44 protein-coding genes (1 of these 44 running past the window's edge) are annotated in these 55,704 nt (G+C 69.0%); 14 read left to right on the top strand and 30 right to left on the bottom strand.

The genetic code is table 11. The features are described 5' to 3' along the window. Together ACWEV3_RS23625 and ACWEV3_RS23630 are read right to left on the bottom strand one after the other, a co-directional pair. Positions 1-70, bottom strand: partial view of an SGNH/GDSL hydrolase family protein gene (locus ACWEV3_RS23625; RefSeq protein WP_452615999.1) — the 5' portion only. It extends 593 nt beyond the left edge of the window; only the first 70 of its 663 coding nucleotides appear in the window; the start codon lies at positions 68-70; the stop codon falls past the left edge of the window. Positions 71-128: 58 nt separating this feature from the next. Next, positions 129-1,643, bottom strand: coding sequence for an FAD-dependent monooxygenase (locus ACWEV3_RS23630; RefSeq protein WP_452616000.1), 1,515 nt, complete (start codon positions 1,641-1,643; stop codon positions 129-131). 136 nt (positions 1,644-1,779) lie between these two features. On the opposite strand from ACWEV3_RS23630, the gene ACWEV3_RS23635 reads away from it, so the two are divergent. From ACWEV3_RS23635 to ACWEV3_RS23645, 3 genes are all read left to right on the top strand, one after another. After that, entirely contained in the window at positions 1,780-5,013 is a 3,234-nt protein-coding gene (locus ACWEV3_RS23635) for a BTAD domain-containing putative transcriptional regulator (RefSeq protein WP_452616001.1), read from the top strand. Between the two features lie 88 nt (positions 5,014-5,101). After that, entirely contained in the window at positions 5,102-5,755 is a 654-nt protein-coding gene (locus ACWEV3_RS23640; RefSeq protein WP_452616002.1) for a GNAT family N-acetyltransferase, read from the top strand. Next, entirely contained in the window at positions 5,697-6,323 is a 627-nt protein-coding gene (locus ACWEV3_RS23645) for a sterol carrier protein domain-containing protein (RefSeq protein ID WP_452616003.1), read from the top strand. Before ACWEV3_RS23640 ends, ACWEV3_RS23645 begins: the two co-directional genes overlap by 59 nt. On the opposite strand, the gene ACWEV3_RS23650 is transcribed toward ACWEV3_RS23645, so the two are convergent. Further along, the gene (locus ACWEV3_RS23650) at positions 6,283-7,638 is read right to left on the bottom strand and encodes a glycosyltransferase (RefSeq protein WP_452616004.1); all 1,356 of its coding nucleotides are present in this window, start codon (positions 7,636-7,638) and stop codon (positions 6,283-6,285) included. The two genes, ACWEV3_RS23645 and ACWEV3_RS23650, sit on opposite strands and share 41 nt — an antisense overlap. Positions 7,639-7,904: 266 nt before the next feature. Between ACWEV3_RS23650 and ACWEV3_RS23655 the strand changes: the two genes are divergently transcribed. After that, positions 7,905-9,128, top strand: a complete 1,224-nt coding sequence (locus ACWEV3_RS23655; protein ID WP_452616005.1) for a hypothetical protein — start codon at positions 7,905-7,907, stop codon at positions 9,126-9,128. A 158-nt stretch (positions 9,129-9,286) separates the two neighbouring features. Here the strand turns inward: ACWEV3_RS23655 and ACWEV3_RS23660 are convergent, their stop codons facing one another. Then, positions 9,287-9,871, bottom strand: coding sequence for a DUF4232 domain-containing protein (locus ACWEV3_RS23660; RefSeq protein ID WP_452616006.1), 585 nt, complete (start codon positions 9,869-9,871; stop codon positions 9,287-9,289). Positions 9,872-10,281: 410 nt separating this feature from the next. Here ACWEV3_RS23660 and ACWEV3_RS23665 point away from each other — a divergent pair, with 410 nt between their 5' ends. Further along, on the top strand, positions 10,282-12,195 hold the full coding sequence (locus ACWEV3_RS23665) for an FAD-dependent monooxygenase (protein ID WP_452616007.1): 1,914 nt from the start codon (positions 10,282-10,284) through the stop codon (positions 12,193-12,195). A 356-nt stretch (positions 12,196-12,551) separates the two neighbouring features. Here ACWEV3_RS23665 and ACWEV3_RS23670 read toward each other — a convergent pair whose 3' ends face one another. From ACWEV3_RS23670 to ACWEV3_RS23680, 3 genes are all read right to left on the bottom strand, one after another. Then, positions 12,552-13,541 carry a glycerophosphodiester phosphodiesterase family protein gene (locus ACWEV3_RS23670; protein ID WP_452616008.1) on the bottom strand — a complete coding sequence of 330 codons (990 nt, stop codon included), beginning with the start codon at positions 13,539-13,541 and terminating at the stop codon, positions 12,552-12,554. A 234-nt stretch (positions 13,542-13,775) separates the two neighbouring features. Further along, complete coding sequence (locus tag ACWEV3_RS23675; protein WP_452616009.1) at positions 13,776-14,420, bottom strand: GyrI-like domain-containing protein; 645 nt, start codon at positions 14,418-14,420, stop codon at positions 13,776-13,778. 147 nt (positions 14,421-14,567) lie between these two features. Beyond that, entirely contained in the window at positions 14,568-15,428 is an 861-nt protein-coding gene (locus tag ACWEV3_RS23680; protein ID WP_452616010.1) for an arginase family protein, read from the bottom strand. A gap of 560 nt (positions 15,429-15,988) precedes the next feature. Between ACWEV3_RS23680 and ACWEV3_RS23685 the strand changes: the two genes are divergently transcribed. Beyond that, entirely contained in the window at positions 15,989-16,627 is a 639-nt protein-coding gene (locus tag ACWEV3_RS23685) for a LysE family translocator (protein WP_452616011.1), read from the top strand. A gap of 166 nt (positions 16,628-16,793) precedes the next feature. Here the strand turns inward: ACWEV3_RS23685 and ACWEV3_RS23690 are convergent, their stop codons facing one another. Then, on the bottom strand, positions 16,794-17,336 hold the full coding sequence (locus ACWEV3_RS23690) for a helix-turn-helix domain-containing protein (RefSeq protein ID WP_452616012.1): 543 nt from the start codon (positions 17,334-17,336) through the stop codon (positions 16,794-16,796). A 78-nt stretch (positions 17,337-17,414) separates the two neighbouring features. Here ACWEV3_RS23690 and ACWEV3_RS23695 point away from each other — a divergent pair, with 78 nt between their 5' ends. Next, positions 17,415-18,359, top strand: a complete 945-nt coding sequence (locus ACWEV3_RS23695; RefSeq protein ID WP_452616013.1) for an alpha/beta fold hydrolase — start codon at positions 17,415-17,417, stop codon at positions 18,357-18,359. Positions 18,360-18,722: 363 nt separating this feature from the next. After that, entirely contained in the window at positions 18,723-20,741 is a 2,019-nt protein-coding gene (locus ACWEV3_RS23700; protein ID WP_452616014.1) for a transglycosylase domain-containing protein, read from the top strand. A 70-nt stretch (positions 20,742-20,811) separates the two neighbouring features. Here ACWEV3_RS23700 and ACWEV3_RS23705 read toward each other — a convergent pair whose 3' ends face one another. The 5 genes from ACWEV3_RS23705 to ACWEV3_RS23725 form a co-directional block, all read right to left on the bottom strand. After that, the gene (locus ACWEV3_RS23705) at positions 20,812-23,229 is read right to left on the bottom strand and encodes a hypothetical protein (protein WP_452616015.1); all 2,418 of its coding nucleotides are present in this window, start codon (positions 23,227-23,229) and stop codon (positions 20,812-20,814) included. A gap of 72 nt (positions 23,230-23,301) precedes the next feature. Further along, a complete protein-coding gene (locus ACWEV3_RS23710; protein ID WP_452616016.1) occupies positions 23,302-23,904 on the bottom strand; it encodes a class F sortase in 603 nt (200 codons plus the stop codon). Between the two features lie 17 nt (positions 23,905-23,921). Next, positions 23,922-24,515, bottom strand: a complete 594-nt coding sequence (locus ACWEV3_RS23715) for a DUF4142 domain-containing protein (protein WP_452616017.1) — start codon at positions 24,513-24,515, stop codon at positions 23,922-23,924. Further along, positions 24,496-27,099, bottom strand: coding sequence for a heavy metal translocating P-type ATPase (locus ACWEV3_RS23720; protein ID WP_452616043.1), 2,604 nt, complete (start codon positions 27,097-27,099; stop codon positions 24,496-24,498). The genes ACWEV3_RS23715 and ACWEV3_RS23720 overlap by 20 nt, the downstream gene beginning before the upstream one ends. A gap of 254 nt (positions 27,100-27,353) precedes the next feature. Beyond that, positions 27,354-27,761: a VOC family protein gene (locus tag ACWEV3_RS23725; protein ID WP_452616018.1), complete on the bottom strand. Its 408-nt coding sequence runs from the start codon at positions 27,759-27,761 to the stop codon at positions 27,354-27,356. A 77-nt stretch (positions 27,762-27,838) separates the two neighbouring features. Between ACWEV3_RS23725 and ACWEV3_RS23730 the strand changes: the two genes are divergently transcribed. After that, the gene (locus ACWEV3_RS23730) at positions 27,839-28,294 is read left to right on the top strand and encodes a MarR family winged helix-turn-helix transcriptional regulator (protein WP_452616019.1); all 456 of its coding nucleotides are present in this window, start codon (positions 27,839-27,841) and stop codon (positions 28,292-28,294) included. A gap of 76 nt (positions 28,295-28,370) precedes the next feature. Here the strand turns inward: ACWEV3_RS23730 and ACWEV3_RS23735 are convergent, their stop codons facing one another. From ACWEV3_RS23735 to ACWEV3_RS23765, 7 genes are all read right to left on the bottom strand, one after another. Continuing rightward, positions 28,371-29,582 (bottom strand): amidohydrolase, encoded by a 1,212-nt coding sequence (locus ACWEV3_RS23735; RefSeq protein WP_452616020.1) that lies wholly within the window; start codon positions 29,580-29,582, stop codon positions 28,371-28,373. Positions 29,583-29,635: 53 nt separating this feature from the next. Further along, positions 29,636-30,637, bottom strand: a complete 1,002-nt coding sequence (locus ACWEV3_RS23740) for an ABC transporter ATP-binding protein (RefSeq protein ID WP_452616021.1) — start codon at positions 30,635-30,637, stop codon at positions 29,636-29,638. Continuing rightward, complete coding sequence (locus ACWEV3_RS23745) at positions 30,634-31,647, bottom strand: ABC transporter ATP-binding protein (RefSeq protein ID WP_452616022.1); 1,014 nt, start codon at positions 31,645-31,647, stop codon at positions 30,634-30,636. The genes ACWEV3_RS23740 and ACWEV3_RS23745 overlap by 4 nt, the downstream gene beginning before the upstream one ends. Further along, positions 31,647-32,648 (bottom strand): ABC transporter permease, encoded by a 1,002-nt coding sequence (locus ACWEV3_RS23750; protein ID WP_452616023.1) that lies wholly within the window; start codon positions 32,646-32,648, stop codon positions 31,647-31,649. The genes ACWEV3_RS23745 and ACWEV3_RS23750 overlap by 1 nt, the downstream gene beginning before the upstream one ends. 59 nt (positions 32,649-32,707) lie before the next feature. Beyond that, positions 32,708-34,426 (bottom strand): ABC transporter substrate-binding protein, encoded by a 1,719-nt coding sequence (locus ACWEV3_RS23755; protein WP_452616024.1) that lies wholly within the window; start codon positions 34,424-34,426, stop codon positions 32,708-32,710. Between the two features lie 35 nt (positions 34,427-34,461). Next, on the bottom strand, positions 34,462-35,478 hold the full coding sequence (locus ACWEV3_RS23760; RefSeq protein ID WP_452616025.1) for an ABC transporter permease: 1,017 nt from the start codon (positions 35,476-35,478) through the stop codon (positions 34,462-34,464). 563 nt (positions 35,479-36,041) lie between these two features. Continuing rightward, complete coding sequence (locus ACWEV3_RS23765) at positions 36,042-37,319, bottom strand: M20 family metallo-hydrolase (protein ID WP_452616026.1); 1,278 nt, start codon at positions 37,317-37,319, stop codon at positions 36,042-36,044. Positions 37,320-37,453: 134 nt separating this feature from the next. On the opposite strand from ACWEV3_RS23765, the gene ACWEV3_RS23770 reads away from it, so the two are divergent. Beyond that, positions 37,454-38,503 (top strand): LacI family DNA-binding transcriptional regulator, encoded by a 1,050-nt coding sequence (locus ACWEV3_RS23770; RefSeq protein ID WP_452616027.1) that lies wholly within the window; start codon positions 37,454-37,456, stop codon positions 38,501-38,503. 298 nt (positions 38,504-38,801) lie between these two features. Here ACWEV3_RS23770 and ACWEV3_RS23775 read toward each other — a convergent pair whose 3' ends face one another. From ACWEV3_RS23775 to ACWEV3_RS23820, 10 genes are all read right to left on the bottom strand, one after another. After that, positions 38,802-39,704, bottom strand: a complete 903-nt coding sequence (locus ACWEV3_RS23775; RefSeq protein ID WP_452616028.1) for a S1 family peptidase — start codon at positions 39,702-39,704, stop codon at positions 38,802-38,804. A gap of 592 nt (positions 39,705-40,296) precedes the next feature. Further along, positions 40,297-40,779 (bottom strand): cytidine deaminase family protein, encoded by a 483-nt coding sequence (locus ACWEV3_RS23780; RefSeq protein WP_452616029.1) that lies wholly within the window; start codon positions 40,777-40,779, stop codon positions 40,297-40,299. Positions 40,780-40,978: 199 nt separating this feature from the next. After that, positions 40,979-42,241 (bottom strand): nucleotide sugar dehydrogenase, encoded by a 1,263-nt coding sequence (locus ACWEV3_RS23785; protein WP_452616030.1) that lies wholly within the window; start codon positions 42,239-42,241, stop codon positions 40,979-40,981. A gap of 104 nt (positions 42,242-42,345) precedes the next feature. Continuing rightward, a complete protein-coding gene (locus ACWEV3_RS23790; RefSeq protein ID WP_452616031.1) occupies positions 42,346-44,385 on the bottom strand; it encodes a GNAT family N-acetyltransferase in 2,040 nt (679 codons plus the stop codon). Next, positions 44,382-45,122, bottom strand: coding sequence for a sugar transferase (locus ACWEV3_RS23795; protein ID WP_452616032.1), 741 nt, complete (start codon positions 45,120-45,122; stop codon positions 44,382-44,384). Before ACWEV3_RS23795 ends, ACWEV3_RS23790 begins: the two co-directional genes overlap by 4 nt. Beyond that, the gene (locus ACWEV3_RS23800; protein ID WP_452616044.1) at positions 45,070-46,518 is read right to left on the bottom strand and encodes a hypothetical protein; all 1,449 of its coding nucleotides are present in this window, start codon (positions 46,516-46,518) and stop codon (positions 45,070-45,072) included. Before ACWEV3_RS23800 ends, ACWEV3_RS23795 begins: the two co-directional genes overlap by 53 nt. Continuing rightward, positions 46,515-48,125 carry a lipid II flippase MurJ gene (locus ACWEV3_RS23805; RefSeq protein ID WP_452616033.1) on the bottom strand — a complete coding sequence of 537 codons (1,611 nt, stop codon included), beginning with the start codon at positions 48,123-48,125 and terminating at the stop codon, positions 46,515-46,517. Before ACWEV3_RS23805 ends, ACWEV3_RS23800 begins: the two co-directional genes overlap by 4 nt. After that, positions 48,122-49,033, bottom strand: a complete 912-nt coding sequence (locus ACWEV3_RS23810; protein WP_452616034.1) for a hypothetical protein — start codon at positions 49,031-49,033, stop codon at positions 48,122-48,124. The genes ACWEV3_RS23805 and ACWEV3_RS23810 overlap by 4 nt, the downstream gene beginning before the upstream one ends. Beyond that, entirely contained in the window at positions 49,030-50,139 is a 1,110-nt protein-coding gene (locus ACWEV3_RS23815; protein WP_452616035.1) for a DegT/DnrJ/EryC1/StrS family aminotransferase, read from the bottom strand. Before ACWEV3_RS23815 ends, ACWEV3_RS23810 begins: the two co-directional genes overlap by 4 nt. Beyond that, positions 50,136-51,221, bottom strand: coding sequence for a Gfo/Idh/MocA family protein (locus ACWEV3_RS23820; RefSeq protein ID WP_452616037.1), 1,086 nt, complete (start codon positions 51,219-51,221; stop codon positions 50,136-50,138). The genes ACWEV3_RS23815 and ACWEV3_RS23820 overlap by 4 nt, the downstream gene beginning before the upstream one ends. 485 nt (positions 51,222-51,706) lie before the next feature. Between ACWEV3_RS23820 and ACWEV3_RS23825 the strand changes: the two genes are divergently transcribed. The 4 genes from ACWEV3_RS23825 to ACWEV3_RS23840 all read left to right on the top strand — a co-directional run bounded on the left by ACWEV3_RS23825 (position 51,707) and on the right by ACWEV3_RS23840 (position 55,560). Continuing rightward, a complete protein-coding gene (locus ACWEV3_RS23825; RefSeq protein ID WP_452616038.1) occupies positions 51,707-52,720 on the top strand; it encodes a chitinase in 1,014 nt (337 codons plus the stop codon). A gap of 78 nt (positions 52,721-52,798) precedes the next feature. Beyond that, positions 52,799-54,163 (top strand): phenylacetate--CoA ligase family protein, encoded by a 1,365-nt coding sequence (locus tag ACWEV3_RS23830; RefSeq protein ID WP_452616039.1) that lies wholly within the window; start codon positions 52,799-52,801, stop codon positions 54,161-54,163. Between the two features lie 172 nt (positions 54,164-54,335). Next, complete coding sequence (locus ACWEV3_RS23835) at positions 54,336-54,791, top strand: VOC family protein (RefSeq protein WP_452616040.1); 456 nt, start codon at positions 54,336-54,338, stop codon at positions 54,789-54,791. 616 nt (positions 54,792-55,407) lie between these two features. After that, entirely contained in the window at positions 55,408-55,560 is a 153-nt protein-coding gene (locus ACWEV3_RS23840; protein ID WP_452616041.1) for a hypothetical protein, read from the top strand. Positions 55,561-55,704 lie beyond the last annotated feature (144 nt).

The following is a 55,704-nucleotide window of genomic DNA, read 5'->3' on the forward strand; positions in this document are numbered from 1 at the left end:
GCCGTTGGCAGTCGGTGATCGAATCGCCGGTGAACACCACGGTGCTCCCCGGTCGGAGGGTGATCGTCATGCGTACTCCTCGAAATCGGTTCGGGGGAAGGAAGATTCAGCTGGCAATGGAGTGCTGCTCAGCTTTCCGGAGTGCCGAACCACTGGTTCGCGGCCCGCTCGAACGCTTTCCGGTCGAAGTCGCGATCGCCTGCCCAGGCGACGATGCCGTCCGGCCGGACGAGCACGGCACCCAGTCCGAGGTCGTTCTTCGCCGCCCCGGCCGCGTAGCGCAGCCGGCTCCCCCGGCTCGTCGCCGAATCACGGAGGCGGCGGTCGGTGCTGAAGTCCAGCACGACGCCTCGCCCGTCCTGCATCAGGTCGCCGAGGCGAGTGCCGTCTCCGAGGCGGAAGCCCGGGGCGTGGCGACCGACCAGCGGCTGCTCGCTGCCGAGGTCGTAGCGGATCGCCGAGCCCGACACCTTCTCGAACACGTAGGTCGTTCCCGCCGCGGTCCCGATCAGGTCGCGGATCAGTCCCTGGACCGCCTGGCCATGCGGGTCCGGCCGCATGGCCACCGCCTGGGCTCGCGTCCAGTCGAGCACCCAGGCCGCGATCGGATGGCGCTCGCGGGTGTAGGTGTCCAGCAGCCCGTCCGGCGCGTGCCCTTGGACAGTCGCCGCGAGCTTCCACCCCAGGTTCAGGGCGTCACCGAGGCCGGTGTTGAGTCCCTGCCCGCCCAGGGGCGAGTGGATGTGCGCGGCGTCGCCCGCGAGCAGGACGCGTCCCTGCCGGTAGGTCGTCGTCTGCATTGCCCGATCGGTGAAGCTGGAGACGAGATGCACCTCGTCCAACGTCACGTCGGTGCCGGACACGCGGCGCAGAACCGCCTGGAGGTGGTCGCGAGTCGGCTGCTGCGAGCGATCGAACGCGCCGCCGTCGAAGTCCATCATGCCGATGTGCCCTTCGGCGGGCATCTGCACGTACATCCCCGTCGGCGTCAGGTTGAACCCAGGGCGCAGCTTCTCGGGATCGGCGACGGTGACGAGCATGGTGTAGCCGGTGAACTGCGGCTCGGTGCCGACGAACTCGAAGCCCGCGAGCCCGCGCACCACGCTGCGTCCGCCATCGCAGCCGACGACCCAGCGCGCCGCGTACTCGTGGTCACCGGCGTGCACGACCACGCTCTCCTCGTCCCGCGCGATGGCGTCCACGGTGACGCCGCGCCTGATCTCCACGCCCAGCTTGGCGGCCCGCTCGGACAACACCGACTCGACCGCTTCGAGGCTGGTCATCAGAAAGTCCGGCGCCGGGCTGGGAAGCCGGAACGGCAGGGCAGCGACGTCGACCTTGGCCGGATCGAGCACCATGCCGGCGAAGTGACCCGCGCCGCTGGGGGGCGCCGGCTCGTCCGCGTCGGGGCCGGGATCGTCGTGGACGCCCGACGCCGCCAGCAGCGGGTGCAGCATCTCGCGGCGGTAGAACGCCTCGATCGAAGTGGCGGACAGGCCCCGCAGCCCGAGCGGGTCCGCCCGCCACGGTGAGCCGGGTTCCGGCTCCCGCTCGAGCACCAGGACGGAGCAGCCCGCGAGGCCGAGCTCGCAGGCGAGCAGAAGACCGACCGGGCCTGCGCCCACGATCACCACGTCATGCATTAGGAATCCCCTTCTGAAGCCTGTTCTCCGCGACAGGCCAAGACTTCAGCGAGCCGCTCACACGGGACGCACGCGGCGCTGACACGGGCGCTGCCCTGATGTGAAGACCCACCAATGCGTGCGCGAAGATCGGGGAATGGACGGGGGTGCGCGGCTTCGCGTCACGCTGCTCGGCGCCTTTGAGGTGTTTCGCGGTGACGCCGCCCTGCCCGTTGCGGGCGCGCGGTTGCAGGGTCTGGTCGTCCGGCTGGCGCTGGCCGGCGGCCGGGCGGTCGAGCAGGGCGCCCTGGTCGACGCGATCTGGGCCGAGAACCCGCCGGCTGGTGCCGCGCACGCCCTGCAGGCCCTCGTCTCACGGCTGCGCCGAGCCCTCGGCTCGCCCGGCGACGTCGCGCAGCTCGCGGGCGGCTACCGGCTGGCCGTGAACGCTGCCGAAGTGGACGCGCTGCGGTTCGAGCAACTCGCCGCGGACGGCCGCGACCGCCTGCGCGCCAACGACCCGAACGCCGCTGCGGCCGTGCTCGGCGAGGCCGTGGCGCTGTGGCGCGACCCTCCCGGCGCCGAACCAGCGGTCGTCGCCGCGGTAGCGCCCGCCGTCGCGACCCGGCTGGCCCACGCCTCGATCGAGGCCGTCGCCAACCTCGCCGACGCCGAGCTGACGCTGGGTCGTGCCGACGCGGCCGCCGCCCGCCTGACCGCCCTGCTCGCCGAGCACCCCGTCCACGAGCGCTCCGCCGCGCTGCTCATGGACGCGCTCGCCGCGCAGGGTCGCCAGGCCGAGGCCCTCGCCCTATATGAGCGGGTCCGCGAAACCCTGGCCGCCGACCTCGGCGCCGACCCGGGCGCCGCCCTGCGCGAGCGCCACCTGCGCCTGCTGCGCGCCGAGCAGCCCGCCCCCGCCGCGCGGACCGGGCCGGGCAACCTGCCCGCGCCGCTGACCAGCTTCATCGGCCGCGACGACGACCTCGCCCGGATCGACGCGCTGCTCGTCGCCGGGCGCCTGATCACCGTGCTCGGTCCCGGCGGCGCCGGTAAGACCCGGCTCGCCGTCGAAGCCTCCCGCCGCCACCGGCACGAGTACCGCGACGGCGCCTGGATGATCGACCTCGCCTCGGTCACCGAACCGGCCAAGGTCGGGGCGGCGCTGCTGGCCGCGATCGGGCTGCGCGGCTCGGCGCTGTTCGAGGCTTCGGCCAAGCTGCGCGGCGACATCGTCAGCGAGCTGGACGTGCTGGCCGACCAGCTGGACGGCCGGGAGAGCCTGCTCGTGGTGGACAACTGCGAGCACCTGATCGACGCCGTGGCGCACCTGATCTCGGCGCTGCTGACCCGCTGCGCCGGGCTGCGCGTGCTGGCCACCAGTCGAGAGCCCCTCGCGGTCGACGGCGAGGCGCTGGTACCGCTCGGCCCGCTCACCCTGCCCGAGCCGGACGCGGACGCCGAGCAGGCCCGCCGCACGGCGTCGGTGCGCCTGTTCACCGAGCGGGCGGCGGCCGTGCGGCCCGGGTTCGGCGTCGACGAGCACAACCTCGGTGCGGTGCTGCGCATCGTCCGCGACCTCGACGGCATGCCGCTAGCGCTCGAATTGGCCGCGGCCCGCCTGCGCACCCTCTCGCTCGCCGACCTGGCCGCCGGGCTCTCCGACCGGTTCCGCCTGCTCACCACCGGCAGCCGGACCGCCTCCCCCCGGCATCGCACGCTGCGCGCGGTCATCGCGTGGAGCTGGGACCTGCTCGACGCGGACGCGCGGACGGTCGCGGAGCGGATCTCGGTCCTGCCCGGCGGAGTCACGCCGGCCTCGGCCACCGCGGTCTGCGCCGGCACCGCGGTGCCGGCCGGTGAGATCCCGGAGCTGCTCGCGGGCCTGGTCGACCGTTCGTTGCTGCAGCTCGCGCCGGACACCGGCCGGTACCGGATGCTGGAGACGATCCGCGAGTACGGCCTGGAGAACCTGGCCGAGCAGGGCACCCTGACCGGCGTGCGGAACCTGGCCGCCGACCACTTCGCCGAGCTGGTCGCCCGCCACGACCCGCTGCTGCGCGGCCCCGAGCAGCTCGACGCACTCCACGTGCTGCGCACCGAGTACGACAACGTGCTCGCCGCCCTGCGCCACCTCTGCGACACCGGTGACGCCGGCGGCGCGATCGGGCTCGCGGTGAACCTGACCTGGTACTGGCAGATGCTCGGCCGGCACCCCGAAGCGGCCTACTGGCTCGGCGAGGCGGTCGCGGTGCCGGCCGAGCGGCCGAGCGTGGAGCACGACATCGCGGAGGGAGTGCTGCTGCTCAACACCATCGCCACCCAGGGCCCGCTGGTCCACGACTCGATCGAGGAGCGGCAGGCGCTCACCGACCGGCTGCTGAGCTATCCGGAGTTGCCGGGCATCGGCGGCGCGCTGACCGCGGTCGGGCTGGCCTGCCTGGACGAGATCGAGGCGTCGCCGACGATCACCCGGCGACTGGTCGACGGGCCGGACGGGTGGCTGGCCGGGCTGGCGCGCATGTTCCGGGCCCAGTTCGCCGAGAATGAGGGCCGACTCGACCCGGTTCGCGGCGACGTGACCGCCGCCCTGGAGTGCTTCGCCCGGGCGGGCGACCGCTGGGGCCTGACCAGGGCGCTGCCGCTGCGCGCGTTGCTGCGGCAGTACGACGGCGACCTCGACGGCGCGCTGGCCGACCTGACCGAGGCCAAGCGGCTGGCCCGCGAGTTCGGGTCGCTCAGCCTCAGCGACGAGATCTTCATCGACCTGCGCCTGATCGATCTCCACGTGCGGCTCGACGAGACCGCGCGGGCGACCGAGATGATCGCCGCGACCCGGGAGCGCGCGCTGCGCTCGGCGACGCCCGAGATGGCGATGCTGCTCGACGCGCGGGAGGCCGGCCTGCAGGTGCGGCTCGGTGACCTGGACCGGGCGCGCGAACTGATCGAGTCGGCCGAGGCCGGGCTGTCCGGGCAACCGTCGTTCGACGACGGCGGGCAGGCGCTGGTCGGCGCGGTGCGGGGCGCGCTCTGCCTCGAACTCGGCGACGGGCCGGGCGCCGACGAGGCGCTGGGCCGGGCGTATGCGGCGGCGGTCGCCAGCAAGGACATGCCGATCGTGGCGACGGTGGCGGTGACCGTGGCCGGCCTCGCCGCGCTGTTCGGGCAAAACCGTGACGTGGCCGCCATTCTCGGCGCGGCGGCCCGCCTACGGGGCGCCCACGACCACACCGAGCCGCAGGTCCGCGCGCTGACCGGCCGCGCCCGGGCCGTCATCGGCGACGAGCGCTTCGCCGATGAGTACGAGACCGGCTGGCAACTGGACGCACCGGCGGCCCTGACCCGGACCGACCCGGCGCGGCTGCGCCGGACGCACCGGGCCCGGCCGTAATTCGCTTGATCCAGCCACGGGTCGGCGCTGCACTGTGGCGGGACACCACGAGTCGTGGTGCCGGTATCCCGGGGAGGCAGCGGCAGCAATGGAGATCCGTTCCACGACCGACCAGGACCTCGACGTCTTCGTCGACACGCTCCATGCCGCGTTCGGGCGCTTCCCGGAAACCCCGACCGATGGCGGCGGGGTCTGGTGGTCGGCGCTCGAAATGGACCGCAACCTGCTCGCCACGGCGGCGGACGGGCGGCCCGTCGGCACCGCCGGTGCGTACTCCTTCGAGCTCACCTTGCCCGGCGAGATCCTCGCCCCGGCCGCCGGGGTGACCGCCGTCGGCGTCCTGCCCTCGCACCGACGCCAGGGCGTGCTCAGCGCGATGATGCGGCATCAGCTCACCGAGCTGCGGGCCCGAGGGGAGTTCCTCTCCGTGCTGCTGGCCTCCGAGGCCGTGATCTACCGCAGGTTCGGCTACGGACCGGCGACCTACACGCAGCGGCTGGTGGTGCCGCGCCACCAGGCAGCCCTCGCCGTCCCCCGGGGGGCGCGGAGCGGCCGGCGCCCCAGCGACCGGATCGGTCGAGCTGCTGCGGCGTGCCGAGTGCGTCGAAATCCTGGCAGAGGTCTACGGCCGGTACCGCCGCGCACAGCCCGGCGCGCTGTCCCGGCCGCACCACTGGTGGGCCTTGGGCGCGGGGCAGCCCCCGGTCTCTCCGGCGCCGCGCTACGTCGCCGTCCACCGTGACGCCGACGGCGTCCCGGACGGGTACGCCAGCTATTCGCTCGGCGAGCCCGGCACTTTGACCGTCGACGAGACCGTCGCCACCGACGACGCCGTCTTCACGGCCCTGGCCCAGTTCGTGCTCGGACACGACCTGGTCTTCGAGGTCGTGTTCAAGAAGTTCCCGCCCGGGCACCCGCTGCGCTGGCAACTCGCGGACTTCCGCGCGGGCCAGGTGAGTGACGACACCGACTGGCTCTGGGTGCGGCTGCTGGACGTCCCGCGTGCGCTGACCGCGCGCGGCTGGTTCATGGACGGTGAGCTCGTCCTCGACGTCGACGATCCGTGCCTCGGCGAGCACGGCCGCTACCTGCTGACCGTCCGGGATGGCAAGGCCGACTGCGTCCCGACGGACCGGGAGCCCGACCTGTCCCTGGACGTGAGCGACCTGGGCTCGGTCTACCTCGGCGGCACCGCCCCGAGCACGCTCGTGCGTGCCGGACACATCCGGGCCCACCGCCCGGGCGCGGCGATGCTCGCTGACGCCCTCTTCAGCGCCGAGCGTTCCCCGCACTGCCTGCACTGGTTCTGACCACTCGCTCGCGGGCGGCGACGCAGGCGATCCCGTTGAACTGAGCGCGGTCGCCGACGATCTCCTCCAGCTTCGGGAGGGCCATCATTCGACGCCGCACCGCGGATATCGCGGCGCGGTACCGCGTTTCGGCGAGAACCTCGAAAATCGCGTCCCGGACCTGCGAAGGGGTTGCGGTGGACCGGTCGAGCAGCAATCCCATGCCGCGCGCGGCCATTTCCCTTCCGTTGAGCGGCTGGTCGGCGAACCACGGAAGCATCACCATCGGGGTTTCGGCCTCGATCGCTTCTCGTGATCCACCGAAACCGCAATGCGTGACGAACACGTTGGCGCGCCGGAGCACGAGTGTTTGCGGCGCGTATTCCACCACGCGGACATGGCTGGGCTGTGGGAGGTATTGGGAAACGTTGCCGCGTCCGACCGCGACGATCACGGCGCCGTCGAAACCCGCCAGGGCTTCGAGAACGGTGCGGTTCGCCCGGTGGAAACCGGCCGCCATGCCGGGCGCGCAGTTTCCGGAACTCCCGAGCATCACGTAGACCAAGGGCGTGTCGTCCGGCAGCTCACGCACCCAGCGCGGGAGCGCTTCGCGGGCCTGCCTGGGATTCTCGTGCCGGTAGGGCTGAACCGCCGGAATGGGCAGGTCTGCGAGGAAGAGTTCCCGGGGCGCGGGGGTGAGCACCACGTGGTCCAGGCTGCTCGGCGTCCGGGGTTCGGGGCCGAGGCCGAGCACCGAGCGGTGTTCGGTCAGCCTCGGGCGGATGTGATCGGCGTGGTGATCCCAGACGTTGCGCAGCAGGCCGTTGTCGGCGGAGAGGTTCCGGATTCCCAGCGACAGCGCCAGAAGCGGTCCCGCCCACTCCGCGCAGTCGTTGACGACTACGTCGGGGGCCCAGTGCCTCGCGTGTTCCAGCAGGTCCTCGAACATCGGCAGCACGCACTGTCCGGCCAGGACCTCGCCGTAGAGCACCCGGCAGAAGGCTTCGTTGCCAACCCTGGCCAAGGCCGACGTCAGCCGCCGCTCGATGTCCGGGTCCGCGGTCCAGTCAAGCCCGGCCGGCAGGTGGGGGATGCCGTACGACCTGGTCACGAGGCGCTCCATCGACGCCGCTGTCGCCAGCCGCACGTCGTGCCCGCGCCCGAGCAGTGCTCGTGCCAACGGTTCGTGCGGCCGGATGTGGGCCGGTAGGGCCAGTGACGTGAACAGGATTCTCAGCGGTCTCGCCGTGACCGCCCGCGATCCGGAGCCGGCCGTTCCCGGCAGCGGATCGGCCTCTTCAGCGACGGATGACGGATTCCCGTCTGCCGAGTTCATGCGTTATCAGCGCAGAACACGCACTGTCCTTCCGCGTGGGTTTCGTCACCAGGACCTGGCCGCGATCGACGCGATGCATCTGCGAGCATTCCTACCGGCGCTGGAGGATTGGTGGGTGCCCGCGAACCGCAGTGCTGCCTGAATACTCAGGAGTCTTGCCTCTTCTGACGCGCGATATGTCCATCTGTTGCCGGTTCGGCGCTTGGGCGCTGCACTTCGTCGCATCGATTGACAATCGTGTTGCGGTCGGTGAAGCATCCGGGCACATGAGCGCATTGCCCCGACGTCGCTTGCTCCAGTTGTCCACGGCGGCCGGACTCGCCGTGTTCGGCGCAGCTGCCTGCAGCACCCCCCGGGAGGGACAGGGCAACGTCGATGCGCAGCCGCTCATTCCGCGGGTGACCGCGCCGCCACCGAACGGCGTTCTCGGCGTGAACTTCAACGGTGACCCGCGCATCGTGACCTTCGGCGAGCTCAAGACCGCCGAGGCGACGTGGCTGCGCGGCTTTTTCGCCATGCCCGACGCGGACAAGGGCAAGCCGGCCGATGCCCCCGCGATCAGCACCCTGCTGCAGGCCGGCGCGCACGGCTGCGGAACCGTGCTGTCGCTGAAGTTCCCCTACTTCCCGGAACGCGGAAAGCCGTTGCCGCGCCCCGGCACCGATGCGATGAACGCCGAACTCCGCCGGCTGGACGAGATGCTGCCGGAGGTGCTGAACGAGGTCGACATCCTGGTGATCGGCAACGAGCCGTTCATCGAATGTCCGCACGACGACTGGAACAACGGGGCCATCAACGCCTTCTACGAGGCCGTCGCCGACCACGTCATCAAGTACCGTGCTGCGCATTTCCCGGACAAGTGCAAGACGAGGCTCTACATGGGCTCGCTCAACCACCTCGACGATCCCGAGTGGACAGGTGAGGGCACCGAGCGCTGGATGGCCTACGTCCGCAACACCCCGGAAATCGAGGGCACGGACATCCACCCGCACGTTGCGGACCTGAACGACGCCGATGCCTACCTCGACTACATCCTGCCCCGGCTGGGCCCGGACAAGAAGTTCCTCGCCACCGAGTTCTCCCTCGTCCAGCTCTGGCAGGAGCATCTCACCGACCGGGTGTCCCGCGAGTACGCCGACGAGTACGACATCCCGCCGGACACCCGGGTGTGGCAGGTCATCAAGAACGCGCTCGACAAGCCGTTCCCGCCGCAACGGTGGTACGACTTCCTGCGCACCAGCCCGTGGTTCGAGAACAACAAGAACTTCCTGCACGACCAGACGCAGAAGTTCCGGGCCACCGGCAAGCTCGCCGTGGCCACCTACGGGGTCGGCCAGGACGCCGCCATGTCGAACGGCTTCGGGCCGGACAAGAAGCCGTGGCTGCTGAACAGCCTGTTCGCCTCGCGCACGGTGCAGCCCCTCCCCGACGGCACCCCCGCTCCCAACTACGCCTGGCTCGACGAGTTCAAAGCCCTGCAGCATCAGTGACTCCTGCGCTGCGGAAATCATTGCTGCCGCACGACTTTCCGCCCACCGGCGATGTGGGTTGAAACGCTCAGCCGGGACACCCCGGCCGAGCGTTCTGCCACGCGATTCGTCACCACCAACTCGCTACGGCGTTGCGAACGCCCCCAGATCCATCGACGTCAGCCCAGCTCTTCCGGGGTGGACACCAGCGAGCTGACCCGCAGGTGCTTCGCGGCGAATCGCATCTCGTCGGTGCCGACGACGTTGACCGGCTGCGGCTCGGACATGTCCGGCAGCGAGGACTGGAACCCGGTGAGGACATCGGCGTTCGGGTCGCCGCTGTCGGCCAGGATCATGCCGATGCCGGCGTACGCGATCTCGCCGGGCTGGAGGGTGAATTCCTCGGGCGCGTCGGGAAGCCGCACGTCCTCGACGGGCAGCTCCTCGATCGGCGAGCCGCTCATGTCCAGGCCCTGGAGGTTGGGCACGCCGCCGTTGATCGTGCAGGTCTTGTCCGACCGGTTCCCGTACGACACGATGAAACTGCCGGGCTCGCCCTCCACAGGTGCGGCAGAGATGATGAAATCGGCTTCCGAGCAGTTCGACGTGCCGATGTCCCCGCCGCCCCCGCCCGAGGCCGGACCGGCATTGACCGCGCCGCGCTCGGGCGGCTGGAGCGCGGCGGCGGCTCCGCAGCCGGTGATCAGCAGTGCCCCACCCAGAATGCCGGTGATAGCCGTCGTCATGCGGTAGCGCTTGAGCATCGTGCTCCCCTTTTCCTCAGGTGTATCAACGGTTTCTCACCGCTTTGTCATCCCGGAAGACGCCCGATGCCCACCGGGGTTGCGCCCACCGCTCGGATTCGAGCAACGTTGCCCGAAAGGGCACCGAACCCCTGATCGACTTGACTCAGAGCGGCCGCGAGGGACCTTCCCCGAGCCCGCGTGGCTATCCGCTTGAAAGCTCGAACGCCTCATCCGGCCGCCTTCGTGAACGGCGCACACATGCCCGTTCGTGGAGCCCACGGCCGTTGACTGTTCCTCATAGCAGAACGGACTTTCCGCCAGGGCGTCACTGCCGCACGATGGAACGTGCTACCCGGTGGTCCGCGGCAAGGCTCAGCAGCCCACGCCCTGACGGCCCGGGTGGTCCGATGCCCAGAGGAGCAAGACCAGTGCAGTTCTATCTCGACGGCTACAAGCCCGGGGACCCGTTCGTCGCGGACCCCCACCCGTCCCTGGCCGACCGCCCGAACGGCCTGCCGGACACGGCCGATGTTCTGATCATCGGCTGCGGTCCGGCCGGACTGGTCCTGGCGGCCCAGCTCGCCGAGTTCCCCGAGATCCACACCGTGATCGTCGACCGGCGGGACGAGCCGCTCGAAGTCGGCCAAGCCGACGGCGTGGCGTGCCGCACGGTGGAGATGTTCGAGGCGTTCGGCCTGGCCGATCAGCTCATCCACGAGGGCTACCAGGTCAACGAAGTGACCTTCTGGCGACCGGACCCCCAGGACGGCAGCTCCATCGTCCGAACTGGACGCATCGACGACGTCGAGGACGGCATCTCCGAGATGCCGCACATGATCGTCAACCAGGCACGGATGCTGGCCTACCTGCGCGACCACATGCGCCGCTCCGCCTCCCGCGCCGAACCCGTCTACGGGCTGCACGCCACCGACGTGCGGGTCGACACCGACGCCGACACCGAACACCCGGTCACGGTCACACTGCAGCACGTCAAGGACTTCCAGCCGACCGGAGAGAGCTCGACCATCCGCGCCCGGTACGTCGTCGGTTGCGACGGCTCGCGCAGCGGCACCCGGGAAGCCATCGGCCGCCGCCTCGAGGGCGACACCGCCAACCAGTCGTGGGGCGTGCTGGACGTCCTCGCCGTCACCGACTTCCCCGACATCCGGCTCAAGTCCGCCATCCACTCCGAACAGGGCAGCATCCTGGTCATCCCGCGCGAAGGCGGTTACCTGGTCCGGCTCTACATCGAGCTCGACAACGACCGTGACGCCGAGATGCTCCGCGAGCGCACCGTGACCCCGGAGAAACTCGCCGCGGTCGCCGGCCGGATCCTGCACCCCTACACCCTCGAGGTGAAGCACGTCGGGTGGTGGGCGGTCTACGAGATCGGCCAGCGCCTCTGCGATCGCTTCGACGACGTCCCCGACGCCGAGACCGACACCCGCCAGCCCCGCGTCTTCATCGCCGGCGACGCGTGCCACACCCACAGCGCGAAGGCCGGGCAGGGCATGAACGTCTCGATGGCCGACGCCTGGAACCTCGGGTGGAAGCTCGGCACCGTGCTCCGCGGGACCTCGCGACCCGAGGTGCTGCGCACCTACTCGGCGGAACGGCAGAAGGTCGCCCAGCAGCTCATCGACTTCGACCGCGAGTTCGCTGCGCTGTTCAGCGCCCGCCCGGACGGGGACGCCGACCCGGCGCGATTCCAGCACTACTTCCGCGAGCAGGGCCGGTTCACCGCCGGGGTCGCGGTCCGCTACGAGCCCTCGGTCCTCACCGCGGCACCGACCCACCAGCACCTGGCGGAGGGCTTCCCGATCGGGATGCGGTTCCACTCCGCGCCGGTCGTCCGGCTGGCCGACGCCAAGCCGATGCACCTCGGCCACGCGGCCCGGGCCGACGGCGCCTGGCGCCTCTACGCGTTCGCCGACCGGGCCCATCCCGGCGGCCCCGATTCCCGGCTGCGGGCACTCGCCGGGTTCCTGGCCTCGGGAGGCTCACCGATCGCCCGGTTCACCCCGCCCGGCGCCGACCCCGACTCGGTGATCGACGTCCGGGCCGTGCTCCAGCAGGGACATCGCGACGTCACCGTCGACGACCTGCCGCCGGTCCTCCTCCCCCGCAAGGGATCGTTCGAGCTCATCGACTACGAGAAGGTCTTCTGCCCCGATCCGGCCACCGACATCTTCGACCTGCGCGGCCTGGACCGGGACCACGGAGCCCTCGTGGTCGTCCGGCCGGACCAGTACGTCGCGAACGTCCTCCCCCTCGACGCCCACGACGAGCTCGTCGACTTCCTCGGCGGCGTGCTGGTCGAGGTCGGGACGCCGGCCTGCTGACGCAGACGTCGAGCCAACAGAGCGGTCACCCTCAGCCGGCGATGGGCCCCTGGGTGATTTCCTTGATGACATCGGCAGGGCTGGGACGGGCGTCGTTCTCCGCAGCGGCGGCCCGGGCCCGGTCGCGGAACCCGCGAGCGGACGATTCACGTTCAAGGCGTACGGGTTGAGCGGGCCATCGACATCCAGCAGCAACCATCCGGTACCCGATGTCATGGGAAGTTCCTCCTCTCCTGTTCCGGGGCCGTGGCTCAGCGAGCCGGGCGGTTGAGGGCCGGGGATCGTCCAGCTCGTCCTCGGCGTGCTGTCACCCCATGACTCGTTCCCGCTGGTCTGGTCGAACCCCGTTTCCCGCCTCAGCGGTCGATCAGCGGCGCCACCTCGGCGACCCGGTTGGTCCAGACGTAGCCCGTGAAACCACCGGGGATCCGCGCCAGCGACTCCCGCGTGTCGAATCCCTCGGAGAACCCACCCGATCCGGCTACCAGGACGACGCGGGTGCCCGCGGACTCCATGCGGCTCACGAACTTCGACGGCCACGCCCACAGCCACGGCGCGTAGGACTCCGGGATGTGCAGTTCGGTGTTCGCGCAGGCGTCCGGAACGATCCCGGTCCACCCGATCGCCTCGTACCGCAGCAGGCAGTCGGTCATGCTGCCCTTCGACGCGGCGCGGATCTGCGGCAGCCGATCCCGGACGGCCCGCACCGGCGCATCACCACCGTAGACGGCGATGTCGGCCAGCCGAACCGCGTCCAGCTCGGACAGCCGCTGGGCCAACGCAGCGCCCTCGGCCGCATCCTCGCTCTTGACGTGGATCAGCAGCGGCTCCTGGGGGAACGCCGACAGCACCTCGTCCAGCGACGGCATGAGCCCGACACCGCGCCCCCGGAACGGGAAGGTCCGGCCGCCGTCCGCCGTGTAGCCGTAGCCGATGTCGAGCGCTTTCAGCTCGGCCATCGTGAAGTCCCGGGTGGTGCCGGTTCCGTCGGTGCGGCAGTCCACCTCCCAGTCGTGGAAGACCGCGAACTGCCCGTCGCTGGTGATGTGCACGTCGAGTTCGACCAGGTCGGCCCCGGAGTCGAACGCCGCGCGCAGGCCGGCGATCGTGTTCTCGAGGAACCCGTGCACCGGGGGATCGATCCGCTCGGCGGTGCACGTGTCGTTCTCCACGCCGGCGGTGCTGAACGTCTGCGCGACACCGCGATGCGCCAGCAGCTTCGGAGATTCCCCGCCGACCTCGGCGAACAGCTGGGTGTTGTTGGCGAAGGCGAAAGCGGCGAGGAGCGCGACGACCGCGCCGAGGATGTACCGCTTCTTCCGCCACCGCGGACGTGCTTCGGGCATGCCGCATTCTGCCGCGAGTCCGGAAACCGGCTCAAACCGGTCTTCGCACCCACGACCGGTCAACGGACCAACGCCTCACCTGAGCGCGGCGAAGTCCGCGTCGGTCGACGCCGCCCCGTTGCGCTCTGGGTCCAGCACCGCAGGGCCTGTCCACAGTGGATCCGACTGTGCGCCGACTCGCCGTCGCGCCCGGCTCCATCGACACCACATGAGCGGAGGATGGTCCGGCCTGGTTCAGCGGTGCCGAACGTCCGCAGCGTTCGCGGAGCGTACCGGTTGCCTGAGGATGGTGCGCTGCTTCTCGGGCGCGACCTTGCGGAAGTCGCTCAAATAGATCTCGTGATGCCTGCCGGCCATGCACAACCCGTGGCTGGGGATGAACTCGTGATGCAGTTGCGCGAGCAGGTCCGCCTCGTCGTCGAAGGAGCCGATGTGCAGCGTCTGCACGCACTGCCCCTCGGACAGGGCCTCCAGCCGGACGTCATCGAGACGCGCTGGCCGGTTCTTCTTCCCGGCCTGCTCGACCACGGTGGCGAACATGGCCTGGTCGATCCAGCCGGGGACCATGAGCATCATCGTCCAGTCCCACTGCGACTTGTCACGAGCGGCCGTGAAGGAGTCCATGTTCTCGGCCCACCACAGGCCTTCCAGCGGCGGAACCACGTAGTCGCGGCCGAGGCCCTGCTTGCTGGCGAACTTCAGCTTGTAGGCAACCGGGTAGAGCGCTTCGACCGCCTCGGCGACAGCGGGCGAGGTGTTGGGGTCGCCGTGACCGTCGACCATGAGGTACCGCATGTCGGGCACGTCCACGACCCGGAACCGGCCGCGTTGTGCTTGGTAGGAGTCGAGGGTCTTCTTGAAGTCGATCTTGTCGGCCATCAGGAACCTGGGCTCGCCTGGCGAGCCACTACCTTCCTGCCTCCAGGAGGCTCAGCGAGTACGAGAACACCTCACGCACCGGTTGCTGGCCGATGGCCGGCCGGGTCTTTTCGAAGTGTTCTCGTCGGCGACCGACATGACCGTGCGTCATGCTCCAGCTCGTCCTGCGTTCAAGGAACGCGCAACGGCTTGAAGAACCGGTTCCAACGCATCGATGAGGGGCGCTGCGGGCGCGGCATCTGCAGGCGATTCGAACTCGCCGATTTCGACGCCGATGACTTCGCTTTCGGCCAGTACCTCGGCTGCCTGCCGCAGTTGCGCGAGGCTCAGCCCACCCGGCACGAGGTAGTCGGTCGGCACGGTGCCGGGTTCGAGCACGTCGCAGTCGAGGTGTACGTATACCGGCCGACCGTCGATCGCACGTCGCAGTTCCTCCGGCAGGCCGGGCCCGACTTCGACGAGTTCGATGTCGCCGCGATCGATCAGGTGCTGCTCCGGCGGGTCGATGTCACGTGCTCCGACGAGGATGGCGTTCTGCTGCGGCAGGCCGCTCCCGAGACCGGAGTCCCACAGGCCGAGCGGACCGCTGAGCGCCAGACCGCCCAGGTAACCGGTCGCAGAGGTCTGCGGGGTGTTGATGTCCGCGTGAGCGTCGAACCACACGACCACGGCATCGGGTCGGTGAGCAGCGATCCTCGGCAAGGTGGCCAGGGCGACCGCGCAGCGGCTCAGCGCGGTCACCGGTACGCCGCCGTCACCGAGTATTTGCTCGTACCGCTGGGACATCTCCTGCAGAGCCGGGAGCGCGGCTGCGAGCTCCTCTTCCCATCCCACCGACAGTGCCGGCAGCGGCCGGCCGATGACGACCGGCTCGGCGCCGAAACGAGCAGCGAGGCTTGCCGCCACCAGTCGTGAGCCAACCATCGCTCGGTCGTTGTGGTCGCCGGCGCGCCCAGCGAAGTGCGTGAGCGCAGGCGCGGTGCCAAGGGCACGATCGGTCACGGTCATCCGACTCCTTCAGAGCGATCAGCAGATCTGCTGGCCTGACAGTATGGGCCGCCGATGTGGTGGCGCAATCGATATGAGGCTGGCGCAGGCTTGGACGAGGCACCAGCCCGTCGGAGGAGCGCGGAAACGTTGCGGTGGAAGGCTCTTCACGAAGAAGCGCTCAGCCCAGCAGTTCCTCGCGCTGGCTGGCGAAGAACTCGGCCTGGGTCGTCGCGGGGCGACCGGCGATCCGCTCGACCGCGTGTGTGGTGATGTCCAGCCTGTTCCCGCCATTGGGCGTGGCTCGCGACCCCTTGGCGTTACAGGCGCGGAGGCACCACACGCACCTTCGCGGTCGCTCCTGGCAGGGGTCGCTGGCCGGTAAGTACGAGCAACCCGTTCTGATCGCCGTAGCACCGGCTGTCCGGTGTCCGGGGCGACGAGCCGTCCGGCCAGCGGCCCAGCCCCGCTGGTTGCCAACTGCTGCCACATCCGCAGGTGCTCGTTGACCAGTCGGGCCCTGTCGGGATGTTCCAGTAGCTTGTCCTCGGAACTGATCTGGACAGGAGGCTGCGCCGACGATGGACGTGCTGCAGGTGTTGCCCGCTTTCCTGCTCGCAGTGCTGCTGATCTCCGCCTCGCCCGGACCGGCCATGGCGTTGATCTTCCGCCGCGCCGCGCTGCACGGCTTCGGATCCGCTGTCGCGACCGTGCTGGGGCTGGAAGCCGGGCTCTACCTGTGGGCGTTGGCAGCCGGCGCGGGATTGGCCGCCCTGGTCGCTGCCTCGGAGGTCGCGTATCTGGTGCTGCGGGTGGCCGGCGCAGCACTGCTGATCTACCTCGGGGTGCGCTCGTGGATCGCCGCGATTCGGGCGAAGGCCGCCGGCGAACCGGTCGAGGCCGCCGCCTCGCCCCGGCAGTCGGCTCGGCGGTCCTTCGGCGAGGGTGTGCTGGTGATGCTGGCCAACCCGAAGGCGGCGATCTTCATGTTCGCCTTCTACCCGCAGTTCATCCCGACCGACCGGCAGCTGTTGGCCACGACGGCGGTGCTCGCGCTGATCCAGGTCGTCGTGGAGACCGCTTTCTACCTCGCCCTCGCGGCCGGGGTGGCGCGCGCCGGTGCGTGGTTCCGGCGAGCCAAGATCCGTCGTCGGCTCGAAGCTGTCAGCGGCACGGTCCTGGTCGCACTGGGCCTGCGGGTCGCGGTCGAGAGCCGCTAGAGCTCCAGCCGCAAACCGTGATCCGGCTGGGTGAGGGCAGGTTTCGAAGCATTGGCCACATGCGGCACATCGGTCGAGTGCCGGTGTTGCCGCCGTGGTCCTTCCGAGCGGATGTGTGACGCCCGTCGCTGCGCTTCGGGCGCTCTGGCCGTCACCCTCCTGCTGGTCAGTCCTGCTGCGGTCGTTCCTCGATCGGGAACAGGATCGGGCTCAACAGGTGAAGGCTGCGGCCTCGTGCAGGTTTGTTGTCCATCCTGGACGCGATGACCCTCCGCAACTCGCTTATGAGTTCGGCGAGTTCGTCCTGGCTGAGCCAGAGCGGTATCTGCCGGTAGCCCACCGAGTCGGCAGTCGGGTCTGCGTGATCCCGGTCGAGGTAGGCATTGAATTCGGCGTGCAGGGCCGCCATGGCGGCGGTGAACCCGTAGCGGTGGTCGTCCAGCGACATCGACGCGGCCGCGTCGATGTCGATCGTCGCGCGCTCGCGGCGCAGGCGGTAGCGGCGTTCGACGGCACCATGCACCCGCTGTTCGCCGACGACTTCCAGCAGTCCTGCCTCGGCCAGCAGGCCGACGTGCCGGTACAGGGTGGTCTTGGGAACGTCGGGCAGGCTCGCGCACAGGTCGGATGTGGTGCGGGTGCGCCCGCCGGACATGACGTGCACGATGCGCACCCGCACCGGATGGAGGAGAAGGTCAAGCGTGTCCACCAAGCCACGATCCCACATCTGGTACCTTTCCCAAAATTGGGAAAGCAGCGATGTGCACTGACCGCGAGGGAGCCAGCGATGCAAGACCAGATGCGCGACCAACCGTCCGGGGACAGCCCCGACACCGCGACCGGGGCACCGCCACCATTGGGGCGGCACTACGAGGTAGGGGGTCGACGGTTACTGCTGCACCGCTCGGGCACCGGCAGCCCAGCAGTGGTGTTCCTACCCGGGGGCGGCGCGGTCGGCCTGGACTACTGGAACGTGCAGGAGCGGGCCGCCGAGTTCACCACGAGCGTGATCTACGACCGAACCGGGACGGGCTGGAGCGACCGGATCGACGCGCCGCTGACTTGCGCCGAGGTAACCGACGAGCTACGCGGCCTGCTGCGCGTCGCCGACGTGCCCGCCCCCTACCTGCTGGTCGGCCACTCCCTGGGCGGCCTCTACGCCCGCCTCTACGCGACGCGCTTTCCCGGCGAGGTGGCAGGCCTGGTCCTGATGGACACCGACCACGAGGACTACGACGCCTACATGCCCCGGCAGCTGACGGAGATGCGGAACGCATGGGATCCCCAGGAGTTGCCCGACGAGTTGCCGGAGGAGGCCGTTGCGCTCTACCGCGGTCTGTTCGCACAGATGATGGCGGACTGGCCGGAAGAGATCCGCGACTCGCTCATCGAACGCCACGTCAGTCCGGAATGGATCATGGACGGGTACGAGCTGGTGCCCTACCGCGACCGGTTCCTCGACGAGATGCGTCAGGCAGGGCCGCTGCCCGATGTTCCGCTGATCGTCCTCACCGCCACGGACATCGACGACTTCAAGAAGGCGGTGCTGGTCGGTGAATCCGAGGCGCTGCTGGGCGAGGAGATCGACGGCAAGCGGCGGCTCCATGACGCGCTGGCCGCATCGGTCCGGCGCGGCGAAAACCGCCTCGTCGACGGCGCCGGACACGCCTCCATCCACTGGCGGCGCCCCGACGCCGTGCTCCAAGCGATCCGGGACCTGCTCGGCAGGTGATACCCGAAAGCCGTCACTCGTCAACGCCATCGACGAACGGCCACACCGCTGGCAAGCCCCCACCAACTACGGGATGCCAACGCAGCACCGAAACCCCGACACCGTTGCGGCGGTCACCGACCACCTGTCTCAACAGGACGGATCAGGGCGGATCTTTCGGCGCCCCGGCTCGGCACGTGCGCAGGCCGGACAGATGCGGGAACACAGGGCCTGATCATCGGGGCGCGAATCACCGACTTTGTGACAGAGCCGACATTCTTGGTTTTCGGAGCCGCTTGTGCAACCTGGGCCCGATCCGTCGCGTCTTGATCACTGGTAGCTCCTTGACTCCGAAGGGCGGGACCTGTGCACGACGAGCCCACCGTGGTTCTTCCCAAGGTCGGCAGGCGCTGGCGGCGCGCTCGGCGGATCGGCTTGTCCGTCATCGGCGGCTTCGTCCTCGCCGTGGTAGGTGCTTTCGGCATCGGGTACGCGGCTTGGGACGTGCCGGACCCGCAGCAGGTCGCCGCCGGCACGCAGCAGTCGATCGTGCTCAAGTACGCCGACGGCTCCGAGATGATGCGGATCGTGCCGGAGAGCGGTAACCGGATCATGATCCGGGACCTGGCGGAAATTTCCGGGCCGATGCGACAGGCCACCCTCGCCGCCGAGGACGCTTCCTTCTACACCAACGGTGGGTTCGACTTCTTCGGCATCGCGCGTGCCGTGTTCGCGCAGATCACGGGCACTGCCGGGGGCGGTTCGACGTTGACGCAGCAGTACGTGAAGCTGGCCACCGGCGACGACGAGCACAGCTACGCCCGCAAGTTCAAGGAGATCGTGCTGGCGTTCAAGATGACCAACGAACAGCCCAAGGACGAGATCTTCAAGGCCTACCTCAACACGGCGTACTACGGGCGCGGTGCCTGGGGCGTCCACGCCGCCGCCAACGCCTACTTCGGCAAGCTGCCGCGCGATCTGAACGCGTCCGAAGCGGCGCTGCTGGCCGGCATGGTGCAGAAGCCGAACGAGAACGACCCGCGGGTGGACGCGGATCAGGCGAACTGGCGCTGGACCTACGTGGCCGACCAGATGCTTGCCAACGGGATGGTCGACCCCGGGCAGCGGGCCGCGATGCGGATGCCGGAGACCCGGGAGCGGTTCGCGTGGCGGGGCGAGGAGATGTCCGGTCCGCTGTTCCACGTCCGGGAACGGGTGCTGCAAGAGCTGGAGCAAGCCGGATTCAGCGCCCAGCAACTGCATCAGAGCGGAAGCACGGTCATCACCACGATCGACCGCGACGCGCAGCGCGTGGCCGAGTCCGCGATGGCCGCGGAGACCGCGAATCAGCCGCAGAACATCCGGGCCGCGCTGGTGGCGATCGAGCCCGGCACCGGCGCGATTCGCGCCTACCACAGCGGAGACCGCCAGATCGGCGGCTTCGACTGGGCCAAGGCCGTGCAGCCGCCGGGCACGACGATCCAGCCGTTCGTCGTGGCCGCGGGGTTGATGCAGGGCTACGGCCTCGGCGAGGTCTACAACGGGCGATCACCGCAGGAGATCAACGGGGCCACGTACCGGAACACCGGATCCTGCTCCGACCCCTCGACCTGCAGCGTCCGTGGGGCGATGTCGGAGTCGGTCGAGACCGCCTTCCTGAACATGACTCTGAAGTTCGGTCCCGGGAAGGTGCGTGATGCCGCCCTGCGTGCGGGAATCTCCCCGACCGCCGGGGGGAACCCGTCGATGCAGGAGCGCGACGGGGAGGTGGGGATCCGCATCGCGATGGGCGACTACCCGGTGAGCACGGTGGACATCGCGCGCGGGTACGCGACGCTGGCCGGCGGCATGCGTTCGCAGCCGCACTTCTTGCAGAAGGTCTTGGACAGCAACGGGAACGAGTTGGCCGACTTCGCGACCGAGCCGGAGAGCGCCTTCTCCGACAACCACTCGGAGAGCAGGGACATCGCCGGGAACGTCACGGAATCCATGCGGTGGTCGTACCCTTCGACGCTCCTCAACGATCCGGCCACCGGCGGGCTCACCACCGAGCGGCCGGTCGCGGGGAACAGCGGCATCGCCCAGTTCGGCGGTTCTCCGGACAAGACCCTGACGGCGTGGACGGCGGGCTTCACGCCGCAGATCGCCGTCGCGGTGTCGGTCAGCGCCAGCGACGAGCAGGGCCGACCGCAGCCGGTGGTGGGGTCCCGCGGCTCGATGATGGGCGAGACCTACCCGAACCGGATCTGGCAGCAGTTCATGAAGGCATACCTGGAGCCCAGGCCAGCCGAGGCGTTCATGCCGTTCATCCCAATCGGGGCCTACCGCGACCCCAACCCGCTCCCACCGCCCCCGGGCGCGGCGGTGGTGGCGACCACCACGCCGACAGCGAGGCCACGTTGACACTTGTCCGCTCGACCCGCTGCGACGGGTCGAGCGAAGCCGGGGCCGCTCGTCCGGGGAAAGGACCGGATCAGTTGAACGGCTTCCAGCGCTCTCCTGCGAAGCGGACGAGCGCCTGCTCGAGCTGAGCGGGCACGGAGCCGTCGGCCGGCAAGTGGTACATCGCGATCCATCCGGCGGAGTTGACCCGTACCCACGCGGCGAGCTCGGCCTCGGGCGCCGGGCGCACGTGCAGCATGAACTCTTCGCTCTTGCCGAACGGCGGTTCGAACTTGCGCACGGCGACTTCCGCGACCTCGTCCCACGGGAAGGTGAGCGTCCGGCGGCCGACCGTCGCCTCGATGACCTCACTGGTCAGATGCAGCTCGATCTTCCGGCTCAGGAGGCGGAGCAGGGCCCAGACGACCAGCATGGGCCCGCCCAGGAATGCGCCCATGTTCAGCCACGCCTGGATGTCCGTCAAGCTGCTCCCGGACTGGACGATGAAGACCACCGCCATGACGGGCAGCAGCACCACGACCACCTGCGGCTTGAACCCGGTTTCGCCGCGGCTGTGGATCCGCAGTTCGTCCGCCTCGTACCGGCCCGCGACCTGTACGACGTCCTTCCCGGTCCACGCCGACGCGAGCCGGGCCTGCAGATGGGAGTGCCGGAACTGGTACACGCCACCGACCCGGCGCAACACCCCGGCGCGGTGGGCATCTTCGAGGAAGGTCAGGACCGACCAGGGCAATCGGCCCATCCCCGCCAACACCGCCTTCGCCAGCAGCCATTGGCACCACGGGCTCAGCACGACCACCACGACCGCGGACGCCAGCCCGCCGATCACCCAGATCCCGGACGCCGCCGCCCAGCCCGACGTCGGCAGCAGCCAGGCCACCGTCGCTCCGACCGCGGGGCTGACCAGTGCCGCTGTCAGTGCGGTGCACGCCTGCTCACCGCGGAGCAACGCACGGGGCCCCAGCACTTGGGCGGACTGCATCGGCGCGCTGAATCCGAGGATCAGGATTGCTGTGACGCCGACGCCCAAGAACAAGATGTCTGCGCCGCTGGGCAAGAACGGCACGAGCACGAGCACGATCACGAGCGTCGTGATCGTGCCGACCAGCCGCCCCTTCAGCCTCGGTCTCCGCGGCAACTCGCTCTTCCACAACCGGAGCAAGCCGATGACCACCCCGCCGGCGAGCGCGGTTTTCAACGCGACGTCCGAGCCGAGAGCGATCTCGAACGACTGGAATGCGTTCGGCGTGGGATACCAATCGACGAGGAGGTCCATCGCCTGGACCAGGCCGAAATAGCTCGCGATCAGAGCGGGTACCTCGATGAGCGGTACCGGATTCGCCCGGCTCAGCCGCCACCACTTGATTTCCCTGCTGTGCAAGCGCGTCACGTGCGCGGCCAGGAACGCCAGCCACCGCTGGGCCCGCTGCGGCCCCCAATCCCGAATGGGTTTCGGCTGATCGGGCGACCTCGGCCCAGTCGGGAAGACCGCCGGCACCAAGGCGTCGAGCAGATGCCGGTCGATCGCCAACGCGGCGGGAAAGCGCTTCCTGTCGAGCAATGCGGTGGGATCGTTCGCTTTGCTGCCGTAGACGGTGCGCGCGAGCCACAGCATCAGCGGCGACGCGAACGCCTTGGCGACCGGTCCGCCGGGATTCGTGGTGAGCTCGGACAGCACCGGCTCCCACCGTTCCAGCTGCCGCGGCTGGGAGGTCCTGCGCAGATAGCCTGCCGCCGTCTGCGCATCCACTGGCTGTGCGCGGATCACGGCGGCGCCGCCGAGCACGCTCTTGTCAGCGATCGCCTCGGCGTATTCCGCGGCCCGGCACGTGAGGATCACCGGCGAGCCGTCGCCCAGCGCCCTGTTCAGCTTGGCCAGCGCTTCTTCGAGCAGGAACTCCGGCATCTCGTCGAGGCCGTCCAGAACCGGAAGGATCCTGCGGTCGCGCACCAGCTCCCGGATCCGGTCGCGGCTCAGATCCTCGCCCTGCCCCAGGTACTCCTCCTTGATGCGGCGCCCCAACCAGACGTCGAAGTGCTCCTTCACCGGATTCCACGACGACGCCAACAGGATCACCGGTACCGGCTGGTCCGCCGCGCGATCGCGCAGCAGCTCCAGCGCCAACAGGATCGCCAGCGACGTCTTGCCCGAGCCCGGCCCGCCGATGATCGCCAGCCGCTGCTCGGGCATCGCGCGGAACGCCTCCGTCAGCTCGGCCAGCCCACCGGCCGGCCCGGATCCCACGTTCTCCCGGTGGTCGGCCACCGACCAGTCCGCCACCCATTGCACGGGCAGTTTTCCCGCGCCCGCCAGACCTCGCGCCACGGCCTCGTCCCGCCACTGCGCGTGCACGATCTCGGCAAGCCCCCTCGCCGCCGTGGCCAGAGCCGAATCCGTGACCGCCGGAAACACGATGTCGCCGATGATCTCCCCGGCCTGCACCACGTAGGTCGCGTGCCCCGCGAACTGGTTGTGGACATCCCCCATGGCTTTGATCTACCACCCCAGCCCGGGCAGAACAGCCGCCGACTGTGTGGATGGCATGGGAATGCCATGCGCCTACGTCGGGACGGCGTAGGCGACGATGTTGTGATCGTATTCGTGCGTGCTGTCGTTGAAGGGGCCTCCGCAAGTGATCAGCACCAGCCGGGGATGGCCGGTGCGGTCGAACACGTCCGCAGGCAGGGATGCCTTCGGGTAGCTGCGCACTGCCGCGATCCGGTACCGGTGCGTGCTGTGCGCGGAGGTGACCTCAAGGGGGTCGCCGGGCTGGAGATCAGCCACCCGGAACAAAGCACCCGGGCCGGCGCTGCGGGTGTCGACGTGCCCGGCCAGCACGACTGTGCCGCGCCGAGCCCCTGGTGCGGCGCCGGCGCTCCACCAGCCGACCACGCTGGGTGATTCGGGTACGCCCAGCTGCTGATCCGGCCCGGGCAGCACCGGCTGCACCGGTGCGTCGACAGCCATCGTCGGCAACCGCACCCGCTGCGGCACCTCGCTCGGTGACGCCGACTCCAGCGCTTCCCGCTCCGCAGCAGGAGCAGGTCCCGCATGGGCGGGCGGGACGGTTCCGACATGCGGCAGGGTGGGACCGCCGGCCAGAACATGGCCGAGTCCCGCCGCCGCGATCACCAGACCGAGCGCCAGCAGAGCCTCAGGCACCCGGCGTCGCCATGAGCTCACCCGAGCTGCCGGCGCCGACGCAGCAGCACCACGCCGGCACCCGCGGAAATCGCCAGACCTCCCGCCACCAGGCCGATGTCGGCAGCATGGGACTGCACTCGCTCCGCCAGCCCGCCGGAACCCGTGTTGGCCCCCTTCGGCGCAATTCCGAGGGCCTTCGCATCCGCCTGGGCATGATTCAGGTGCTTGAGCACCGCCGGGAGGAAGTCCTTCGCGTAAGCCTGCACGTCAGCATCCCGGCCGGAGTCGATTTCGGCACGCGTTTGCGTGCTCGCCTCCTGGTGTCCGGAGATCTGCGCCTGCAGATAGGTGGTGTCGAACATAGCGCCGGACGCGCTCTCCAACTGCTTCCCGATGTTCTGCTGTCCCTCGTTCGGCGAAGACGGCAGTGTCACGCCCTTCTGACCGGCCAGCTGTTCGAGTTTGCTCTGCGCGTTCTGGTGGTCGGTGAGCGTTTCCTGCGCCAGCGACCGCACCTGCGGCGTGGTGGCCTTCTGCAGCGCCAGCTTGCCTATGGTGATCTCCGCCAGATTCACCTGCGCAACCTGCGTCATGAAGGACTTGTCCTGTTCAGCCAGTTCGGCGGCCACGATGCCGGACGACTGCGCCGGGTTCGTCGACGGCGAAGCCGCGTGCGCCGCAACGCCGGGCACGGCCAACGCCGCCACCAAGGCCGCACCACCGAACGCTGCCGCAGCGCACTTCCTCATCCTGGTCACCATCCCCCCGGTCAAGAACCATTTCCGTGCGGGGAGTACCCCACACGCCGCAGCAGAAACTCCGGTGCACCATGAGTCGGGGATCCCACAACGAGAAGGCGCTTGAGGTTCCGCCACGCTGAACAAGTCCGGAAACAGGCTCTGCAGCCCCTGAAACGAGTGGAGCTACGCCGCCGGTAGCGCGGTGGGCCGTGCTACCGGAGAAGCGGCGCAGTCGTTGGCTGTTCGACACGACGAGCACCGAGGACAGAGCCATCGCGGCCGCGGCGATGAGCGGATTGAGCAGGCCCAGCGCCGCAAGCGGAAGGGCGGCGACGTTGTAGCCGAACGCCCAGACCAGGTTGCCGCGAATCGTGCGGAGCGTGCGGCGAGCCAGCCTGATCGAATCCGGGACGGCGGCGAGGTCCTCTCGGACCAGGACGATGTCGGCGGCGTTGATCGCGACGTGGGTGCCCGAACCGATGGCGAGCCCGAGATCGGCGCATGCCAGTGCGGGTGCGTCGTTCACACCATCACCGACGACCGCGACCGCACGTCCCCCGGACTGCAGGCGCCGCACGACTTCGACCTTCTCGTCCGGCAGGACCTCGGCGATCACCTCGCCGATGCCCACTTCCTCGGCGACTTTCCGCGCGGTGGCGTCGTTGTCGCCGGTGAGCATCACCGTGCGCAGGCCGATTCGATGCAGTTCGGCCACAGCCGCCGCAGCCGACGGTTTGACCCGGTCCGCCACCGCGATCACGGCCACCGCGCTCCCGTCGCAACCGACGACGACCGTCGTGTTGCCCTGCTGCTCCCATTTCCGGCGCGTGCGGTCGAGATCCTCCGGCAGCACCAGACCACGCTCGTGGCAGAGCTTGGCGCGTCCCACGAGCACGTCGTGGCCCTCGACCATTCCGGTCGCCCCCAGTCCCGGCATGCCTGTGAACCGCTCGACCTGCGGCAGAGCCTCCAGCTCCGCGCGCGCGTAGGAGCTGACCGCCGCAGCGACCGCGTGTTCGGAGACGTCCTCCACTGCGCCGGCGAGGCGCAGCACGCGACGCACGTCGACGTCGGGGACGCAGCTCACCTCGACCACGGTCATCCGGCCGTCGGTGACGGTACCGGTCTTGTCCAGAACCACGGTGTCGATGTCCTGTGTGGACTCCAGCGACCGGTAGCCCTTGATGAAGATCCCCAGTTGCGCCGCGCGGCCTGACGCCACCACGAGAGCCGTCGGTGTCGCCAGTCCCAGCGCACACGGGCAGGCGATGACCAGCACGGCCAGCGCCGCGTTGAACGCTTCCTGCGGCGATCCCACCACGAGCAGCCATCCGAGCAACGTGCCCGCCGCCGCCACCAGCACGGCGGGCACGAAGTAGGCGGAGATGCGGTCGGCGAGCCGCTGCACCGCGGCCTTGCCCGACTGCGCCTCCTCGACCATCCGCACCATCGCCGACAACTGGGTGTCCTGACCGACCCTGGTCGCTTCGACGACCAGCCAGCCGTTCAGCACGACCGTGCCCCCGACGACCTCGTCGTTCGCGATGACCTCGACCGGAACCGACTCACCGGTCATCGCGCTGCAGTCGACCGCGGCCTGGCCATCGACCACGCGACCATCGGTGCCGATCGTCTCCCCCGCCCGCACGAGGAACCGCTGTCCGACGCCCAGTTCATGGACGGGAACCTGACGCTGCGAGCCGTCGTCGAGCAGCACGGTCACGGCCTTGGCACCGAGCGCGGCGAGCTCGCGCAGCGCGTCACCTGCGTTGCGGTGCGCCCTGGCCTCGACGTAGCGACCGGCCAGCACGAACGCCGCGACCCCGGCCGCCACCTCCAGGTAGATCGCCCCTTCCGGCCGCAGCAGGAGCCGCCACCCCGCCGCATCGTCGGCGCTCCCGGTCTGGAAGAACATGGCGTACAACGACCAGCCCGTCGCCGCCGTGATCCCGAGCGACACGAGGGTGTCCATCGAGGACGCCCGGTGCCGCGCGTTGATCAGGGCCGCGCGGTGCAGCGGCCAAGCCGCCCACCCGACGACGGGCAGGGCCAGCACGAGGAGCAGCCACTGCCAACCGGTGAACCGCGCCTGGGGCAGGAACATGAACAGCAGCGACAGGTCGCAAATGGGCACGAACAGCGCGATCGAGACCACCATGCGGCGCCAGAGATCGCGTGCCCGGTCATCAGGTTCCGCCTCGCTCGCCGGAGCGAGCACCTCGGCCTGGTACCCGGCTTTCTCCACGGTGTCCACCAGCAGCGCATCGTCCACCAACGACGTCGCCGTCACGCTCGCGCGCCCGGCGGCGTAGTTCACGGTGGCATGCACACCGTCGAGCTTGTTCAGCTTGCGTTCGATGCGCGCGGAGCAAGCGGCACACGTCATGCCGCTCACCGACAGCTCCACGCGCCGTCCGACGCCGGTGCTGTCGGAGGTCGATAACTTCACGGAAGAGCGAACCCTTTCGGACATAGCCCCTGAACGGTGTTGTTCCTGCACACCGAGTCGCGATGGGCTCGATCGAGTACGCCGGTCGAACACGGCGCTGAACAGGTGGTCGCGCACCGGCGGCGAAAAGTTCCCGCCGATCGGGAACGCCCCGCAAAACCAGTTCCGAGTTCATCCATGGCTGGAGGAAGAACCGCACGCCCACTTCGATCTCGCCGGCTCACCGTGACCGAACGAGGTTGATATCCGGTATTCGACCAGTGGCCAAGGGCCCGACCCTAGTAGGACTGGAGCTCGATCAGGTGGCCGTCGGGGTCGCGCAGGTGGGCGCTGCGCAGGTTCGGGCCCCACTCCGGCCGGTCGGTCGGGCCGACGACGAGGCGGCCACCGTGCTCCAGGCAGAGGGCCAGCCGCTTGTCCACGTCGTCCACCCGGAAGACGAGCATCGCGGTGTCCTGCGCCGGGCCGGGTCGCGCGGGAAGCGCCCCGGTACCAATGGTCGCGGCCATCGCGCCGCGGTCGAACAGCACCAGGACGGCCTCGTCGTCGACGTCCCAGTTGGCGTAGGGGCCTTCCGGTGCTCCCTTGACGAGGCTTGCGCCGGCCAGCGGCGGCAGGATCGCCGCGTAGAAGCGGAAGCACTCGGCGAAGCGGGTGACGAGCAGGCGGGTGTAGAGGGCATCCACAGCAGGACTCCTCGGGTCGGCGGCCGACAAATTAGTGGGTTCGCACCCACTATAGGTAAACACCTTAGACTCGCACCATGCCCGCCGATCGATCCACTCCGCCGACCCTGCTGGATCTCAGCACCTACCTGCTCTCCCGGGTCGGCAAGACCGCCCGCGGCCTGCTGGCCGAGCGGCTGGCCGAGCGCGGCCTGCGACTGTGGGACATGGCGGCCCTCGCCGCGCTGGCCGACTTCGGGCCGCACGCCCAGCGCGACCTGGTCGTCCGGCTGGGCGTGGACCCGAGCGACATGGCCAAGGTGGTCGACCAGTTGGCCGCCGCCGGGTACGTCGACCGGGCGCGCGACACGGCGGACCGGCGGCGGGTCTCCGTCTCCCTCACCCCCGCCGGGCGGGCCCTCCTGGCGGACCTGGAGGCCGAGGCACGAGCCGTCCAGGACGAGGTGCTCCAGCCGCTGGACGCGAAGGAACGCCAATTGCTCCAAGGATTGCTGCTACGCGTCCACGAAGGGCTGGCGGACGCCGACGGCTAGAAAGCCGCGATCACTTCCCGCAACGGCGCGCGGAAATCGCCGGCCTGCCCCTCCGTTCCGGCTCACGGCAAGGGGCTCAGCGGCGTACCAGGGCCAGTTGGTCGGCTACGACCACACCGTCGTGCAGGACGGTGCGGTCGGTGCCGCGGTCCATCACGGCGCTGGTCGGCGTCTCGCCGTCGACCAGCACCAGGTCGGCGCGGTCGCCGACGGCGAGACCGGGCCGGTCGGCGACCCCGGCGAGCCGGGCGACGTCGTGGCTCATGATCGAGGCCCCGCCGATGGTCGCGACCGCGAGCGACATCTCGATCAGGTCATCGCGGCGGAACTTGTTGGTGAAGGCCAGTTGCCAGGTGCGGTCGAGCATGTCGCAGTTGCCGTAGGGGCTCCAGTAGTCGCGCTGGCCGTCCTCGCCCAGGCCCACCCGGACGCCCGCCTCCGTCAACGCCTCCAGGGACAGCTGGTTCCGGTCCGCCGGTGCCACGGTGGCCATCGCGATGTCCAGCTCGGCGAAGTCGTCGATGATGCGGCGGCTCACCGATTCGGAGACCGAGCCCAGCTCGTAGGCGTGGGACATCGTGACCTTGCCCTGCATGCCCAGCGCCCGGGTGCGTTCGAGCACGAGATCGGTGGAGAACACCCCGAGATGCCCCGGCTCGTGCAGGTGGATGTCCACCTCCACCTGGTACTTCTCGGCCAGCCCGAACACGACGTCCAAGTGCCCCTTGGGATCCCGGTCGAGGCTGCAGGGGTCGATGCCGCCGATCACGTCGGCTCCGGCCTTCAGCGAGGCCTCCAGGTAGTCGGCGGTGCCCTCCTCGCGGAGGATGCCTGCCTGCGGGAACGTCATGATCTGAACATCGGCCTGACCGGCGAACTTCTCCTTCGCGGCCACCACGGCATCGAACTTCTCCAGCTTGCAGTCCACATCCACCTGGGCGTACGACCGCACCCGCGTGGTGCCGCGGGCGATCATCCGCTCCAGCGTGCCGGCCACCCGCTCCTGGAGGGGAACCTCCGCGGTGCGCCAGTTCTGCCGGTCGTTGAGCATCATCGTCCACACTCCCGGACCGCCCGTGTGCGGCCGGAACGGGAGGCCGATCCGCGTCGAGTCCAGGTGCACGTGCACGTCGCTGAACGACGGCAGCAACAGCCGGCCACGGCCCTCGACCACCTCGCCGGCCGGCTGCGCGGCCGGATCGTGCCGACGGATCCCCGCAATGCGATCGCCGGCCAGCTCGACATCGCTGCGCTCGCCACCCCACGGGCGGATGTCGCGGATCAACACGGTCGTCACCTTTCTGTTGCGCGGTACGGATGTTCAGCAGGACGTGGATCGGCTCACCGGGGCACGGCGGCCAGTGCCTCTCCTGCGGCATCGGTGTGATGGCAGGCGATGTCGCCGCTCGGCACGCTGTCGGTGCACAACTGCCGGCGTTGCGGGTCCAGCAGCGGATGCGCCGGGCACCGGGACTGGAACACGCAGCCGCGCGGCGGGTCGGCCGGGCTGGGCAGATCGCCGGACAGCCGGATCCGCCCGCTCCGATCCGCCGCCGGGTCCGGTTGCGGGACGGCGGACAACAGCGCCTGGGTGTAGGGATGTTGCGGAGCGCCGAAAACGCCTGCGCTGTCCCCGTACTCCATGATCTTTCCCAGGTACATCACCGCGACGCGGTCGGCGAAGTGCTTGACCACGGACAGGTCGTGCGCGATGAAGAGGTACGCCACCCCGGTGTCCCGCTGGATGTCCTCCAGCAGGTTGATCACCTGCGCCTGCACCGAGACGTCCAGCGCGGACACCGGTTCGTCGCAGATGATCAGCTGCGGGTCCAGGGCGAGCGCCCGGGCGATGCCCACGCGCTGCTTCTGGCCGCCCGAGAACTCGTGCGGGAAGCGGTTGTAGTGGTCGGGACGCAGCCCCACCCGGTCCATCAGGTCCCGCACCCTGGCCTTGACGCCGCCGGTCGGTGTGACCCGTTGGGCCAGCAGCGGCGCGGCGATCGCACTGCCCACGGACTGGCGCGGGTTGAGCGAGGACGAGGGGTTCTGGAACACCATCTGCACCCGGCGCCGGTACTCCTGCAGGTCCGACCGGCGGAGTTCGGCGATCTCCTGGCCGTCGAGCCGGATGCTCCCGGAAGTGGCGGTCAGCAACCGCATGAGCAGTCGGCCGGTGGTCGACTTGCCGCAACCGGACTCCCCCACCAGCCCGAGGGTCTGCCCGGCGTCGATCGAGAAGCTGACCCCGTCGACGGCTTTGATCACGCCGCCGGCGGAGGAGAAGACGCCGGAGCGGATCGGGAAGTGCTTGGTCAGGTCGGTGACCTGCAGCAGCGGCGTCATCGGACCACCTCTCCGGCCGGGGGCAGCGTCTCCAGATGGCACCGCGACGGGTGCCCGTCGGGGCCGATCAGCGTCGGCGGGCGGGTACCGCAGGCGTTGTCCGGCACCAGGTGCGCCTTCGGGCAGCGGTCGGCGAACAGGCAGCCCTCGGGCAGCGCCGACAACGACGGCGGAAAGCCCGGAATCGGGGTGAGCCGCTCGGACTCCCCCGCCAGCGATGGCATCGAGGCCAGCAGTCCCCGGGTGTAGGGATGTCGCGGGTCGCTGAAGAGGTCGGCGACCGTCGCCTGCTCGACGTGCATCCCGCCGTACATCACCACGACCCGGTGGCAGACCTCGGCGACCACTCCGAGGTCGTGGGTCACCATGATCACCGAGGTCCCCGTCTCGGCCTGCAACTCGTTGAGCAGATCGAGGATCTGGGCCTGCACGGTGACGTCCAGCGCGGTGGTGGGTTCGTCGGCGATCAGCAGCTCGGGCTCGCAGACCAGCGCCATGGCGATCATCGCGCGCTGCCGCATGCCGCCGGAGAACTCGTGCGGGTATGCCGAGTACCGGCGCCGCGGGTCGGGAATCCCGACCCGGCCGAGCATGTCGACGGCGACCGCCGCCGCGGCCTTCTTGGACACCTCGTTGTGCACCCGGTAGGCCTCGGCGATCTGCACCCCGACCGGGTAGAACGGGTGCATCGCCGACAGCGGGTCCTGGAAGATCATCGCGATCTTCTTGCCCCGGTGGACGCGCATCTGGGCCTCGGTGAGCGCGTTGAGGTCCTGCCCGTCCAGGAGGATCTGACCGGTGACCGTGGCCGAGGTGTCCTTGAGCAGCCCCATCAGCGCCTGGGTCGTGACGGTCTTGCCGGAACCGGATTCGCCGACGATGCCGACGGTTTCCCCGCGCGCCAGGGTCAGGTCCATCCCGTTGACCGCGTGCACCACGCCGTCGTCGGTCGGGAAGCTCACCCTCAGGTCGCGGATGGCCAGCATGGGCGCGGCTTCAGGCGTGGTCATCAGGCGACCCTCACTCGTGGGTCGATCACCGCGTAGGCGACGTCGACCAGGACGTTGGCGACGATGATGAAGAACGCGGCCATCATGGTGATGGCCATGGTGACCGGCAGGTCGCCGGACTGCGCGGCGTGCACCGCGGTGAATCCGACGCCCGGCACCGAGAAGATCTGCTCGGTGAGCACGGCACCGCCCAGCAGGACGCCGATGTCCATCCCGAGCATGGTGACCACCGGCGTGATCCCGGCCCGCACACCGTGCTTGAACACGACGCGCCGCCGGGGCATGCCCTTCGAGCGCGCGGTTCGCATGAAGTCCTCGCCGAAGGTCTCCAGCATGTTGCTGCGGGTGACCCGGATGTACTGCGCGCTGAACAGCACCTCCAGCGCCACCCAGGGCAGCAGGTAGTTCAGGAACCAGCCGCCCGGACCCGCGGCGCCGAACGGCGAGACGATCTCATTGGTGGTGAACGGCAACAGGTCCAGCGTGCTGACGAACAACAACAGCAGCAGCAGACCGGTCACCGGAATGGGCAGGGACACCCCGATCGAGGCGGCGCCGACGATCAACTTGTCGGTGAGCCGGCCCTTGCGCAGCGCCGCCAGCAGGCCCAGCCCGACGCCGGCGATGGTCCACAGCACGATCGCACCGACGCCCACCGACACCGTGTACGGCAGGGCCCGCCCGATGATCGTGGTGACGTCCTCGTTGGTCTGGAACGACTTCCCCAGGCACGGCCAGGAGCACAGGGTCCCGGAGCCGGGCGCTCCTACCGTGCGGTCGCCCAGCAGCCCGGACATGTAGGCGAAGTACTGGCTGAGGAACGGCTTGTCCATCCCGAGCGCGACGCGGGCCTCGGCGATGCGTTGCGGAGTGCACTCCTGCCCGCACGCCGCCGCGGCCGGGTCCGCCGGACCGAGCTGGAACAAGCTGAACGTCACGAAGCTGATGACGAGCAGCAGCACGATCATCGCGACGAACCGCCGCAGTACGAACCTGGTCATGGGCGCAACCTGCCAGCTCGGGATGGACTCACCGTTCTACCTCTCTCGTTCCCCGACCGTCACCGCTCGACGCCGACGATCGACAGGTCGATGGAGCCGAAGAAGTAGCCCACCTGCGCGTTGCGGACCTTGGAACCGACCACGCTGTTGGTGAACGTGCGCACCAGCGGAACCAGCGGATAGGACTGCATGACCTGGTCGAACAGGGTCGCCCACTGCCTTCCCAGTTCCTCGCTCGACCCGTTGGCGCCGCGGAGCTGGTACATCTCGCCGGAGATCTTCGGGTCGTAGTACCGCGGGATGTTGGAGAAGCCGTAGGTCTTGCCGTCCACGCTCGGCCCCACGTTCGGGTCGATGGTGGTGCGCACCGAACCGCTGTCCGCGCCACCGCACCAGCCGCTCCGGGCGATGTCGGGCATCTGGTCACCGGCCAGCACGGTGTAGTAGTTGGCGGCCGGGATCGGACGCAGCTGAACGTCGATGCCGAGGGCCTTGAGGTCCTGCTGCAGCACGGTGCCGACGTTCTTGTACCGGGTGTTGGTGTCCGCGTAGCCGTACACCAAGGTCTTGGGGAAGTCCTTGCCTTCCAACAGCTTCTTGGCCTCGTCCAGCTTCGGCTTGCCCGCCGGGTCCAGGTCGGTGTGCTGCTCGACGTACCCGCGCTGAGCCTCGTTGATGTACGACTGGGTCACCTTGCCGAACCGCGCGCCGCCGTACTGCAACTGGATCGCGTTCCGGTCGATGGACAGCGCGATCGCCTTGCGCACCTGAGGATCCTTGATCGTCTCGGTGTTGAAGTCGAGCACGTCCGTGCAACCCAGCAACCCCGCCGCGGTGCGCGCCTTGATCTCGGGCTCGTTGAGCTTGGCCGCGTCGGACGCCTGCAGGCCACCGTTGCTGTCCAGCGTGATCGCCGTCGGATCCGAGTCGGCGATCAGCTGCTGGCTGATGGTGGCCTGCGCGGTGGACAGGGTGAAGGTGAACGTGTCCGGCAGGGCGGGCCGGTTCGGATCGGTGGCCGGGTCCCACTGCTCGTTGCGGACCAGCTTCATCGACCGGCCGCGGTCGTAGGACTCGATCTTGTACGGGCCCGACGAGACCGGGTGCGCGGTGTAGTCGAGCTTGCTGTCCTCGGCCCGCGGCACCGGCGCCGTGTTCGACCGCGAAACCAGGGCGGGGAACTCGGCGAACGGCTGCTTGAGGTGGAAGACGACGGTGCTGTCGTCCGGGGTTTCGATCGCCTTGAAGTCGCCGCCGGTGTACGGACCCTTGTACCCGTCGTCGGCCAGGGCGGAGTTCAGTTCCTGCGGCGCCTGGGTGTAGACGTCGCGGGCGTAGGTGCGCTCGACCCCGTACTTGATGTCCTTGCTGGTGATCGGCGTGCCGTCCTCGAACTTCAGCCCCTTCTTCAGGGTGTAGGTCCAGGTGAGGCCGTCGGCGGAGGGCGTGCCCAGGTCGGTGGCCAGATCCGGCACGATGGTGGGCGGCCGGCCGGCCGTCTCCTTGGCCATGGTCAGCGTGCGGTAGTACAGCTGCCCCACGTTGGCGGTCTGCACGTAGTTGCTGTTGCCGGGGTCCAGCGTCTGGAAGTCCGAGGACATCAGGACGTTGATGTTCCCGCCCTTGGTGGTGTAGCCCTCCCCGATCTTCACCGGTTTGAAGGCGTCGGCCGTCGAGCCCGAGTCGGAACCCGGGGCGGGCTTCTCACCGCCGCACGCGGTCAGGACCAGCCCGGTGGTCATCGTCAGGGCGAGCGCCACCGTGGTGCTTCGTTTCACTGCATCTCCTCGCGGATGGGAAAGGAAGGGGTGGATCAGCTTCGGGAGGACTTGGGGTCCAACGCATCCCGGACCGCATCGCCGAGCAGGTTGAACGCCAGCACGGTGATCACCAGGGCGCCGGCCGGGACCGCCAGGAACCACGGGTCGGACAGGTACCAGTTCCCCGCCTGGGCCGCGTTGAGCATCTGACCCCACGACGGCGTGGGGTCCTTGACCCCGACGCCGAGGAACGAGAGGGCCGCCTCCGCGGTGATGTTGGTGGGGATCATCATGGTCGCGTAGACCAGCACGACCCCCATGACGTTCGGGATGATCTGCCGGAAGATGATGCTCCGGTGAGAGGCCCCGTAAGCCTGTGCGGCCTCGACGAATTCCTGCTCCCGGATCGAGAGCACCTGGCCGCGCACGACCCTGGCCAGGTACGCCCAGCCGAAGAAACCGAGGATGATCACCAACGAGGCGATCGGCACCAGGCTGCCCGAATCGAGGGCGGTGCCCTGCAGCCGGGACTGCATGATCGGGGTCAGCGACAGCACCAGCAGCAGGTGCGGGAACGCCAGGAACAGATCCATCACGCGGCTGATCACCATGTCGACCTTGCCGCCGAAGTATCCGGCGGCAGCGCCGAGCACGGTGCCCAGCACCACGGACACCACTGTGGACAGCAGTGCGATGGTCAGTGAGATCCTTGCGCCGTAGGCCATTCTCGCGAAGATGTCGCGACCGAGTCCCGGCTCAAGACCGAGCCAATGCTCACCGGACGGGTAGCGGTAGTACGACAGCGGCAAGCCCGGCGCGTAGAAGTCGTCCAGGAAGTCCGGCCCGATCCGGGTGGTGAACGGATCCGAGCCCTCGATGGCCACCAACACCGGGGCCAGGGCCGCGAACAGCACCATCAGGACCACCACGACCAGCGAGGCGATGGCGATCCGGCTGCGCCGGATCCGAAGCCACGCCGTGCCCAGCAGCGACCGCGCGGTGGCGATCTCCGCGGCGAGCCCGCGCTCGGCCTTCGCAGCCGCGGATTCCGGTGAAGGCAGGGTGGACACCTGCCCATCGACGGGCTCCGATGGGCTGGCGCGGCGCGTTCGACTCGGCGACTCATGCGGATCCGGCACGTCGATCCTTCGGTGCTCAGGGGTGTGAGGTGAAGCGACGGTACATCAAGGATCGCAATCTGTATACCAAATGTTTGACCCGTCTGAACGCGCCGACACCGGGCCCACCCGCCAAGCAGACGACCAGAAGTAGCGATGTGCCTATACCGAGGCGATTTGCACACCGCAGGATCGCGCTACCCAGCCCCGGCGGATCAGCCGAGCAGAAGCCCTGACCGTTCGATCGCGCCAGATGGTATACCCAAAATCAGCGTCGATGAAGACCGCAGCGGATGCGACGGGGCGCGGCGCGCGAGTACGCGTTGGATGAGCCCGCCCGGCACGACGTCACCGGCCACCTGCCGATGAATGCCAGGTGCGGCTCGTCGATGCCCTCGGCGAATGACCAGGGGTCACACCCGATCACGGCCGCCGTACCTGCACGCCTCCTGGCGGCGCGGTTTCGCCTACCGGCAACGCTCAGCGGATGTCGCTGCCGGCAGACTCCCGGTCCTTCACCGGCCGCCCCCGAAGTCGTTGTCCACAACGGACTCTCGATCCATCCGGACCAGGCCGGCCGCCAGCAGGTGCACGCCAGTGGCGATCTGGCCGGAGTCGGTCCATTCCTCGGGGCAGTGGCTGCGACCGTCGCGGGACGGCACGAAGATCATCCCTGCCGGGCAGCGCGCGGCCAGATGCGCGGCATCGTGGCCGGCCCCGCTCGGCGTCGCCATCCACGAGAGGCCGAGTTCACCGGCGGCGGCCGACGTCAGGTTCTGCACGGACGGATTCGTCGGGACGACCGGGTTGTCCACGGTCCAGTCGATCAGCACTTCGACACCGTTCTCGGCGCTTTCCCGAGCGATCTCCTCGACGATCCGCCGACGAACACCGGACAGCCAGACCTGGTCCTCGCTGCGGAACTCGGCCGCCAGGCGCGTCCGGCCCGGGACCACGTTCTCCGCACCCGGTTCGACCCGCAGGTCACCGCAGGTGGCGACCGCATTGCCGGGCCCAGCGCATCCCTCGCGCTCGACGGTCAGCACCGTCCTGGCGGCCGCGACCAACGCGTCCCGCCGATCGTCCATCCGCCTGGTCCCCGCGTGATCGGACCGGCCGGTGAAGGTGGCGAGAAAGCGCTCGATGCCGACGATCGCGGTGACGATCCCGATGCCGATGCCCCGTTGTTCCAGCGTCGGCCCCTGCTCGATGTGCAGTTCGAGGTAGCCGTGCAGCGGCCTCGTCGCCCAGGTGGGTGTGAGCATCCCGCCGGGGTCCAGCCCGAAGGCCGTCGCCACGTCGCCGAGCCGGTTGCCGGCCGCGTCCACCCGGTCCAGGTTCTCCGCCGTGAGCACCCCGGTCGCCGCCTGGCTGCCGAGGCAGCTACCGCTGTAGGGGTTGGACTCCTCGCCGAGGAAGTCGACGACGAGGAGATCGTGATCGAGCCGGGTCCCCGTTTCCCGCAGCCGCCGCGCGACCTCGATGCCGCCGAGCACTCCCACGATCCCGTCGAACCGCCCGCCTCCCTGGACGGTGTCCGTGTGCGAGCCGGTGACCAGCGGAGCGCCACCGTGCCGGCCCGGAAGCCGACCGACGATGTTGCCCGCGGGGTCGACGGAGACCTCCAGCCCGGCATCGCGCATCCGGCTGCGCACCCAATGCCGGGCCGCCCGGTACGGCTCGCTGAAGACCCGGCGCGTCCAGCCTTCCGAATCCGGTTCGCTCAGCCGCGCGAGATCGTGCAGATCGGACCACAGCCGCTCGCGGTCGGGCGCCAGCAGTTCGACGTTCACTCGATCACCTCCGGTGCGCGTCCGGGCAGAACGCGCTCATCGCCGACCGGTCACCCAAACGTTTGCCCCAAACGTTTGGGTGACTATGGTGGTCTTATCCACCAGGCGTCAAGGGGCTGGGTAGAGTTCCTCCGATGTCGACGCAAGACGCCCCTCGCGGAGCGCCGTCCAAGCCGCGCCGCCCCGCGACCTTGCGCGCCATCGCAGAGGCCGTCGGAAGCCACTCCTCGACGGTCTCCCGCGTGCTCAACGGAACTGCGCAGGAGCGGCGCGCGGCAGCCTCACCCGAACTCGCCGAGCGGATCCGCCAGATCGCCGAGGAGCTCGACTACCGGCCCAATCCGCACGCGGCCAGCTTGCGCACCCGGCGAAGCGGCTTGATCGGCGTGCTCGTGCCACGTCTGTCGGACCTCGTGCTCGCCATGGTCTACGAGGGGATCCACGCCGCCGCAGCAGATGTCGGCCTGTCGACGTTCGTGACCAACACCGACGACCTCGCGCAGCGGCAGCGGACCGCGGCCGAGGTGATGCTCGCCCGCCGCGTTGACGGGATGATCTTCGGCGACGCCCACCTCGACAGCGCGTTCCTGACCGAATTCGCCGATCGAGGCGTCCCGTTCGTGCTGGTCAACAGGTGGTCGGGCAGCTTCCCGGCCGCGACCTGCGACGACTACCTGGGTGGCCGGCTGGTCGCGGAGCACTTCCTGGATCGCGGCTTCGAACGCGCTGCGGTCCTGGCCGGGCCGAAGTTCGCGAGCACGGCCCGCGACCGCACGGCCGGATTCGTCGACCGCTACCGCGAAGAGGGCATCGAGGTGCCCGGGAACCGGATCGTCCAGGCGGGACTCGATGTCGAGGAGGGCCACCAGGGCGCCGATGAACTGCTCGCCCACGGCCCGACGCCGGACGCGATCTTCGCCGTCAACGATTTCGCCGCGATCGGCGCGATCGGGGCCCTGCGCGACCACGGCATCCGCGCCGGCGAAGACCTGGCGGTCGCCGGCTACCACGACACCCCGCTGGCCGCCGAACTGCCCATCCCGCTGACCTCGGTGCGGACTCCCGTGAAGCAGATGGGCAAGGCCGCGGTCGACATGCTCGCACGAGCCATGGCCGGGGAGACACCGGAATCCGTGCGCCTCCCACCGACCCTGGTGATCAGAGCCTCCACCAACCAGGGCTGAGCACAGGTTCGCAGATCAGCGCGACTCGCCGCAGCTTCACGAGAACCGGGCCGATCCGGGCGAATCCCCTGCCGGCGTGCGACATTCCGCGAATCCGGTGGGGGTTCTTGAACCTGTGAAGGTTTTCCCCAGACGGTCCACAAGAGACGGACCAGCTAGAACCGGGAAGCTCCAGGCCGAATCGGTGCACCTGGGCGTCGTTCAGCGGCGCGCGGAGACGGCTGCCGTCCCGCGGCTGCCGTGCCTCGGTGGCACGGCAGCCGCGGGATGGCGAGGGTGTCCGCCGCAGGCGATGGGTTCACCGGTGGCGCGTCGTCCCCGGCGGGAACGACGGCTTGCCAGAAGGCGTGTCGGAGCCTCCGCCGGAGGACTTGCCGGGCACCTCGGACGAACCGTCGGAACCGCCAGAACTCATGGTCTGGTTGATCCAGTCGGCGTGCGCCACGACGTTGCTGTAGATGCCCGGCTTCTCCGCGCAATTCTCGGCCATGCCGCGGCTGGTCGCTCCGACCAGTTCGAATTCGCTGCCGTCCTGCACCACGGCCGGGCCACCGGAGTCGCCGTAGCAGGCGTTCACCTTGCCCTCCTGATTGTCGATGCACAGCTCCCGTGCCGAATCGAATCCGTCCTGCGAGCTGCTGCAGTTCGCCGGGGCGAGCGTCTTGGTGTCCAGCTCCTTCAACTTCACCGGCGGCTCGCCGCACTTGGGCGTCCCGCACGTCTGGCCCCAACCGAGCAGCTGCAGCGCGGTGCCGGACTCCGGTGCGGTGGTAGCGATCTTGATCGGCTGCTCCTGCACCGGGTTCGACAGGTGGACCAGGGCCACGTCGTAGCCGGCGGAGACGTCGCTGCCGCCCTGCTTCTGCTTCGACTTGGGGTGGGCCACGAACTTGTCCGGCTTGACCACCTCGCCACCGCTGGTGCGGTCGGTCGTCCCGATCCGGTACTGGACGTTGCCGGGCTGCTGCCCGTCCACGCAATGCGCGGCGGTGACCAGCCACTCCTTGTCGATCAGCGAGGCGCCGCAGTGGTGCTTGCCGTCGGTGGACTGCATGGACGCCATGAAGCCGTAGGTCTGAGTCGCTTGGCCACCGCCGATGACGAAGGGCGCAGCCGCGGCGGTCGTCGCCGCAAGCGCCAGGCTGGCCAGGATCGTCACGGCGACCGCAAGAACGCCTCGGACCAGAGAACCTCGGGGCATGTTCTCTCTCCTCCCGTCCCCAGCTGGCGTCCCGGGGGATGAACAACGCCAGGAGCTGGGGGTTCGTGTGCAATTTCCGGGCGATACTGCCTGTCACGACGACTAATCGCGTTAACCCGAATGGGGGATTCACCGCGGGTGCTCACCCGGCTATCGAGAGTACAAAGGGACACCCGTTGAATGCAGTGCCTCATGTGAATGCGGCGCCGCATGCGCCCTGACGGCTTCACGAGACCGATGGCCACGGATGGGGCTCGCGACCGACCCGCGGACCGCATTCCGGTCCCACTGCGAGCCGGAAGTTCTCTTCAACGCCCACAGCCCGGGGCAGCCCAGTCGGCCCGCCGGGAAGCGCAGCAGGTCGGGTACAACGCCGTGCGACCCGCGCAAGCCCTGACCGCGGTCGGCGAGCGATCCCGACCCGCCAGCCCTCCCGGGAACACCGTCGCCTCGACGTGGACGCCGAAGGATCTCGGTGCGGGTCCGCAACGCGGTGGTGTCGTGTCCGACGCCGGGCGGCCACCATCGGCTCGTGCAGTCGACCGGCGGACAAGGCCGAATGCGAAGCGGTGCGGCCACCCCGGTGGTGACGTCAGGTTCGGCGCTCGGGATCGTTGTAGCTCGACGCGTCGAAGGCGGCCGTGCCGGCTTCCGGGGTCCACCTCTGGAACAGCGGCAGCAGATCGGCTGCCACTACGGAGCGCAACCCGTCCGGAGTGGGCACGACGACACGCATCATCGGGTAGTAGTCCGCGAACACCTGCCGGTCACGCCCGCACGGGCCCGTGACACCGCGCCCGTCGCTGCCGACCGCGACGATGCACTTCATCTGCCGCGCGCCCTGGGCCCGGGCCGCACCGAGTGCGACCAGCTCGGCGCACGGGCCGCCGGTGAAGTGGAAGAGGTTCACGCCGCTGAACATGCGGGAATCGGCCGCCAGCACAGCGGCGCCCATCGTGTGGATGCCGTCCTCGTCAGGACCGGAATCCGCGTTGGCGTCGATCGTTCGGCGGGCGAGCTCGACCAGTTCGCCTTCCTCCGCGTTGAGCGGTCGCGCCGAAGGCGGTACGTACATGCTGACTTCCTCCTGACGGTCCGGACACCACCTTCGTCAAGGGCGTAGCCGGCCGCAAGCGAAAATCGCGGTCCTGTCGAAGACCAGTCACGTCGGCACTAGCAGGAATAGTCGCTCAGTTGGTCGCACGACAGGAAGGAAGAAGGTCGTGGGGTCGGCGCTCCCTCGGACGCCGACCCCGCGACCTGCACGAAGTACGTCAAAAGCGCTCCACCTGCGGTGAGCGGAGCCGGTTGCGGGTGTCCAGCACGCGGTCGGCGTAGCGCTCAAGCAGCGCCCAGTCGAGCATGTCGTGGTCGGCCAGCACGATGATCAGGTCGGACTGGGAGATCTGGTCGGCATCGAACCCCACCATCCGCACGTGGGGCGGGACTTCGTCCGGGTCGATGAGGGGGTCGACCGCGCGCAGGTCGGCGCCGAGCCGGTCGAGGCGCTCGGCCACGGCCATCGACGGGGAGTTGCGCGCGTCGCCGGAGTTCGCCTTGTAGGTCAGCCCGATCAGCAGGATGTCGCTGCTGTTCACGGGTTTGCGGCGCCGGTTCAGGTGTTCCGCGGCACGTGCGACGACGTAGTCGGGCATGTGCTTGTTGACGTCGTTGGCGACGTCGACCAATCGGAACTCCTGTCCGAGGGAACGTCGCACCTGCCAAGACAGGTACGAGGCGTCGATCGGCAGGCAGTGCCCGCCGACGCCGGGGCCGGGTGAGAATCGCATGAACCCGAACGGTTTGCTGGCCGCCGCATCGAGGACCGACCACACGTCCACCCCGAGTCCGTGCGAGAACACCGCGAGTTCGTTGACCAACGCGATGTTGATGTGCCGGAAGGTGTTCTCCAGGAGTTTTGCCAGTTCCGCCTCCCGAGTTCCCGGCACCGGAACGGTCACTTCCACCAGCTGGTCGTAGAAGTCGCGGACGACGCGCAGCGATCCCGGGTCCACACCGGACACGATCTTGGGCGTGTTGTGGAACTTCCAGGTCGGGTTGCTCGGGTCGATGCGTTCCGGGCTGTAACCGACGTAGAAGTCGGCCCCTGCTCGCAGTCCTGAACCGGACTCCAGGATCGGTACGAAGATCTCCTCCGTGGTCCCGGGATAGGTGGTGGACTCGAGCACCACGCAGCAGCCGGGCGAGATGTGCGTGGACAACGCACGGGCGGCATCTTCGATGTAGCGCAGGTCCGGTGCGCCGTCGTGCAGTGGGGTGGGAACGCAGACCGAAGCGAAGTCGAAACCGCGCAATTCCGCGTGCTCGGTGGTCGGTAGGTACCGGCCCGTCGCCAGCGCGGCCGCGAGTCGCTCGTCGTCCACGTCGTCGATGAAGGACTTGCCCCTCTGGAGCAGATCGATGCGGTCCTCGTCGACGTCAAGACCGACGACGTCGAATCCGGCCTCGCAGGCGCGCATGGCGACGGGAAGGCCCACGTAGCCCTGGCCCACGATGACCACTCGTGCACCGGGCATTCCGATCACCTCCCCCGGGCTTCTCCCGGCTGCGTTCGTCCGCGGAGGTGCGACGGCACGCTGCGTGTTCACGGCTGATCGATCATCGCGCTGCATGGAGCCTCCTAGCAGAAGTACCGGTAGAGCAGGGAGCCGGCTTTCCCGGTGATGTCATCGGAGACGGATTCGTCGGTGAGCAGACCGGTGATCTCGCCGAGCAGATCGTCCACTTCAGAACGTTCAGTCGATGATCCGCGTTGTGAGCGCAAGGCCACGACCTGCTTCTCGTCGTCGGCGTACTTCCGCTTGAAGCGCAGCAGCCCAGGCTGGTCGAGGTCGCTAACACCCCAGTCGACCAGCCGCAGCCCGCGATCCGCGGCCCAGCGGATCGCGGCCCAGTAAATCGCGTCGTTGGGGCGCAGTTGCAGCCGGTCCTGCGATGACGAACCGAACTTGAAGTGCAGCACGCCGTTCCACTGCAGGAACACCGCGGCGGCGACGGTTTCGTCGCCCACGCGCGCTGTCATGGTCACGACCGAGTCGTCGGAGTGGAACTGCTCCCAGATGTTCTCGAAGAACTCCATCGGCTGGGCCAGCATTCGGTACTTGTGCTTGCGCAGCCGGACCTGCATCCGGTGGAAGTCCCGCAGCGCTTCCACCCCGGTGTCGGCGGAGATCCGGACGCCGTTCCGCTCGGCTGCGGCTATGTTGCGGCGGGCGTTGGCGGAGATCCGCTGGTGGAGTTCGGGCAGCGGGGCGTCCAACCGCGTCGCGTGCCAGGCGAGCCGGCCCGCTTCCCGCAGCCGCGGATCCCGCACGGGGGCTTCGGAGTGCAAGCACCGCAACGCAATGGGGCGGCCCTGGTCGACGATCCCGTTGGTGAGCCGGTGCCAGACAGCCTCGTCGGGTGCGAACGGGTCCGCCCAATCCGAGAACGGCAGGCTGCACAGCCGCTCGCCGCGGATGTCGTGGACGCGGACCCAGGCGAAGCCGCCGACCACCGCTCCCGATGCGTCCACCGCGATGCGAGCTTCAGGGGTGAAACCGTACGTCCGGCACAGTGCCTCCAGCCACGGCTGGGAGGTGAACACGCTGCCCTGCGGACCAGCTGCGAGTTCGGCCCATCGCGGGTCTTTCCGCGGGTCGACGGTGACGATTTCGGGTGTCGCGCTGCGCATCAGGGCCTTCGCAGGAGTCCGGGAGAGCTGGAACGGCGGTGGCTCCCGCAGCGTTCCCACCGCCGTGGACCGCGCTGCCAGCAGGTCATCGACGGTGATGGAGCCGAGTTCCCGGTGCAGTACCAGGCCGCGGCGACCGAGTTCGGTCGCGAGCTGGCGCTGGTGGTCGTCGATCGCCTCGCCGAACCGGCGTTCCCTGGTGACCACCACCGGCGCCTTCCCCGCATCGAACGCCAGCAGCACGGACCCGGTGCCGGAGTGGCTGATCACCACGTCGGCCGACGAAAGCGCCTCCGCGAGCTGGGTGATCGGCAGGTACGGCTTGGTTTGGATCGGCAGGTCGTCCACCGGCGCCGGACCGGTCTGCCAGAGAACTTCGACCGGCAGACCGGTCGCCTGGTGCAGTGCACCGTCCGGTTCGAGCAGCGGCACCAGAGATTCGATCATCCGGCGGAACGGGTACGTCGATGCGCCGACCGTGACCACCACGCGCAACCGGTCTCCCCGCGGGCGGTCTGCGGTCGTTGCCCGGTAGACGTCGAACTGGCTGCCGCCGTGGCGCCAGCCGTGGCCGGCAGCGTGCGGGTACTGGGTGTACACCCGGACCCGGGGAACCCAGCGGAGCAGTTTTCCGGTCAACGACGGGCTGTTCACCCTTGCGGCGCTTTCGATGTAGTGGCACTCCACGCCGCGCGCGGCCAGGTAGGGCAGGAAACCGAGTGCGATGCCGGAACCGGTGGAGATGGCCCGGGTGATGCCCCGGGCACGCCACAGCCGGTGCGCGATCGGCAGGCACCGCAGAACTCCCCGCACGCTGCGGCATCCGACCGGTGGAACGTATACGACGTCCCGATCTGCCAGCATCGACGTGCTCTGCTCGTTGCGGCTGGTCACCCACACCGCCGGACCGTCCTCGGAAATCCGCTCGGACAGGCTGTGCAGCTGGGCCAGGTGACCGCCCGTGGTCGCCACGAAGAGCGTCGTCATCGGGCACCGTCCCCGCGCAGCATCGACGGCAGGGTTCGGACGAGGATGCTGAGGTCGGTCTGCAGGCTGCGGGACCGCACGTACACCATGTCCAGACGGAGCATGTCCAAGGTGCCCATGGTGCTGCGGCCGCTGACTTGCCACAGCCCGGTCAGCCCGGGCTTCGCCGCGCTCCGTTCGGCGAACTCCGGTGGGAACATCGCGGCCTCCCACTCGAGGCACGGACGGGGGCCGACCAGCGCCATGTCACCGCGCAGCACGTTGAGCAGCTGCGGCAACTCGTCGAGGCTGGTGCGCCGCAGCCAAGAGCCAACCGCGGTGATGCGCGGATCGCGGTCCAGCTTGAAGCTGCCGTCGGCGGAAGTGTCCTCGCCGCGCAACTCGCGCGCGATCATGTCGCGCAGCGGTTCGTCGTTGCACCCCAGGCGCATGGTGCGGAACTTGTAGAGCGTGAACGGCTTTCCGCCCTGCCCGACCCGGCGTTGCCGGAACAGCGCCGGGCCCCGGCTGGTGAGGCGGATGATGCCGGCGACGATGAGCATCGGCGGCGCGAGAACAGCCAACCCGACGGCCGCACCGACCACGTCGATCCCGCGCACCACGGACCGCTCCCACCGAGGTCGCCGACCGCACGGCGGCAACGGTTCCGGTGAGCGCTGCGCCCGCACCGCCGGTGTCGGTCTCCTATGTTGCGCGAGACCGATCGAGAGCAGGATCTTGAGTGCCGTGCTCGTCATCACCAAGCCTCCCAGACATGATCGCCAGCAGAACGAACAGCAGATCGCCGAACCCGCGGACCACCAGGTGGATGTCGATCAGCGACAGGATCAGGACCATCCACCAAGCGACCTCGAGCGTTGCCGCGCACGCCCCCACCGAGCCGGGACGCGGGGCCAGCCGCCTGGCCCCGCGCAGCACCGCGACCGACAGCCAGACGAACCCGATCAGCAGTGGAATCCCGCCGACCCAGAGGAAGAACAGGTAACCGGATTCGAGGTAGATGAAGTCCCGCCAGGTCTCCGGTGCGGTGAGCACCGAGTCAGGCGAGATCCCGAAGACGAAGTGCCCGTCCGCCAGCTGCGGCACGTAGAAGGTGGTGAGGTTGTCCCACCGGCCGAGCCAGCTGCGGGGCACGGTGTAGCCCTGCGTGAAGTCCGCCATGCGGCCGAGGAACGCGGGCGCGCCGACGAGCGCTGCGATCCCCACGATCGGCAGGAACCTGGCCACCTGCCGCCGGGCCTGCGGATAGCGGCGCAGGATCAGCACCCCGGCCACGAGTGCGGAGATCCAGGTCGAGAACTGCCCGCTCGCGAGGACACCGGCACCGAGCAGGACACCGAGCCCGATCCGCTCCCACTTGCCGAGGATTCCGCGAGTGCCGCAGTACAGCAGGAGTACCAGCCCGACGGTGATGTAATCGCCGGTCGCGATCGAGGACCCCAACGTCGCCGTGCCGCGGTCGCTGGCCTCGCTCGCGCTCGCATGCCAGAACGCGCTCAGCAACGTCAGCACCGGTTCGACACCCAGCGTCTGCAAGATCGCCACTACCGACAACCCAGCGGTCGGCCAGACCACCAGGCGGATGCAGCGGAGCCGCTGTTGCTCGGTGCGCACGGTCAACCGGACGAGCAGGAACAGCGCCACGAGTTTGCACACCGGCAGCAGCGCCACCAGATCGGAGCCGTGTGGTTCGGCACCGCGCAGCATCATCGACGCGATCGGCCACGCCGTGCTGAGCACCACGAAACCGGCTAGCGGAACGTCCAGCGGCCGGAGGCGCAGCGGGATCGGGTCACCACGTAGCAACCGCAGCCAGCCACCGAGACACGCCCCGGCCACCAGCACGGCGAACAACGCCTCGTTCGGCCGGGCTCCGGGCACCAGCGTGCCCCTGTCGATACCCGCGAGGAACGGCAGGGTCAGCAGGTAGGCATAGGTCGCGAACACGGGGCGGTACGCCGCCGCGGCGAACAGCGCTGCGGCCACCAGCAGTCCGGCGCCCAGCGGCCCTGCCACGGCGACGGCCAGCCCCGCCAGCGATGCGCACAGGGCGGCCTGGGTTATCAGCAGGCTTTCCGCGCGGTCCGGAATCCCGCCGGAGATCTCGTCGCGTCGGCGCAGCAGAACGCTCATGGGCATCGTCCGATCCAGCTGATGCGCACCGCCCCGGCGTAGACCGCGATCGCCACCAGTCCGCACGCGCCGAGGGCGATCACACCTCCAGCCCGGCTGATCTCGCCGGTGCTCAGAAACCAGCGGCCGAAAGCGACGATCGGCACCATCGAGACGCAAGCGAGAAGAGCCCGCGCGATCTGCGCGTGGTCGATCCAGCGTTCGGGCCGCAACGCGGCTCGCAGACCGACGAGCACGGTCACCGCTCCGGCCAGCTCACCCGCCAGCAGGCCCGCGCACAGCACGACCAAGCGGGATTGGTCGTCCGGCACGAGCAGTGCGGCGACGGTGACGGTGAGCGACGCGGCCAGGAGTGCGTAGCTGGCCAGCCGCGGGCAGCGGGTGTTCAGCTGCGCGAACAGCGCATCGAGGCCGACCATGTGCACGCTCGCCGCGAACTGGGCGACTGCGATCACCGCGAGGCAGGCCGCGAGCTGGTCGATCAGCTTGTCCGAGTGCAACTGCCCGTTCGCCAGCATGCTCGCCACCGGGTGTGCGAGCGCGGCGAGCAGGAGCAGCGGCGGAAGGCTGGTGATCGACGCGAGCGTCAGGGCTTGTCGCCACGACGCGGCGAAACCGCTGTGGTCGTCGCGTGCGACTGCGGCTGACATCCCGGGCAGGACGACGGTCGACACCGCCCGTGCCCCCAACGCGGTCGGGACCTGCATGACCGTGTAGGCGCTCTGCACCACGATGACTCCGCCAGGCACAGTCGACGCGGCGGCCAGGAGCACGTACAGCGCGACCGATCGCGTGAGGGGCAGGCTGATCGAATTGCGCAGCCGTCGCAGGACGGACGCCACCTCCGGGTCCGGTCGCCAGCGCAACGACGGGCGCAGCGGCAGCCCCGCCCGGGACGCCCCGAACAGCTGGAGGCAAGCGTGCACCGCCACGGCAAGGGTGCTGCCCAGCCCGAGAACGACCAACGGGCCAGCCGTGATCTCCGCGACATCGAGGCCCGGCCCCCAGTGCACACCCACCACGACCACGGCGGCGATGAGCACCACGTTCTCCGCCGCGGGAGCCACGGCCGCCAACGTGAAGCGTTCGCGGGCCTGCTGAGCAGCGGCTCCCAGCGCGGCCGCGGTGTAGAGCATGACCTGTGGGGCGACCAGCAGGACGAGCACTGTTGCCGTCTGCTCGGTTTGTTCCCGGAGCGAGGACTGCGGGATGCCGAGGCTCAGGCACCATCCGAGCACTGGCGCGGAGAGCGCCACGATGCCGGCCAGCACTGCGGAAGCGATCAGCAGGAATCCGCTGACCCGGCCGAGCAGCCTGGTCGCCGCGTCTGGTCCGCCGCGCGCGAGCACCTGCACCACGGTCGGGACGATCACGAGAGCGAGCGCAGGCCCCGCGATCACGCTGTAGGTCAGGTTGGGGACCATGTTCGTGGCGACGAACGCGTTCGCGAAGTAGGTCGGGCCGAGCACCGCGCCAACCACGACGACCCGGACCAGCCCGGTCAGTCGGCTGATGAGGATTCCGCCGGAGACGGCGGCAGAACGCCGCACCGTTCTCCTGGCGGCTGGCCGGGACAGGCCGGCGCGCAGCACGGAGCGAGCACTCACCGAGCGCTCCACCGGCGGACCAGGAGCACAGCGGTGACGGCTGCGACCAGGAGTCCGGCGACCGCTCCGGCTGCCGTGGCGAACATGGGGCGGGGGCTGACGGGGTCGGTGACCGAGTAGGCCGGCACCACGACCTTGGGTTCGGACCGCGCGAGTCGGGTCATGCTGAGCTGGTCGAGCTGCGACTGCAACTGCTGCTCGCGTTGCTGCAGGCCTTGCGCCAGAGCTTCGGCGGCGGCCAGCGAGGACGAGTCGGGTACTGCGCGCTCCCGCGAGACCTGCGCGTTCGCCTCGGCCAGCTGCGCCCGGACATCGGCGAGGTTCCCGAGCACGTAACCGTCCACTCCGGACTCGCTGTTGGTTCGCGCCACGTCCCGGTAGCGGTCGACGATCTCCCGGGTCCGGCGCAGGGCGACGTCGGGGGCACCAGCCCTGGCCTCCACCTGCAGGACCTCGCTGCTGTCCAGCAGCGACATCGTCACCATCTTCTCCAATTCCTCCACCGGAAGCCGCTCCTGGGCGGCGACCGGCCCCAGCACCTGCCTGCTGCGCAGCAGCACCAGTTGGGTCGTCAGGCTCCGGTCCTCGCGCAGGAATCCGGTCGACTTCTCCTCTCCGATCTCGAAGAGGATCTGCGCGCGCGCCGCGTACACCGGCGGCCACACCAGGGCCCCGATGAATGCGGTGCCGGCGCCGAGCAGCACGATCAGCAGGGATACGCCCAGCAGTCGCCGCTTGTTGGCCAGCAGTGCGGACCACGCCCGGCTTTCCGGCCCGGGCGGCGGGGTTCGCCGGTCTTCCCGAGCGCCGTGGAGCGGACTGGTTGGCGCGGCACCGGTTCTCACCTGTGCGGCGTCCAAGCGCTGAGCGTTGACCGGTTCGCTGTTGGAGTGTTGGGTTTCGGTCAAGGCCAGACACCTCGCAATGCGTCGCAAACCCGTACGACGTCGCCGTCGTCGAGCGTCGGGGAGATGGGCAGGGACAAGATCTGCGTGGCCGCCTCCTCGGCGACGGGAAGCCGTTCGCCGCATCCGGCGAAAGCCGGTTGCAGGTGGCAGGGAACCGGGTAGTGCACGCCCCACCCCACACCGGCCGCGGACAGCGCCGCACCCGCCTGTTCCCGCCGCAACGTCCGCACCACCGCGAGGTGGTGCACATGCTCGGCTGCGGGGTCCACGGCGACCGGCTCGAAGGACACCGGCAGCGATTCCCGGTACCGGCGCATGAGTTCGCGCCGACGCGCGTTGTCCGAGTCCAGCCGCGGGAGTTTCAAGGACAGCGCCGCGGCCTGGATGCTGTCGAGCCTGCTGTTCCGGCCTGGCAGCTCGTGGCGGTGCCGGTCGTGCGCGGCTCGACCGTGGTTCGCGAGGCGCCGCACCCGGTCGGCCAGCTCGACGTCGCTGGTGACGACGGCGCCGCCGTCGCCCAGTGCGCCGAGGTTCTTCCCGGGGTAGAAGCTGAAAGCGGCGGCGCGGCCGACACTTCCGGCGGCGTGCCCGCTGTAGCGCGCTCCGTGCGCCTGTGCCGCATCCTCGATGAACGCGAGACCGCAGCGGTCAGCGAGCGAGCTCAGCGCCGGCACGGCGACCATTTGGCCGAACAGGTGAACCCCGATGATCGCGGCGGTACGCCGGTTCACCGCCGCAGCTGCCGCCGCGGGATCAATCAGCAGCGTGTCGGGGCGGACATCGACGAATACCGGTCGCGCCCCGGCCGCACGCACCGCTTCCGCGGTGGCGACGAAGGTGTTCGCCGGGACGATGACCTCGTCGCCGCCTCCGATGCCCAGCGCGGTCAAGATCAGTTCGATGGCGTCGGTGCCGTTGGCGACACCGACGCAACTGCGCGACTCGCAGTACGCGGCGAACTGCGTCTCGAACCGTTCGACTTCCGGCCCGCCGACGAACCGGCCATGCTGGAGGACCGCCTTCCACGCCACCTCCAGATCCGTCTGGAGGTCGGCGTTGATGTCCACGAGGTCCAGGAAGGGGACCGCACCGGTGTTCCCGTTCATTGCACGACCTCCCCGCAAGCCGGCTCCGCGAGCAGCTGCGGGGGTTCCACGTCATCGGCGGAGCGCTGTGCCGGAACGTCCAGAACCCGTACCGGCCGACCGGTGACCTGTGCCAGGTCCGACGCGCTGAGCACCCGGACGATCTCCAGGCCGCGCCGACCGGAGGTGTTGGGAACTCGGCCGGTTTGTGCGCATTCGATGAAATGGGTGTCCTGCACGAGCAGCGGCTCGCGGAACGCCACGTGCGGCGAGACGATGTCGCCGGAGCGGTAGGTGATCGGCATCGCGTACGCGTCCGCCGGATCGTCGAGGCCGTGCGAGTCGACGCCGATGTCGTAGACGCGGATCCGGTCCTCATCGGAAGTGTCGTCGTAGACCGCCATCTTCCGGTCGCCGACGACCGTCACGCGGCGGACCTTCTGCGGATTGAGCCAGCTGACGTGGACGAAGGCGTAGGTCCCGGACTTCTCCAGTTCCAGGCGCACGTGCGCCACGTCCGCGTGTCGTCCGTCGACGTGATGATGGGCCCACGTGGTGACCGACGCCGGAGTTTCGCCCATCAGGAACGAGATGATCGAGAGGTCGTGCGGCGCGAGGTCCCAGATGACGTTCACGTCCCGTTGGTAGAGACCGAGGTTCAGCCGCGCGGTGTCGATGTAGAGCACCCGCCCCAGCTCGCCGGAATCGATGATCTCCTTGAGCTTCCACACGGCGGCGTTGTATTCGAAGGTGTGGCCGGTCATGAGCACCACGCCACGTTCATCGGCGACATCGACGAGTCTTCGGGCGTCCTCGATCGAAGTCGCCAGCGGCTTCTCGACGAGGGTGTGCTTTCCCGAGAGCACGGAGCGCAGCGCGATCTGTGCGTGCGAGCACGGTGGAGTTGCCACCACCACCGCGTGCACGTCGGGGAGAACCTCGTCCAGCTCGCACGCCGTGCCCGCCGCCGGGAAGTTGCGGTGGGCCTCTGCCAGCCGCCCGAGATCCCGGTCGACGACCACCACCTCCACGCCGGGCAACGTGCTGAGAACGCGCACGTGCTTGGAACCCCAGTAGCCGTAACCCACTACTGCAACGCTCATGCTGTCCGTTCGATCCATGCAAGCCTCCAGAAACCAGTTGGGACGCAACAGGGATCCGGTGAGCCATCGTTGAACGTCATGCGGAGATCTGCTTGGCTGGCAATACCAAAGTGGATGCTCCGCCGATCTGTCGCACAGCGTCAGCGCGGTTCTGTCTGTCCACGAGCAGGCGAACCTCTGATCGGGACGCAGCGCCGTCACCTGCACGCCTGACCGCGGGCGCGCAAAGTGACCACGACGACGGAAGACGAGCCATCTTCACGGAATCGGCGCACACATCCTGCGTGGGCGAACCAGATCCACTTCCTGGAAAATGAAAATCGCAGCCTGATCGAGTTACATCGAGCTGCCGCCGGCGTCGCCGATCCCGCATGGCGCACGTTCGTTCGACCTCGACTTCCGCGAACGCTAGCGCGGCACATCCACTGGCCGGCTCGTCGGCGGAACCACCGAAGAGTACCCCCGATTACCGGACCGTCCATGCGGTGACGCGGCAGGCGACCCCCATGACGACAGGCGAGAATCGAATCATGCCGAAGATGCGCGCGCTTTTCCTGACCCTCGTGATCGGTTGGGCGTTCATCTCGTGCGGAACGCACAACGACAACGTGCCCCGGACCACGGCCACGGTGACTTCGTCACCATATCTTTTCTTCGGGTGGGGCAATCCTCCTGATCCGGTTGTGGTGATGAAGGAAACCGGCGTCAAGGCGTTCACCCTTGCTTTCATCCTCTCCGGCAATGGCTGCGACCCCGCGTGGGACGGCGAACGGCCGCTGGACGGAGACGATGCCGCTCAGATCAAGAGAATCCGCGACGCGGGTGGTGACGTCGTCGTCTCCATGGGGGGCAGCGCCCAGGAGGGGCGAAAGCTGGGCGAGGTGTGCCCGGACGAGCAGTCCCTGGCGAACGCGTACCAGAAGGTCATCGACGCCTACCAGCTCAAAGCGGTCGACGTCGACATCGAGAAGGGCGAGTTCAAATCCCCTGAAGCGCAAGACCGCGAACTCGGCGCGCTGAAGATCCTCAAGCAGCGGAACCCCGAACTGAAGACGATCCTGACGTTCCCCACGGAACGCACCGGCCCGAGCGACCTCGGCAAACGGCTCATCCGACGGGCGCACGAGCTCGGCGCCAACGTCGACGTCTTCACGATCATGCCGTTCAACTTCGGGGGCACCGACATGACTCGCGATACGATCTCGGCCGCCGACGGGCTCGCGTCGGAGATCGCCGACGCCTTCGCAATTCCGATCGAAGCGGCGTACCACAAGGCCGGCATATCGTCCAAGAACGGTGGTCTTGAGGAAACCGTGCGGTTGGCGGACTTCCACAACTTCCTGGACTACGCCAACGACCGACGCCTCGGCCGGTTCACCTTCTGGGCGGTCAACCGCGACCGTCCCGGCGACCCGAGTCATGACGCGGGGAGCGGGATCCCCCAGCGCGACTGGGACTTCACCAGGGTCGTAGCGCGCTACCGGTCCGCGGAGCCCTGATCGGTCCGGTCCGCGAACCAGAGAGCCGAATCTGCCCGTGTCACGAAGACTTGCTGATCGAACAGCCCGGGAGGCCGGATGATGTCTCTGCTCCGTCTGCAGACCGCCTTGCGCCCGCGAGTGGTCTCTGCCGTTACGCGCCGCGTTGTGGAGCCCGTTGTGCGGGCACCTTATCTGAGCACCGCCCGATGGTTGCCGGAGTTCTTCACGTGGCCCGAGCAAAAGCGGCGATCTTGGCAACGGGACCGGTTGCGCGCTGTCTTGCGGCACGCCCAGCAAGAGGTGCCGTACTACCGCGACGTGCTGGCCGGGCGGGACGTGGATGACGTGGACCTCGCCGAGCTCCCCGTGATCGACAAGGCGATGATGCGGTCCTGCATGGACGACTTCTTGAGCCGGGGCTGGCGGGACATTCCGCACATCGCCAAGAAGACCGGTGGCAGTACCGGCGACCCGTTCCAGTACCCGCTCGACAAGCGCGCCTGGACGCAGATCTACGCGGCGAACCTGTACTTCTGGGAACGCACCGGATACCGCTACGGAGACCGCCTGGTAATGGTGGGTTCTCCACCCTCGTTGCAGTCCGCGAGCGAGGGTTTGAAGTCTCGCTTGCGCTCGCTCCTGGAGGGGCGCGTGGTCTCCGCGGCGGGATGCCACATCGACCTGGAGACGAGCCTGGAACGCGCGCTCACGGCCGGGCGCGCGCGGGGAGTGCTCTGGTACGGGTACGCGAGCCATGTCGCAGCGATGGCCGACGCTGTGCTGGAAGCCGGTGTGCGCGTGTCGCCGCCGAAGGCGATCGTCACGACGGCCGAGCTGTTGTTCCCGACCTGGCGCGAGCGCATCGAGCAAGCCTTCGAAGCGCCACTGCGCGACCAGTACGGGTGCAACGACGGCGGCATCATGTCGCAAGAATGTTCGCTCGGTCGGCTTCACCTCGCCGAGAACGTATCGATCGTCGAGATCCTCGACGACGCCGGCCGCCGGTGTCGACCGGGCGAGGAGGGTGACGTGGTCGTGACGAACCTGCACGCCCGGGCGCTGCCCTTCCTGCGATACCGGATCGGGGACCGGGCCGTGCTCGGCGCGGCGACATGTCCGTGTGGCACGGAAGGCACATTCCTGGAGCGGGTGGTCGGTCGGCAGGGCGACAGCTTGCACTTGCCGAACGGCAAGCACGTTTCCATGCACCCGCTCGGAAAGTGCTTCTTCGATGCCCGTCACGTGCGTCGCTACCAGCTCGTCCAGCCGGAGCCCGGTCGCGTCTTGGTGCGCCTCGATGTCGAACCGGGTTTCGAGGCGGATGAGCGCTCGATGATACTCGGCGAAGTTCGACGCCTGGTGGGCGGCGCAGTCGACATCGACCTGACGACCGACGAGCCGATGGAACGCACTTCGGGCGGCAAACACCGCGTAGTCGTGCGGACCTTCGACTCGGCGTGACTTCGTCGCGCACTGCGCCCCACTTCGTCATCTGCGGTGTCAGGCATCCGAGAGCAGTCGCACACCTCGGCAACGCAGCCCAAGATGAAAGGCGGTGGGCAGCGGCAGGACGGTCATTGCTCTACGAGCGCCGCGCCGGCGGTCGCGGCCAAACGATCGTTAGGAGACACCAGTGACGGACCATGACGATTTCCCCGCACCGCAGCAGGGGTTGGTCGTGACGCACTTCCTGACCGTGCGTGACGTCAGCGTCTCGCGAGAGTTCTACGCCGACATCTTCGGCGGGCAGGTCGTGCTGGCCGAGAACCCGACCACCGTCCGGATCGCCAACAGCTGGATCATCATGAACCCCGGAGGCGGACCCACACCGGACAAGCCAGACATCAGCCTGACCCCGCCCCAGCCCGGGGACCCGGTGTCGGCGTTCCTGAACATCCGAGTCGCCGATATCGCCGCGTTCTACGCCGACGCCCGCGCGAAAGGCGCGCAATTCCTGACAGAGCCCAAGGACCGCAAGGCGGAGTTGCGGTGCTACCTCCGCGACCCGGACGGGTACCTCATCGAGATCGGACAGGCCACCGGAATGCTGCACGGTGTCTTCGCCGACCGGCCCGCCCCTTCGAGCTGATCCTCTTGCTGCGACCAAGCATGCACGCGCCTCGCGCGCCGGAACAACATCTGCAACACCGCGTTGGGCCTGACCCAGCGGGTGCTCCCCCACCGCGTTCGGGCCGGCGGACGTCGGACGGCACCGCTGCCCGCGAGGCCCCGTCGGTGCGTGTCGTCGGTCGTCGGGAGGCCAAGCTCGTCCACCACGGTGGAGGCGGTTCTCGGGATCACCCGCGCGGCACGAGCGATTTGAGCCCCGCAGTTTCGGGTCGCCTGGCTGTGGTTCGGCAACCTCATCGGCGATGTCGCCTCTGGTGACCGACTGTTCGTAGTGCAGCGCTCTTTCCTTCGCGTCGGTGAATCAGCGGGCCCGCCGACTGCTCGGTGGCCACGGAACGTGGGCGGGACAAAAGTCCCCTTTTTCTCACCGGAGTCCGGCACTACCGTCGAAAACGCAGGACATGAAAGCCATCGGCGATGTCTTTCCGCCGATGGCTCGGGGAATAATCGCGCACTCCCGCCATTCGCCATCAGAGGAGCGCGCCCGGTGTTGTGTCACTGCGCACAGCACGATTTTCAACCAGAGATCCGCTGAAACCATTCATTGCACCCAACAGCGATGATGAGGAACCGCTATGAAGATCAGCACTGTCTTCGGTCGTCAGCGCACCAACTGGGGAGGTTGGGGCGGCTGGGGCTGGGGCGGCTGGGGCTGGGGCGGTTGGGGCGGCTGGGGCTGGGGTGGCTGGGGCTGGGGCGGCGGCTGGGGTGGCTGGGGCGGCTGGTAACCAGGCCCTAGTACTCCCAGAGACCGCATCCAAATCAGCCAATTCCTAGCTAGTGTCCTGAGTCGTTGATTCGTTGTCAGGTTGTTAGGGTGTGGTATGGGTGATGGTCGTGGACCGAAGCTGGCCTTGCTGGAACTGAGCCAG

The organism is Saccharopolyspora sp. NPDC003752 (assembly GCF_053605825.1).

What these genes read in the sequence shown, in the direction of transcription:
- ACWEV3_RS23830 (WP_452616039.1), top strand. Translation starts at nt 52,799, where the DNA reads ATGATGTCTCTGCTCCGTCTGCAGACCGCCTTGCGCCCGCGAGTGGTC.
- ACWEV3_RS23670 (WP_452616008.1), bottom strand. Translation starts at nt 13,541, where the DNA reads ATGCCCGAAGCACGTCCGCGGTGGCGGAAGAAGCGGTACATCCTCGGC.
- ACWEV3_RS23680 (WP_452616010.1), bottom strand. Translation starts at nt 15,428, where the DNA reads ATGACCGTGACCGATCGTGCCCTTGGCACCGCGCCTGCGCTCACGCAC.
- ACWEV3_RS23770 (WP_452616027.1), top strand. Translation starts at nt 37,454, where the DNA reads ATGTCGACGCAAGACGCCCCTCGCGGAGCGCCGTCCAAGCCGCGCCGC.
- ACWEV3_RS23820 (WP_452616037.1), bottom strand. Translation starts at nt 51,221, where the DNA reads ATGAGCGTTGCAGTAGTGGGTTACGGCTACTGGGGTTCCAAGCACGTG.
- ACWEV3_RS23730 (WP_452616019.1), top strand. Translation starts at nt 27,839, where the DNA reads ATGCCCGCCGATCGATCCACTCCGCCGACCCTGCTGGATCTCAGCACC.
- ACWEV3_RS23635 (WP_452616001.1), top strand. Translation starts at nt 1,780, where the DNA reads ATGGACGGGGGTGCGCGGCTTCGCGTCACGCTGCTCGGCGCCTTTGAG.
- ACWEV3_RS23775 (WP_452616028.1), bottom strand. Translation starts at nt 39,704, where the DNA reads ATGCCCCGAGGTTCTCTGGTCCGAGGCGTTCTTGCGGTCGCCGTGACG.
- ACWEV3_RS23640 (WP_452616002.1), top strand. Translation starts at nt 5,102, where the DNA reads ATGGAGATCCGTTCCACGACCGACCAGGACCTCGACGTCTTCGTCGAC.
- ACWEV3_RS23630 (WP_452616000.1), bottom strand. Translation starts at nt 1,643, where the DNA reads ATGCATGACGTGGTGATCGTGGGCGCAGGCCCGGTCGGTCTTCTGCTC.
- ACWEV3_RS23800 (WP_452616044.1), bottom strand. Translation starts at nt 46,518, where the DNA reads ATGAGCGTTCTGCTGCGCCGACGCGACGAGATCTCCGGCGGGATTCCG.
- ACWEV3_RS23705 (WP_452616015.1), bottom strand. Translation starts at nt 23,229, where the DNA reads ATGGGGGATGTCCACAACCAGTTCGCGGGGCACGCGACCTACGTGGTG.
- ACWEV3_RS23685 (WP_452616011.1), top strand. Translation starts at nt 15,989, where the DNA reads ATGGACGTGCTGCAGGTGTTGCCCGCTTTCCTGCTCGCAGTGCTGCTG.
- ACWEV3_RS23695 (WP_452616013.1), top strand. Translation starts at nt 17,415, where the DNA reads ATGCAAGACCAGATGCGCGACCAACCGTCCGGGGACAGCCCCGACACC.
- ACWEV3_RS23655 (WP_452616005.1), top strand. Translation starts at nt 7,905, where the DNA reads ATGAGCGCATTGCCCCGACGTCGCTTGCTCCAGTTGTCCACGGCGGCC.
- ACWEV3_RS23785 (WP_452616030.1), bottom strand. Translation starts at nt 42,241, where the DNA reads ATGCCCGGTGCACGAGTGGTCATCGTGGGCCAGGGCTACGTGGGCCTT.
- ACWEV3_RS23790 (WP_452616031.1), bottom strand. Translation starts at nt 44,385, where the DNA reads ATGACGACGCTCTTCGTGGCGACCACGGGCGGTCACCTGGCCCAGCTG.
- ACWEV3_RS23840 (WP_452616041.1), top strand. Translation starts at nt 55,408, where the DNA reads ATGAAGATCAGCACTGTCTTCGGTCGTCAGCGCACCAACTGGGGAGGT.
- ACWEV3_RS23780 (WP_452616029.1), bottom strand. Translation starts at nt 40,779, where the DNA reads ATGTACGTACCGCCTTCGGCGCGACCGCTCAACGCGGAGGAAGGCGAA.
- ACWEV3_RS23750 (WP_452616023.1), bottom strand. Translation starts at nt 32,648, where the DNA reads ATGACCAGGTTCGTACTGCGGCGGTTCGTCGCGATGATCGTGCTGCTG.
- ACWEV3_RS23650 (WP_452616004.1), bottom strand. Translation starts at nt 7,638, where the DNA reads ATGAACTCGGCAGACGGGAATCCGTCATCCGTCGCTGAAGAGGCCGAT.
- ACWEV3_RS23660 (WP_452616006.1), bottom strand. Translation starts at nt 9,871, where the DNA reads ATGCTCAAGCGCTACCGCATGACGACGGCTATCACCGGCATTCTGGGT.
- ACWEV3_RS23745 (WP_452616022.1), bottom strand. Translation starts at nt 31,647, where the DNA reads ATGACCACGCCTGAAGCCGCGCCCATGCTGGCCATCCGCGACCTGAGG.
- ACWEV3_RS23720 (WP_452616043.1), bottom strand. Translation starts at nt 27,099, where the DNA reads ATGTCCGAAAGGGTTCGCTCTTCCGTGAAGTTATCGACCTCCGACAGC.
- ACWEV3_RS23795 (WP_452616032.1), bottom strand. Translation starts at nt 45,122, where the DNA reads ATGACGAGCACGGCACTCAAGATCCTGCTCTCGATCGGTCTCGCGCAA.
- ACWEV3_RS23815 (WP_452616035.1), bottom strand. Translation starts at nt 50,139, where the DNA reads ATGAACGGGAACACCGGTGCGGTCCCCTTCCTGGACCTCGTGGACATC.
- ACWEV3_RS23675 (WP_452616009.1), bottom strand. Translation starts at nt 14,420, where the DNA reads ATGGCCGACAAGATCGACTTCAAGAAGACCCTCGACTCCTACCAAGCA.
- ACWEV3_RS23740 (WP_452616021.1), bottom strand. Translation starts at nt 30,637, where the DNA reads ATGACGCCGCTGCTGCAGGTCACCGACCTGACCAAGCACTTCCCGATC.